The organism is Streptomyces filipinensis (assembly GCF_014649495.1).
GTDB lineage: Bacteria > Actinomycetota > Actinomycetes > Streptomycetales > Streptomycetaceae > Streptomyces > Streptomyces filipinensis.
This window is the reverse complement of record NZ_BMTD01000013.1, coordinates 1-55,863: the sequence shown is the minus strand read 5'-3', so window position 1 is coordinate 55,863 and position 55,863 is coordinate 1. Positions and strand designations below refer to the sequence as shown.

The 55,863-nt window shown below is 70.0% G+C and carries 52 protein-coding genes, 1 tRNA gene and 7 pseudogenes (1 of these 60 only partly in view); 36 read left to right on the top strand and 24 right to left on the bottom strand.

Translation table 11 applies throughout. The features are described 5' to 3' along the window. Positions 1 to 133, top strand: partial view of a translation initiation factor IF-1 gene (gene infA / locus IE244_RS26785; protein ID WP_191876135.1) — the 3' portion only. Its footprint begins 92 nt before the window's first position; only the last 133 of its 225 coding nucleotides appear in the window; the start codon falls outside the window, past its left edge; the stop codon is at positions 131 to 133. Between the two features lie 487 nt (positions 134 to 620). Beyond that, positions 621 to 1,064: a universal stress protein gene (locus tag IE244_RS26780; RefSeq protein WP_191876134.1), complete on the top strand. Its 444-nt coding sequence runs from the start codon at positions 621 to 623 to the stop codon at positions 1,062 to 1,064. A gap of 177 nt (positions 1,065 to 1,241) precedes the next feature. Here the strand turns inward: IE244_RS26780 and IE244_RS26775 are convergent, their stop codons facing one another. The 4 genes and pseudogenes from IE244_RS26775 to IE244_RS43040 all read right to left on the bottom strand — a co-directional run bounded on the left by IE244_RS26775 (position 1,242) and on the right by IE244_RS43040 (position 3,209). After that, on the bottom strand, positions 1,242 to 1,703 hold the full coding sequence (locus IE244_RS26775) for a pyridoxamine 5'-phosphate oxidase family protein (protein WP_191876133.1): 462 nt from the start codon (positions 1,701 to 1,703) through the stop codon (positions 1,242 to 1,244). Positions 1,704 to 1,874: 171 nt separating this feature from the next. Further along, positions 1,875 to 2,069, bottom strand: a pseudogene (locus tag IE244_RS26770) (BON domain-containing protein); the annotation flags it as partial. A gap of 586 nt (positions 2,070 to 2,655) precedes the next feature. Continuing rightward, complete coding sequence (locus tag IE244_RS43045) at positions 2,656 to 2,946, bottom strand: hypothetical protein (protein ID WP_506005174.1); 291 nt, start codon at positions 2,944 to 2,946, stop codon at positions 2,656 to 2,658. After that, positions 2,883 to 3,209: a hypothetical protein gene (locus IE244_RS43040; RefSeq protein WP_308436295.1), complete on the bottom strand. Its 327-nt coding sequence runs from the start codon at positions 3,207 to 3,209 to the stop codon at positions 2,883 to 2,885. Before IE244_RS43040 ends, IE244_RS43045 begins: the two co-directional genes overlap by 64 nt. Positions 3,210 to 3,443: 234 nt before the next feature. Between IE244_RS43040 and IE244_RS26760 the strand changes: the two genes are divergently transcribed. The 5 genes from IE244_RS26760 to IE244_RS26740 all read left to right on the top strand — a co-directional run bounded on the left by IE244_RS26760 (position 3,444) and on the right by IE244_RS26740 (position 8,549). Beyond that, entirely contained in the window at positions 3,444 to 4,514 is a 1,071-nt protein-coding gene (locus tag IE244_RS26760; RefSeq protein ID WP_191876132.1) for a zinc-dependent alcohol dehydrogenase family protein, read from the top strand. Positions 4,515 to 4,838: 324 nt separating this feature from the next. Continuing rightward, the gene (locus IE244_RS26755) at positions 4,839 to 5,531 is read left to right on the top strand and encodes a CBS domain-containing protein (protein WP_191876131.1); all 693 of its coding nucleotides are present in this window, start codon (positions 4,839 to 4,841) and stop codon (positions 5,529 to 5,531) included. A gap of 278 nt (positions 5,532 to 5,809) precedes the next feature. After that, on the top strand, positions 5,810 to 7,411 hold the full coding sequence (locus IE244_RS26750) for an AbeC-like domain-containing protein (protein ID WP_191876130.1): 1,602 nt from the start codon (positions 5,810 to 5,812) through the stop codon (positions 7,409 to 7,411). Next, entirely contained in the window at positions 7,408 to 8,127 is a 720-nt protein-coding gene (locus tag IE244_RS26745) for a hypothetical protein (RefSeq protein ID WP_191876129.1), read from the top strand. Before IE244_RS26750 ends, IE244_RS26745 begins: the two co-directional genes overlap by 4 nt. A gap of 53 nt (positions 8,128 to 8,180) precedes the next feature. Then, positions 8,181 to 8,549, top strand: a complete 369-nt coding sequence (locus tag IE244_RS26740) for a hypothetical protein (RefSeq protein ID WP_191876128.1) — start codon at positions 8,181 to 8,183, stop codon at positions 8,547 to 8,549. Positions 8,550 to 9,030: 481 nt separating this feature from the next. Here IE244_RS26740 and IE244_RS26735 read toward each other — a convergent pair whose 3' ends face one another. Both IE244_RS26735 and IE244_RS43035 read right to left on the bottom strand, forming a co-directional pair. After that, entirely contained in the window at positions 9,031 to 9,579 is a 549-nt protein-coding gene (locus tag IE244_RS26735; protein WP_191876127.1) for a hypothetical protein, read from the bottom strand. A gap of 292 nt (positions 9,580 to 9,871) precedes the next feature. Further along, entirely contained in the window at positions 9,872 to 10,144 is a 273-nt protein-coding gene (locus IE244_RS43035) for a hypothetical protein (protein ID WP_308436291.1), read from the bottom strand. 7 nt (positions 10,145 to 10,151) lie between these two features. Between IE244_RS43035 and IE244_RS43030 the strand changes: the two genes are divergently transcribed. The 7 genes from IE244_RS43030 to IE244_RS26700 all read left to right on the top strand — a co-directional run bounded on the left by IE244_RS43030 (position 10,152) and on the right by IE244_RS26700 (position 17,929). After that, positions 10,152 to 10,394 carry a hypothetical protein gene (locus tag IE244_RS43030; protein WP_308436290.1) on the top strand — a complete coding sequence of 81 codons (243 nt, stop codon included), beginning with the start codon at positions 10,152 to 10,154 and terminating at the stop codon, positions 10,392 to 10,394. Positions 10,395 to 10,541: 147 nt separating this feature from the next. Next, positions 10,542 to 12,824 carry an ATP-binding protein gene (locus IE244_RS26725; RefSeq protein WP_191876126.1) on the top strand — a complete coding sequence of 761 codons (2,283 nt, stop codon included), beginning with the start codon at positions 10,542 to 10,544 and terminating at the stop codon, positions 12,822 to 12,824. Between the two features lie 169 nt (positions 12,825 to 12,993). Further along, the gene (locus tag IE244_RS26720) at positions 12,994 to 13,476 is read left to right on the top strand and encodes a hypothetical protein (RefSeq protein WP_191876125.1); all 483 of its coding nucleotides are present in this window, start codon (positions 12,994 to 12,996) and stop codon (positions 13,474 to 13,476) included. Positions 13,477 to 13,569: 93 nt separating this feature from the next. Beyond that, a complete protein-coding gene (locus tag IE244_RS26715) occupies positions 13,570 to 14,811 on the top strand; it encodes a serine hydrolase domain-containing protein (protein ID WP_191876124.1) in 1,242 nt (413 codons plus the stop codon). Between the two features lie 115 nt (positions 14,812 to 14,926). Further along, a complete protein-coding gene (locus IE244_RS26710) occupies positions 14,927 to 15,472 on the top strand; it encodes a hypothetical protein (RefSeq protein ID WP_191876123.1) in 546 nt (181 codons plus the stop codon). 124 nt (positions 15,473 to 15,596) lie between these two features. Next, the gene (locus IE244_RS26705; RefSeq protein WP_191876122.1) at positions 15,597 to 16,799 is read left to right on the top strand and encodes a serine hydrolase domain-containing protein; all 1,203 of its coding nucleotides are present in this window, start codon (positions 15,597 to 15,599) and stop codon (positions 16,797 to 16,799) included. Positions 16,800 to 17,044: 245 nt separating this feature from the next. Then, the gene (locus IE244_RS26700; protein ID WP_191876121.1) at positions 17,045 to 17,929 is read left to right on the top strand and encodes an alkaline phosphatase family protein; all 885 of its coding nucleotides are present in this window, start codon (positions 17,045 to 17,047) and stop codon (positions 17,927 to 17,929) included. Between the two features lie 114 nt (positions 17,930 to 18,043). Here IE244_RS26700 and IE244_RS26695 read toward each other — a convergent pair whose 3' ends face one another. Beyond that, complete coding sequence (locus IE244_RS26695; RefSeq protein ID WP_191876120.1) at positions 18,044 to 18,586, bottom strand: hypothetical protein; 543 nt, start codon at positions 18,584 to 18,586, stop codon at positions 18,044 to 18,046. Positions 18,587 to 18,641: 55 nt separating this feature from the next. Beyond that, complete coding sequence (locus IE244_RS26690) at positions 18,642 to 19,184, bottom strand: DUF1707 SHOCT-like domain-containing protein (RefSeq protein ID WP_191876119.1); 543 nt, start codon at positions 19,182 to 19,184, stop codon at positions 18,642 to 18,644. 146 nt (positions 19,185 to 19,330) lie between these two features. On the opposite strand from IE244_RS26690, the pseudogene IE244_RS42200 reads away from it, so the two are divergent. Then, positions 19,331 to 19,477, top strand: a pseudogene (locus IE244_RS42200) (GNAT family N-acetyltransferase); the annotation flags it as partial. Between the two features lie 143 nt (positions 19,478 to 19,620). On the opposite strand, the gene IE244_RS26685 reads toward IE244_RS42200, so the two are convergent. Beyond that, positions 19,621 to 19,809: a hypothetical protein gene (locus IE244_RS26685; RefSeq protein WP_191876118.1), complete on the bottom strand. Its 189-nt coding sequence runs from the start codon at positions 19,807 to 19,809 to the stop codon at positions 19,621 to 19,623. A gap of 167 nt (positions 19,810 to 19,976) precedes the next feature. On the opposite strand from IE244_RS26685, the gene IE244_RS26680 reads away from it, so the two are divergent. Continuing rightward, a complete protein-coding gene (locus tag IE244_RS26680) occupies positions 19,977 to 20,741 on the top strand; it encodes a hypothetical protein (RefSeq protein WP_229854340.1) in 765 nt (254 codons plus the stop codon). After that, complete coding sequence (locus IE244_RS26675) at positions 20,728 to 21,336, top strand: Fic family protein (protein ID WP_191876117.1); 609 nt, start codon at positions 20,728 to 20,730, stop codon at positions 21,334 to 21,336. Before IE244_RS26680 ends, IE244_RS26675 begins: the two co-directional genes overlap by 14 nt. Positions 21,337 to 21,392: 56 nt before the next feature. On the opposite strand, the gene IE244_RS26670 is transcribed toward IE244_RS26675, so the two are convergent. Further along, positions 21,393 to 22,265: an LLM class F420-dependent oxidoreductase gene (locus IE244_RS26670; protein WP_191876116.1), complete on the bottom strand. Its 873-nt coding sequence runs from the start codon at positions 22,263 to 22,265 to the stop codon at positions 21,393 to 21,395. 675 nt (positions 22,266 to 22,940) lie between these two features. Here IE244_RS26670 and IE244_RS26665 point away from each other — a divergent pair. From IE244_RS26665 to IE244_RS26650, 4 genes are all read left to right on the top strand, one after another. Further along, positions 22,941 to 23,939 (top strand): 3-oxoacyl-ACP synthase III family protein, encoded by a 999-nt coding sequence (locus tag IE244_RS26665; protein WP_191876115.1) that lies wholly within the window; start codon positions 22,941 to 22,943, stop codon positions 23,937 to 23,939. A gap of 66 nt (positions 23,940 to 24,005) precedes the next feature. Beyond that, on the top strand, positions 24,006 to 25,682 hold the full coding sequence (locus tag IE244_RS26660; protein ID WP_191876114.1) for an AMP-binding protein: 1,677 nt from the start codon (positions 24,006 to 24,008) through the stop codon (positions 25,680 to 25,682). 4 nt (positions 25,683 to 25,686) lie between these two features. Further along, positions 25,687 to 25,944, top strand: a complete 258-nt coding sequence (locus tag IE244_RS26655; protein ID WP_191876113.1) for an acyl carrier protein — start codon at positions 25,687 to 25,689, stop codon at positions 25,942 to 25,944. Between the two features lie 41 nt (positions 25,945 to 25,985). After that, positions 25,986 to 26,738, top strand: coding sequence for an acyl-ACP desaturase (locus tag IE244_RS26650; RefSeq protein WP_229854339.1), 753 nt, complete (start codon positions 25,986 to 25,988; stop codon positions 26,736 to 26,738). Positions 26,739 to 26,818: 80 nt separating this feature from the next. Here the strand turns inward: IE244_RS26650 and IE244_RS26645 are convergent, their stop codons facing one another. Beyond that, positions 26,819 to 27,730, bottom strand: coding sequence for an acyl-ACP desaturase (locus IE244_RS26645; protein WP_191876286.1), 912 nt, complete (start codon positions 27,728 to 27,730; stop codon positions 26,819 to 26,821). A 391-nt stretch (positions 27,731 to 28,121) separates the two neighbouring features. Here IE244_RS26645 and IE244_RS26640 point away from each other — a divergent pair, with 391 nt between their 5' ends. The 4 genes from IE244_RS26640 (at position 28,122) to IE244_RS26625 (ending at position 32,097) form a co-directional block, all read left to right on the top strand. Further along, on the top strand, positions 28,122 to 29,042 hold the full coding sequence (locus tag IE244_RS26640; RefSeq protein WP_229854338.1) for an alpha/beta fold hydrolase: 921 nt from the start codon (positions 28,122 to 28,124) through the stop codon (positions 29,040 to 29,042). Positions 29,043 to 29,045: 3 nt separating this feature from the next. Further along, positions 29,046 to 30,602, top strand: a complete 1,557-nt coding sequence (locus IE244_RS26635; protein WP_191876111.1) for an AMP-binding protein — start codon at positions 29,046 to 29,048, stop codon at positions 30,600 to 30,602. Further along, the gene (locus tag IE244_RS26630; protein ID WP_191876110.1) at positions 30,599 to 31,669 is read left to right on the top strand and encodes an NAD-dependent epimerase/dehydratase family protein; all 1,071 of its coding nucleotides are present in this window, start codon (positions 30,599 to 30,601) and stop codon (positions 31,667 to 31,669) included. The genes IE244_RS26635 and IE244_RS26630 overlap by 4 nt, the downstream gene beginning before the upstream one ends. A gap of 143 nt (positions 31,670 to 31,812) precedes the next feature. Beyond that, entirely contained in the window at positions 31,813 to 32,097 is a 285-nt protein-coding gene (locus tag IE244_RS26625; RefSeq protein WP_191876109.1) for a hypothetical protein, read from the top strand. A gap of 305 nt (positions 32,098 to 32,402) precedes the next feature. On the opposite strand, the gene IE244_RS26620 is transcribed toward IE244_RS26625, so the two are convergent. The 3 genes from IE244_RS26620 to IE244_RS26610 all read right to left on the bottom strand — a co-directional run bounded on the left by IE244_RS26620 (position 32,403) and on the right by IE244_RS26610 (position 36,705). Next, positions 32,403 to 34,397: a glycosyltransferase gene (locus IE244_RS26620; protein ID WP_191876108.1), complete on the bottom strand. Its 1,995-nt coding sequence runs from the start codon at positions 34,395 to 34,397 to the stop codon at positions 32,403 to 32,405. A 348-nt stretch (positions 34,398 to 34,745) separates the two neighbouring features. After that, positions 34,746 to 36,464 (bottom strand): protein kinase domain-containing protein, encoded by a 1,719-nt coding sequence (locus IE244_RS26615; protein ID WP_191876107.1) that lies wholly within the window; start codon positions 36,462 to 36,464, stop codon positions 34,746 to 34,748. A 106-nt stretch (positions 36,465 to 36,570) separates the two neighbouring features. Then, entirely contained in the window at positions 36,571 to 36,705 is a 135-nt protein-coding gene (locus IE244_RS26610) for a winged helix-turn-helix transcriptional regulator (protein WP_229854336.1), read from the bottom strand. Positions 36,706 to 36,970: 265 nt separating this feature from the next. Between IE244_RS26610 and IE244_RS26605 the strand changes: the two genes are divergently transcribed. The 4 genes and pseudogenes from IE244_RS26605 to IE244_RS26590 form a co-directional block, all read left to right on the top strand. Further along, entirely contained in the window at positions 36,971 to 38,479 is a 1,509-nt protein-coding gene (locus IE244_RS26605; RefSeq protein WP_191876106.1) for a DUF4246 domain-containing protein, read from the top strand. A 212-nt stretch (positions 38,480 to 38,691) separates the two neighbouring features. Next, positions 38,692 to 38,768: transfer RNA gene (locus IE244_RS26600), tRNA-Met, on the top strand. 426 nt (positions 38,769 to 39,194) lie between these two features. Further along, positions 39,195 to 40,379 carry a cytochrome P450 family protein gene (locus IE244_RS26595; RefSeq protein WP_191876105.1) on the top strand — a complete coding sequence of 395 codons (1,185 nt, stop codon included), beginning with the start codon at positions 39,195 to 39,197 and terminating at the stop codon, positions 40,377 to 40,379. A 42-nt stretch (positions 40,380 to 40,421) separates the two neighbouring features. Next, a pseudogene (locus tag IE244_RS26590) lies at positions 40,422 to 40,573 on the top strand (IS5/IS1182 family transposase); the annotation flags it as partial. Positions 40,574 to 40,612: 39 nt separating this feature from the next. On the opposite strand, the gene IE244_RS26585 reads toward IE244_RS26590, so the two are convergent. From IE244_RS26585 to IE244_RS26570, 3 genes are all read right to left on the bottom strand, one after another. Continuing rightward, entirely contained in the window at positions 40,613 to 41,848 is a 1,236-nt protein-coding gene (locus tag IE244_RS26585; protein WP_191876104.1) for a trypsin-like serine peptidase, read from the bottom strand. A 400-nt stretch (positions 41,849 to 42,248) separates the two neighbouring features. After that, positions 42,249 to 42,644, bottom strand: a complete 396-nt coding sequence (locus IE244_RS26580) for a hypothetical protein (RefSeq protein ID WP_191876103.1) — start codon at positions 42,642 to 42,644, stop codon at positions 42,249 to 42,251. A gap of 653 nt (positions 42,645 to 43,297) precedes the next feature. After that, complete coding sequence (locus IE244_RS26570; protein ID WP_191876102.1) at positions 43,298 to 44,869, bottom strand: alpha/beta hydrolase; 1,572 nt, start codon at positions 44,867 to 44,869, stop codon at positions 43,298 to 43,300. A 1,072-nt stretch (positions 44,870 to 45,941) separates the two neighbouring features. Here IE244_RS26570 and IE244_RS26565 point away from each other — a divergent pair. Beyond that, a complete protein-coding gene (locus tag IE244_RS26565) occupies positions 45,942 to 46,358 on the top strand; it encodes a hypothetical protein (RefSeq protein ID WP_229854335.1) in 417 nt (138 codons plus the stop codon). 9 nt (positions 46,359 to 46,367) lie between these two features. Here IE244_RS26565 and IE244_RS26560 read toward each other — a convergent pair. Continuing rightward, a pseudogene (locus IE244_RS26560) lies at positions 46,368 to 47,815 on the bottom strand (NF041680 family putative transposase). A gap of 249 nt (positions 47,816 to 48,064) precedes the next feature. Between IE244_RS26560 and IE244_RS26555 the strand changes: the two are divergent. Beyond that, on the top strand, positions 48,065 to 48,790 hold the full coding sequence (locus IE244_RS26555) for a dienelactone hydrolase family protein (protein ID WP_191876101.1): 726 nt from the start codon (positions 48,065 to 48,067) through the stop codon (positions 48,788 to 48,790). Between the two features lie 139 nt (positions 48,791 to 48,929). On the opposite strand, the gene IE244_RS42195 is transcribed toward IE244_RS26555, so the two are convergent. Beyond that, entirely contained in the window at positions 48,930 to 49,322 is a 393-nt protein-coding gene (locus tag IE244_RS42195; RefSeq protein WP_229854334.1) for a DUF6193 family natural product biosynthesis protein, read from the bottom strand. 160 nt (positions 49,323 to 49,482) lie between these two features. Between IE244_RS42195 and IE244_RS26550 the strand changes: the two are divergent. Continuing rightward, positions 49,483 to 50,154 (top strand): annotated as a pseudogene (locus IE244_RS26550) (transposase); the annotation flags it as partial. Positions 50,155 to 50,206: 52 nt separating this feature from the next. Here the strand turns inward: IE244_RS26550 and IE244_RS26545 are convergent. Both IE244_RS26545 and IE244_RS26540 read right to left on the bottom strand, forming a co-directional pair. Continuing rightward, a complete protein-coding gene (locus IE244_RS26545) occupies positions 50,207 to 50,428 on the bottom strand; it encodes a helix-turn-helix domain-containing protein (RefSeq protein WP_191876100.1) in 222 nt (73 codons plus the stop codon). After that, positions 50,428 to 50,919 (bottom strand): DUF2975 domain-containing protein, encoded by a 492-nt coding sequence (locus tag IE244_RS26540; RefSeq protein WP_191876099.1) that lies wholly within the window; start codon positions 50,917 to 50,919, stop codon positions 50,428 to 50,430. The genes IE244_RS26545 and IE244_RS26540 overlap by 1 nt, the downstream gene beginning before the upstream one ends. Before the next feature lie 227 nt (positions 50,920 to 51,146). On the opposite strand from IE244_RS26540, the gene IE244_RS26535 reads away from it, so the two are divergent. After that, a complete protein-coding gene (locus IE244_RS26535; protein ID WP_229854333.1) occupies positions 51,147 to 51,479 on the top strand; it encodes an alpha/beta hydrolase in 333 nt (110 codons plus the stop codon). Between the two features lie 84 nt (positions 51,480 to 51,563). Continuing rightward, positions 51,564 to 51,848 (top strand): annotated as a pseudogene (locus tag IE244_RS26530) (leucine zipper domain-containing protein); the annotation flags it as partial. A 70-nt stretch (positions 51,849 to 51,918) separates the two neighbouring features. On the opposite strand, the gene cynS reads toward IE244_RS26530, so the two are convergent. Continuing rightward, positions 51,919 to 52,389, bottom strand: coding sequence for a cyanase (gene cynS / locus IE244_RS26525; protein ID WP_191876097.1), 471 nt, complete (start codon positions 52,387 to 52,389; stop codon positions 51,919 to 51,921). A 111-nt stretch (positions 52,390 to 52,500) separates the two neighbouring features. Then, positions 52,501 to 53,094, bottom strand: a complete 594-nt coding sequence (locus IE244_RS26520; protein ID WP_191876096.1) for a carbonic anhydrase — start codon at positions 53,092 to 53,094, stop codon at positions 52,501 to 52,503. A gap of 125 nt (positions 53,095 to 53,219) precedes the next feature. Between IE244_RS26520 and cynR the strand changes: the two genes are divergently transcribed. Then, complete coding sequence (cynR, locus tag IE244_RS26515; RefSeq protein ID WP_191876095.1) at positions 53,220 to 54,128, top strand: transcriptional regulator CynR; 909 nt, start codon at positions 53,220 to 53,222, stop codon at positions 54,126 to 54,128. Between the two features lie 842 nt (positions 54,129 to 54,970). Here the strand turns inward: cynR and IE244_RS26505 are convergent. Beyond that, positions 54,971 to 55,402 carry an Hsp20/alpha crystallin family protein gene (locus IE244_RS26505; RefSeq protein ID WP_191876093.1) on the bottom strand — a complete coding sequence of 144 codons (432 nt, stop codon included), beginning with the start codon at positions 55,400 to 55,402 and terminating at the stop codon, positions 54,971 to 54,973. Between the two features lie 125 nt (positions 55,403 to 55,527). Between IE244_RS26505 and IE244_RS26500 the strand changes: the two are divergent. Further along, positions 55,528 to 55,863: pseudogene (locus IE244_RS26500) on the top strand (type III effector protein); the annotation flags it as partial.

Here is a 55,863-nt window from a genome sequence, read left to right as displayed (position 1 = left end):
CACGGTGCTCGCCCACATCAGCGGGAAGATCCGGAAGAACTACATCAAGATCCTTCCGTACGACCGCGTGCTCGTGGAACTCAGCCCCTACGACCTCACCCGCGGCCGGATCCGCTACCGCTACCGGGCCTAGCGGAAGGGGCTGCCGGGTGAACCCGTAACCAGTGACGTCCAGCCGGGGGAGGGCCGTCCCCCCGCTGGGCGCTGAGGTGGCCGTCTCGCGCGCCGACAGCGGCTACGGCCAGTGCACATGAGCAGTGGGGGCCCGAAGGTCCTGCGGCACGGGCCGAAGAACCCTCGCGACCGCGGGCACTGGAGTGCCACGGTGTCGAGGTGTGCCGCAGAGGCCGTGCGGCTGCCTTCGGATGGCGCGTCGTCCTTGACCCGTCGCTGCATCGCTCCCGCCAGCGGACCGGTGCCGTCGATCGAAGCATCGGCCACGGCCGCGTGGAGCAGTGGTACCCGGCTGGGTGACGCGCTACGGGCGGGGCACCCGAGCACCCGTGGTCCGTCATGCCGGCGGATGCGCATCTCTGGCGGTGTGGCGACGGGTCCCTCAGCGTGGAGGGCAGAGGCGGACCGGCCCGGTGGGCACAGACACCGAAGAAGAGGTGGGTCGCATGGCGGAGAATGCCTCCGAGCGCCGGGTGGTGGTCGGTGTCGACGGGTCGCAGTCCTCGTACGAGGCCCTGCGCTGGGCCGTGCGCTACGCCGGCCTGGTCGGCGGCACCGTGGACGCGGTCGCGGTGTGGGAGCTGCCCGGCCTGTACGGCTGGTCGGCGCCCGCCGTGGACATGGACGTCGACGAGGACGAGACCCGCCGGAAGATGAGCCAGGAGCTGACGGACGTGCTCGGCGCGGACGCTGTCGGCTCGGTCCGCACCCATGTGGTGCACGGCAACCCCGCCGATGTCCTGCTGCGCGCCGCCGAAGGAGCCGACGTCCTCGTGGTCGGCAGCCGGGGCAGGGGAGGGTTCGCACGCGCCCTGCTCGGCTCCGTCAGCCAGCATGTGTCGCAGCATGCGAGCTGCCCGGTCGTGATCGTGCGCCTCCAGAAGCAGTGAGCCGAGCCCCGCGACGTTCCCGGAGGCCGGCTCACTGGAAGGCCGCGTGGCGTGGCTGTCTCGGCCGGTGTGAGACCGCGCGCGTCCGTACGAGGCGACCATCCTCGTCGCGACCCCGAACGAGTGGCTGTGCCCAGCACATTCCCCAGGGGCCCGGGCATTCCCCATGAGTCCGGGCTATCCCAGCCACGTCCCAGCGCGCATCACCACCCTGCCACGCAGTTCCGGTACTCCGCGCCAAGCGCGCACCGTCCGCGGTGCCACGCGCAGGTACAGGAAGGGGGCCTTCTCCCTGCGCGGATCCCAGCCGAACTTGCCCGCGAACGCATCTGCGGCATCCTTTGCCACTTCCCGCGCGGGACAGCACTTCGCCTCCCCTTGCAGCAGCACCACGTCGAAGGCATCCGGCAGCGCCAGCCGTACGCGCGGTTCTTTGAGCGCATTGCGCGCGGTCGCGGAGTCTGCGCTGGTACACATCCACGCTGCCTGCCCGTCCCACAGGAACCACAGTGGCACCTGATGCGGGCCGTGGTCGGGGTGGGCCGTCGACACCCATATGTCGCGCTCCGAGCTGAGCCTCCGCAGGGTGTCCCGCCTGCGCTCCGCTGTGGTGCGAGGAATGATCTCCATGGTTTGCATAGGTGCCGAACTTAGCCAGCAGGTTCACGGTACGCATGGGGCGCGGGTCCTAGGCCCGGAGGCGGACCGCCGCCCGGGCATCCCTCAGCAGCTTCCACACGAGCGTCGACATGGCGGACAGAACGCGTCACACCGGAGCGGGGACAGACGTCGGGACGTTCGACACACGCACTAGGGCCGGCCGGCCCAGTGGCCCCGTGGCGGTGCGCCTTCCGGCTGACGCGTGGTGCTGGCGTGAGCGAGGTCGAACTCCACGTCCACGACCCCTTCGACGGACCTGACCAGGCGCGCCGCGACGGGCACGAGGGCGGTGTCACGGATCCGTCCGGTGAGCGTCACGACACCGTCGTGCACCTCCACCTGCACGGCCGACGACGGCGGGAACAGGAACGACGCGAGGCTTCCGCACGGCGGAGGCTCGGTCGGTCCCGGGAGGGGGCCGACCGGCCTCTCATCGCGCAGGCCCCGCGGGGCCACGCTGAGGTCGGAACCCTCACCCGAGAGGCCCCGCAGGAGGTCGTCCGGGCTTGGCGCCGGCCGCTGCACCAGCCTCGTGCGCACCCCCTGCTCGTCGGCGAGCCCGCCCGCGGGAGCAGCAGGTCGCGGAACCGGTGCAGGACGCGCTGGAGGGCGCCACCCGCCACGACCGGCTTGCAGACTCAGCGGCGTACGGTCGAGGGCCACGCCGGCGGTGTCCCGTGAGGCCGACCTGCTCGTCGTCGGTGCCCGGCGACGCACGGGCCACTTCGGCCTCCAACCGGGCCGCGTCGACCACGGCGTGCTCCACCCCGCGGACTGCCGGTGGCGGTCGTACCCGAGCCGCCTGGGAGCCGTACGGGCGGTAGCCACCGCACACGCGCTCTCCGTGGTGCGAGGCCACGCGTATCGCCGGCGGGCATGTCCGAGCGCAGGCAACCGGCTCTCGCGTCACGGATCGGCCCGTCTTCGGGCCCTACCGCCGTCCCACCAGATTCCACTCCTGATCCCAGTGGGCCATGCGGCGCCGGTCGAGCCGCGCTCGTGCGACGGCACCCGTGCCGAAGACCGGCGCCGCGACGGCGAGGGCGGCCGCGGTACCGAAGAAGGCGGCCTCGACACGCCCCTCGGTCCGGCCCGTCGGCGCTGTGAGCAGGAGCCGGCCCCGGTCGTCCTGCCGGACCGCCACCCCGGCCCCGGCCCTCAGGCCGCCGTCGACCAGCGTGAGCCCGCCACGGGAGGCCCCGCCGGGAGCCGTCCAGCGCACCCGGGCCTGGACACGGCCTCCGTCGACCAGTCCCCGGTGACGCCGTGCGGGGCGTCCGAGACCAGGACGGCTCGGACGGGATGCCGGTGGACGCGCTGCGCCGCGGACTCGCGCTCGACGCTGCGGGCCGTCACCAGTCCGGCCACCGTCCCACCGATCACCACGACCACCCGCACGACCAGGATGATCCAGGCTTCGGCGACGTCCTCGCGCCGACGCAGCGGACTGCTCCGCCACCGCCACAACCACCGGGTGCTGCGCATGACGGGACACCTCCGCGTCGTGACGACTCCTTCGACGGTGACCCCGGCGGAGCGGCGCCCACAGGGGCCGGGGGCCCCGTGGGCAGGCCACCCGGTCCCGGGCGCCCCGCCACCAGGGCCGGTCCGGCCCCTGACCGGTGACAGGGGCCGGACGGCTCAAGCGGCACCCCTCACCCACTGGCCAAGCTGAACGTGCGGGCTGAAGAGGCGTACGACGCAAGGGGTGAGGATCCGATGAAAGGCTTCGTCTTCCACGGTCCCGGACAGGCGTCCTGGCAGGACGTGCCGGACCCGGCCATCAAGGAGCCCACCGATGCCATCGTGAAGGCCGGTGCCGTGACCATCTGCGGCACCGACCTGCACATCCTCAAGGGTGACGTGCCCGAGGTCCGCCCGGGCACCGTGCTGGGCCACGAGGCGGTCGGCGAGATCGTCGAGACCGGCAGCGACGTGCGCACCGTACGGCCGGGCGACAGAGTGCTGCTCTCCTGCATCACCTCCTGCGGACGCTGCCGGTTCTGCCGGGAGAGCGCCTACGGTCAGTGCCGTGGCGGCGGAGGCTGGATCCTCGGCCACCTCATCGACGGCACCCAGTCCGAGTACGTCCGCGTCCCCTGCGCCGATCTGTCCGTCCACCCGCTGCCGGGCACGCTCCGCAGCGAGGACGCCGTGCTGCTCGCGGACATCTTCCCGACGTCCTACGAGGTCGGTGTCCTCAACGGGCACGTGCGGCCCGGTGACACCGTGGTCGTCGTCGGCGCCGGACCCATCGGCCTCGCGGTCGTCGTCACGGCGCGCCTGTTCGCGCCCGAGCGCATCATCGCCGTCGACCTGGCTCCGGCCAGGCTGGAGGCCGCCCACCGGCTCGGCGCCGACGCGATCGCGGCCGTCGCCGAGGACCCCGGCGCGCTGGTGGCCGACCTGACCGACGGGCTGGGGGCGGACGTGGTGATCGAGGCGGTCGGCGTGCCGGAGAGCTTCGAGCTGTGCACCCGGATGGTCCGCCCCGGCGGCCACGTGGCCAACATCGGCGTGCACGGCAAGCCCGCCACGCTGCACCTCGAAGACCTGTGGATCAAGAACGTGACCATCACGACCGGCCTGGTGGACACCTACTCCACGCCCACACTGCTGCGGATGGCCGCCGCCGGCCGGCTCCCCACCGGACAGCTGGTCACCCACACCTTCCCGCTGGACCACATGGACGAGGCGTACGACGTCTTCTCCAGGGCGGCCGACACCGGTGCGCTGAAGGTGGTGCTCGGCGGGGAACAGCACGCGGAAGTCGCCGTACGCGCGGCGTGACCGGGAGGGCGGTGACGGTCATGACCGAACGGACGAACGCGTGTCCGCGTGCCGGGCACCGCAAGGAGGGGGCGGCTGTGAACGCTTCCGCGTTCGCCACCCCGAACTCGATCGACACCTGCGGGACCACCCGGTCGGCGGGCCACCGGGCCGTGCCTAAGCAGGCCTCGGCTGCCCGCGAGAGCGGCCACAGGCCGAAGTGCGTGCTGCCACGGACCCGCCTGGGTCTGTGGACGGGCCACTCGGCCCCTGCCCGGGCTCGGTCCTGGGACACAGGCTGAGGGTTGTCGCCGCACGACGGCACCCGAGTCACTGGAGGACGCCATGGAGGGCACTCCGACCGTGAACGACGTGATGACCCGTACGGTCGTCGCCCTGCGCACGGGAGCGGCCTTCAAGGACATCGTGAAGACCATGCAGGAGTGGCGCGTCAGCGCCCTGCCGGTCCTGGACGGCGCGGGGCATGTCGTCGGCGTGGTCTCCGAGGCCGACCTGCTGCCCAAGGAGGAGTACGCGACGGGTGACCAGGATCGCCACGGACAGGTGCGGTACCTCGCCGACGTCCGCAAGGCGGACGCGGTGACCGCCGGTGAGCTGATGACGGCTCCGGCCGTCACCGTGGCACCTGACGCCCCTCTCGCCCATGCCGCGCGCCTCATGGCCCGCAGCAGGGTCAAGCGGTTGCCGGTCGTCGGCCGCGACGGTGCGTTGAAGGGCATCGTCAGCCGGTCCGACCTGCTGAAGGTCTTCCTGCGCGAGGACGAGGACATCGCCGAGGAGGTGCGGCGGGAGGTCGTCGTACGCCTCTTCGGGACGTCCCTGGCGCCCGTGGGCGTCGAGGTGCACGACGGAGTCGTCACGCTCACCGGCTGCTTGGACGACGCGGCGTTCGTGCCGCTCGCCACTCTGCTCGCGCGGGCGGTACCGGGCGTCGTCGACGTCCACTGCACGCTGACCGGAGGCCGTCGTCACCCGGATCCGGACCTGCCGGATCCACATCGCACGTCCTCCGCCTGACGGCGGACGACGGTTGCGGACGACAACGAGGCCGTACGACGCTGTTCGCGCCTGCCCTCCGTACGGGAGGCTCTCCGTCGGCGCCCCGATCGAACGTCCGCCGGCGGGACGGTTGTTGGCGATCTCGCACCGGGTTGAACCGCTTCTTCGCGGGAACCGTCAGATCCCCACCGATAGGGCCCTTTCGGCCACATCGGACGCTATCCTCTGGATTGGCGCTTCAATCGTGTGTGTCAACTCGCCTCAGCGGCGGGACGGTTATCGCAGGGAGAGGCTCATTGACCCACACCATGCCACCGCACTGCAGTGAGGCGACCCGGTTGTCGTGCGTGGGTGTCTATGTGGACGACGCGTACCGCGATGCGGTGCTCGACGAGCTGTACGCGCACGACCAACGTGTGATCGCCCCCTCGGTCGGCTTCGACGCCCGACGGGTCCTGGTCCATGCCCTACGAGCCCGGCGTATCGGTCTCGCCTGGGCGGCGCTGGTGCTGGCCGTGTGGCTGGTCGGGTTCTTGCTGACCGGCATGCTCGTGCTGGTCCTGCTCCCCGGCTGTGCCCTGCTCGCCGCCCGCAGCCGCAGGGGCCGGGGCGCGGTGCTGCGCTGGGTCGGCAGAACCGTGTTCGGGGCCGGGCTCTACACCGTCGCGTATGTCGCGTTCTTCGGCCCTGCGCAGACCTCGTACGGCTCGGACGGCTACGACGACTCGACCCTGTTCCCGTGGGACGCCTTCGACGGCTGGATCGCGTTGTGCTGCCTGGTGGTGACGGCTTGTTGCGTCGTGCTGCGGCAGAGGCACCTGGACCGGGTGCTGCGCGGCGACCTCGCTCCGGAGGTGTTCGTCGACCCGGCGCGCGACCCCGCGGAACACGTCACTTCCGCCCGTCTGCAGTGGATCGGAGATCGCATCCGGCGGGAGCAGCACTCGCCTCTGATCCTGTACGACATGGCCGACCCGTTCCGGGGGATGGGCACTCTGCGGGAGGCGTGGACGCTGACGGTGGAGCTGCGAGCGGCTCCGGGCGCTCGTACGGCACCGCTCGATCCTGAAGCGCCCCTGGGTAACGGCTGGCTGCTGGACCACATCGAGACCCAGCTGGCGACGCTGCGCCACCCGGCGCAACCGGGCTCGTCGAAGGCCGTGCAGGCACGCCTCGACCGGCTGCGGCAGGTGGAGATCGACGAGTGCGTGTTCCTTCCCGCGGAGGGGCTGCTCAGCCGGGAGCAGGTACCGCACGGTCCGGACGTCTTCGAGGAGCACCGGCGCGCGGCCGTGGAGGAGAGCGGCGAGGCGCGCCGCCACTTCCTGCGGGTCCGGGTGGGCGCCTGGCAGGAGGAAGTCGTCACGACCGTGTTCGTCCGGGCGCACACACAAGGTGGGATGGTCACCTTGGAAATCGTTTCCTACGTCCTGAACCCGTTGCGGGCCGACTTCCACTCCGCGGACCGGGCAGCCCGCCTCCCCGCGCCCGCCGCCGTGTGGGGCGGGATCGGCCGGGCGCTCCTCAGGACGCCGGCGGTGGCCGGTTCCGCACTGGTCGACGTGTGGCAGACGGTCGCCTGGTTCCTGCTGGTGGCTGTGAACGGAGGGGGAAGGCGGCCGGCCCAGGGACCTGCTCTCTCGATCCGGGAACGCGGGGCCGAGAGCCACGCCTCGATGTTTCAGGAACTCGACGCCAGAAGGTATATCGGAACCATCCGGGAACGGGTCCTGAACGCGGTGCGCATCGCGCTGACCGAACGTGGCTGGGACACCTCCGAACTCGACGCGCGGGCTGTGCTTCTGCGCGGCGACGGAGTGCGCGTCGAGCGCTCCTCCGGCCCTGTACGCGGCGTGGCCGCGGGACACGGTGGCCTCGCGCCGAGGAGACCTGCATGAGCGGGACGACGGCGCCCTGGGACCCGCAGCTGCAGCGCTGGCGTGTCGGTCACGGCCCGATCGCCCCGGCGAAGCCCCGGCGATCGGGCCCGGTCAGGACGACACCCTCCTTGTGGCGGCGTCCGTCCGGCCCGGGGGCAGCCGGCGCCGAGGGGGCCGTGCCCTGGGACAGAGTGCGGCAGAGCTGGGCACACGATGACACGGAGGCGTGGGAGGCATCCGCATCTGACGCATCCGGCCGCCGGGCGGGTGCCCTGCTGCGGCGCACGGCGGTCCCGCTGTGCGCGCTCGCGTTCTCAGCGGTCCTGGCCGTGTCCGGACACCGGTGGGCGGGGTGCGTCACCCTCGTCTGGACGGCACTGATGGTCAGGGGCGTACGAGCGGTGCGGCGCACGGCGGCCGAGGAGCGGGCGGTCGCGGTGAAGGGCGCCGCGTCGCCGGCCGTACCGTCACCGGATCCAGACCCCGTGTCTCCCGGCCGGGCCTTCGCCGAGGGAGTCGCGCAGGTCCTGGCCTTACCCGCCCTGTTCGCTCCCGGCAGCGCACGGCCCGCGCATGAGCCGCATCGACGGGCCCGGCCGCCGGAGCCCTCGCGAGAGCGCAGTCGACGGTACGTCGCCGAGGAGCTGATGCGCGCCCACGCGGAGCTCGGCCTGCCGCTGCCGGGGGAGCGCGGTGTACTGGGGAGGGGCAGGAACACGGGGGGCGCACCATGACGAGTCCGAGCCCCGATCCAACGACCCCCGCGGACGGGGACGGTAACGCGGATGTGCGGACTCCAACCGCTGGGGCCTGGGAACTGCCCTCTGCGGCGGACGTCGAGAAGTACGAGGCGATGCTCGGCGGGGGCGCCGCGGAACGCGCACTGTCCCTCGTGGAGAAGCGGTTCGCTCTGGAGGCCGAGGACCAGTATCAGCGTCGGCTCGACGCCGAACACCGGCGCCGCCTCGACATGATCAACGTGCGCTTCCGTATCGCTGGTGTGGTGGTGGGTGCCAGCGGAATCGCCGGATGTCTGTGGATCGCCAAGGACTTCGTGGACCGCGGTGCCACGACACAGGCAGCCGGTCTGCTCGGCGGTATGGCCGCGGCGCTGAGCGCGATCTTCCTGGGAACCCGGTCCCGGACACCGCGCTGACCACCCAGCTCGACTCTGACGGGGCTCGCGCACGGCGGGCCCGGACCACTGTGGAGTCGCTCTGTCCGCGCGGCCAGATCCGCAGCGGACCGACCGGCTCGAGCCGCGGCGCACGGCCGCCACCGTGCTCGTGGCCGACTGCCGGCAAGGACGGGAACAGGCGGCGCACCGCCTCCAGCACGCCCGGCCGGGCCGCGCCGGGGCCACCGTCCGACGCGAAGACGTCAGAGACGCCGACCACCGGGGCCGCCCACACATGCAGGCCGAACTCGCTCGTCCGGCCGTGCGATCGGCTCGTACGGCACCTACCGGCGCCATCTGCGCCAGGGCCTGGACCAGCTGTGCGAGGCCCTGTGGCAGAGGGAACTGCACGGCTGCCTCGAAACTTCGCAAACGGCAGACGACGCGCACCGCCTCACCCCATAGCACCCGGTGCGGCGACTCACCACTTGAGCAGCACGCCGGTCAGGTGCCGAGCCGGTCACTCATCGGCTTCCTCCTCCTCCGGCCCCGGTGCGTCGCCGATGGCGACGCGCAGGTCATGCATGCCTTGGAGGATGTCGATGAGGGCTTCTTCCGCCCCGCTCAGAGCACGCCGGGTGCCCTCCGTGTCGCCGCGTTCGGCGTGCAGCTGGGCGCCGAGCGCGTACACCGCTGTCATGACGGCGGCGAAGGCGGCCTCCCGGCCGGGCGGCAGCTCTTCCCCCTCGGGTTCGGAGACCTGGAGCGCGGTGCGCTGCAGCCTGTTCGTCAGGACGTTGACCGCGATGCCGGCATCCCCTCCCAGCTGTTCCCCCCAGCCGTGCAACGTCTCAAGGACGTCCTCGATCTCCTCCTCCTCGGACAGACGGGTCGCCGCGGTGATCTCGAGCTCCGTTTTCGCCAGCAGACTGCCCAGCAGGTACAGGCGGTCTTCTTCCTGCGGCCCAGCGGGTCGCTTCTGCGGGTCTGCCGCCGGCTCAGCCCCCAGAGCGGCCAGCGCGGCGTAGATCCGCTCAGCACTCACCGGGCGCTCGCTACTGATACTCACACCTTCAGCTTCACCCACCGCAGGCGTACCCGCTCGCCCAAGACACCCTGTGAGCCCCCGGCCGGATTTCCAGCGGCCCCTGCCGCAGGCGGGGAGCGCCCGGCTGCTCAAGTCGCGGGCGGTGAACCCGGCCCCGACGATGGGAGAACGGAACCATCACCTCTTTGGACGGCAGCATGTGCGTGAGACGACTCCCAGGCTCTGCGAGGCGCCGGCGCTGGTTCCGGCTGGGCAGTGCCCTCGGCGGTTCTCTTCTCGCCGGCGCACTCGCCGGTTGCGGCGGCGGAACCAGTCACAACGCCGGTACCTCACCCCAGCCGAGCCCTCCGAGTACGCCGAATGCCTCGTCCTTCTCGGGTACACCACCGTCGGCGATGGCTTCCTCGGCCTCCGCGGCTGTCAGCTCGGCAAGGGCCTCCGCATCCGCGGCGGCGTCGTCCGCGTCGGCACGCGCCTCCGAGTTCGAAGCATCGGTGGACGCCGCGACCCAGCGCCGAAGCGCGGCAGCGGCAAAGGAACTGAGAAACGTCCAGGGCCGAGGCAACGCGCTCTCCGAGGTCGCCATGACGGGCATGCCGCGAGCTCAGACCGGCGGAGTGCTCGCCGTCCTGGTCACGATCACCAACAAGACCGGTGGCGAAGCCTCCTACGCCGTGCAGATCGACTTCAAGAACGCGGACGGCAAGGTGGTCGAGACACGGTACGTCGGCGCGGAACGCCTCCAGCCCGGGAAGAAGGAACAGTCGATCGCCTTCAGCCACCAGCCACCGGAACCGAAGCTGACGCCGTTTCTGGCGAAGGCTCAGCGTTACTGACAGTGACTCCGCGGCCGACCTGCGCCGGGCCGGCTTCCCCGACGCAGGGGAAAGCCCGCGATCTGCGCGCAGCCGCCCTCGGCCCAGCCCCGGCCCGCTTCCCTGCATCTAGGATCAGCGCGGGAAGCCGGACACAAGGGGGCAAGGGTGCGCGAGGAGTTGACGGGGCGGCTGGGACAGCTGCGTGACCTGACCGGACGGAGCCTGCGCGAGCTCGCCCGGGACATCCACGTCAGCAGTTCCTCGCTGTCGCGCTATTTCTCCGGCCAGGCCGTTCCATCCTGGCCGACGGTGGTGGCGCTGTGCAAGGCAGCCGGTCGTGACCCCAGGCCCCTGCGTGAGGTGTGGGAGCGGGCCAAGGAGGGGCCCCAGACGAGCACGGTCGCCCCTCCGCCCGTGCGCAATGACCTGCCCCACGACATCACCGCCTTCACCGGACGCCGGGCGGAGTTGCACGCCCTGCTCGGCGCCGCACGCAACTCGTCGGTGGTGGCGATCGACGGCATGGGCGGGGTGGGTAAGTCCGCGTTGGCCGTACACGCCGCGCATCTGCTGACCGCCGACTTCCCCGGTGGCCAGCTCTATCTGGACCTGCACGGGTTCACTCCGGGCCGGGAGCGGGTCGAGCCCGCGGAGGCGCTGCGTGTGCTGCTGGCCGCGCTCGGGCTGCCACCCGGCAGGATTCCCGACGGGGTCACCGAGCGCGCCGCGCTGTGGCGGTCGGAGCTGGCGACGCGGCGCGCGATCGTCCTGCTGGACAACGCCGCCGACGCCGCTCACGTGCGCGATCTGCTGCCCGGCGCAGGCCAGTGCTTCGTCGTGATCACCAGTCGTCGCCGGATGGTGGAGCTGGACGGCGTGCAGCCGATCTCGCTGGACGTCCTGCCGACCGAGGAGGCGGCGGAGCTGTTCGTCGCATCCTCGGGCGGGGCCAGGCCCGGTGACGTCGGCGAGGTGCTGCGCCGCTGTGGGAACCTGCCGCTGGCCATCCGGGTGGCCGCCGGACGTCTGCGGCACCGGCCCGCGTGGACGCTCGACACCCTGGTGGAACGGATGCGCGAGGGCGAGCTGGCGGTGTCGGACGTCTTCGAGATGTCGCTACGGCAGCTCGACCCGGCCCAGCGGCGGATGTTCGGGCTGCTGGGGCTGGTGCCGGGAGAGGACATCGACGCGTACGGCGCGGCCGCCCTGGCCGGGATCCCGCTGGCCAACGCCCGTTCCCTGCTGGAGGACCTGGTCGACGTCCATCTGCTCCAGGAGCCGGCGGCGGGCCGCTACCGGATGCACGACCTGCTGCGGCAGGCCGCCCGCGCCGACGAGGCCGCAGTCGACCCGGTACCGGCGATCGCCCGGCTGGGCGACTACTACCTCAGCGGCATGCTGGCCGTGAAAAAGCTGGTCGAGGTCGTCATCTCCCTGCCGGTCATCGTGTCGCAGCCACCTCCCGCGCTTCCCGACCTCGCCGACCACGACGCGGCCGTCGACTGGATGGACACGGAGTGGTCCAACCTCACGGCGACGTTCTCGCTCGCCGTTCAGCTGCGCATCGACGCGCCGGCGGTCGGGCTCGGACAGCTTGCGTTGATCTCCCACGCGCGACGCGGCGGCATGGCGCAGCTGCGCCGGGGGCTTGAGGTCAGCATGCCCGCCGCTGAGCGGCTCGGCGAGCGCCGCATGCTGGCCTCGCACCGGTACCTGCTGGGCGCTTCGCTGATGCGCGAAGGGCGGCTGGAGGAGGCGGTGCCGGAGCTTGAGGCGGCCCGCGTGCTGATGACCGCGGAGGGCGACGTCGTCGGCGAGGCCATCATCCTCGAACAGCTGGCGGAGATGCGGCTGTACGCCGACGACGCCGAAGGCGCCGTCGAGCTCCTGCGTCAGGTGGCCGTACTGCTGCCCCCTGGAGAGGCCGCCGCCGGCGTGCGGGTGCGTGCCTGTCTCGGCCAGGCCCTGGTGCAGTCGGGCAGGTACGGCGAGGCCCGCGAGGTCGTCTCGGAGGTGATCGAGACCGCGCGCGGACTGGACCGGCAAAAGGAGCGTATGTGCCTGGACGTGCTCGGACGGGCGGCACTCGGCCTCGGTGACGCCGAGACCGCCCTCGACCTCGCCGAGCAGGCCGTCGCGCTCAACCGGGCGACCCGCCATCCGGTCTTCGAGGCGGCCAGCCTCACGGACACCGCCGTCGCCCTGCGCCACCTCGGTCGCGCCGAGGAGGCGACGGCCCGGCACTCCGAGGCCATGCGGATCCTCGAACGGGCCGGTGAGCCGCACCGGATGGTGCGCAGCCTCCTGCCGTACGCGCAGGCCTGCCTGGCCACGGGCGATCGGGACACCGCGGTGCGGCACTTCCGGGCGGCGCTGGAGATCTCCACCGCGAACGGCCTCACCTATCTGATGCCGGCGGGGCGTGCGGGTCTGGCCCGGGTGTCCTGAGCCTGTCCCAGGGGCGACGCGGGTGTCCCGTCCCGTCCCGGGACACCCGCGCGGCAGCCGTCCGCTGGAATGACAGCGCAGGTCAGCCGGGTGTCGGAGGGATGTCCCGTGTCCCGGGAGGCGCGGCATGGGTGGTCCCGGACAGGCCGCCGCGTGGAGGCTGTTCGTCATGAACACAACGCCTTCCCTGCTCGCCGAACTGGACGCGCTGCCCGCCCGGTGGGAAGTGCGAGGGACGCTCGCCGCGCCCGTCGCAGCGGTCGCCCCTCTCCTGCTCACGGTCGCCGAGGGGCGGGTCGGCGATGACAACCTGCTGGTGCTGGCCAGGGCTTCGGCGGCTCGACAGGGAGCGATGACCGCCGTGGCCGGGTCCGGCGCCGGCGTCTACCGCGCGGAGCTCGCCGGTCCGGTGGAGCCGGTGCGGATCCAGGTGGACCGGGCCCGGTCCAGGGTGGCGGTGCAGAGCTGGTACGCCGGGGTGCACACCGTCAGCGCCTGCCCGGAGGGCACCCGGGTGACGCATCGCGTCCACCGCGTCCACCCCGAGCATCCGGGGTTCGCGGCCGGGATCGCAGAGATCGGCCTGCGCGCCCGCATGGCACGCGATCTGCGGCAGGTGCTGGATGTGATCGCCGACCGGCTCGGCTGCTGACAGCCCGCGCGCCCGTCCTGGGCCGTTCGACACCGCGGCGCCCGCAGGGCCGCATTCCACCCTCAGTCCGTTCGACAGAAGGAGCACACCACCATGTCCACCATCCTCACCGACCAGGGCGGCGACTTCTCCAAGAAAGGGCTGCAAAGAGTGCGCGACGTGCTGGTACGGCATGTCGAGTCCGGGAAGATCCCCGGTGTCGTCGCGCTGTTCAGCCGGGGCGGTGAGACGCACGTCGAAGCGATCGGCACGATGCGCCATGACGGCGGCGCGCCGATGCGCCGGGACACGATCTTCCGCATGGCCTCGACGTCCAAGCCGGTCGCGGTCTCGGCGGCGATGGTGCTGCTCGACGAGTGCAGGCTGCGCCTCGACGACCCGGTGCAGGAGTGGCTGCCCGAACTCGCCGACCGGCAGGTTCTCAAGCGAATCGACGGCCCGCTGGACGACACCGTGCCGGCCCGGCGGCCGATCACCGTACGAGACGTGCTGACCTCCACGTTCGGGCTCGGCATGGACATGACGTCACTGGGCACTCCGGTCATGAACATGATCTTCGAGCAGGGGCTCACGCCCAACCTGCCCACACCGATGCCCGAGCCGGACGAGTGGCTGCGCCGCCTGGGCGAACTTCCGCTGATGCACCAGCCCGGAGAACGCTGGCAGTACCACATCGCCAGCGACCTGCTCGGCGTACTCGTCGCCCGGGTCACGGGCCAGTCGTACGAGTCGTTCCTGCGCGAGCGCATCTTCGACCCGCTGGGGATGAAGGACACCGGTTTCCACGTGCCCGGCGACCGGCTGGACCGGCTGCCGCCGCTGTACGCCCCGGACCCGCAGACCGGGGAGTTCCTCGTGTGGGACGAGGCCGAAGGGGGACGCCACAGCGCGCCTCCGGCCTTCCAGAGCGGAGGCGGTGGACTGAACTCCACCGCAGACGACTACCACGCCTACTTCCGGATGCTCCTCAACGGCGGGATGCACGGCGGCGAACGGATCCTGTCCCGGGCCGCCGTCGAGCTGATGACCACGAACCGGCTCACGCCCGAACAGCAAGCCGCCCGACAGGAACTGGCCACCCGCAACGTCCACATCTCCTTCGGACAAGGTCAGCACGGCGGCTGGGGCTTCGGGATGGCGGTGCGCACCTACCGCGGCGACTACGCGCCCATCGGCCAGTTCGGCTGGGACGGCGGAAGCGGCGCCTCGACCTACGCCGACCCGGAGAACCGGCTCACCGGAATCCTGCTCACCCAGGTCGGGGCGTCCGTCCCGGATCCGGTGCGGCTCATGCACGACTTCTGGACCACGCTGTACCAGGCCGTCGACGCCTGACAGCGAGCCCACCGGGGGCCGAGACCCCCTCGGTGGGCTCCCTGGCCCGGTCACGCCGGCGAGACGTGCCGCATCGCCGACCACAACTCCCGGCGTCCGTGGCATGCTCGTGTCCATGCTCCAGGGCCCTGAAGAAGACTGGACCTTCGCCACAGCGCGGCAGCCGGCCCGGTTCGGTGCGGGTGAGCGCAGCGGAGGTCCCGCCGGCGAGCACGCGATGACGGACAGCGGAACGCTCTGTGGCATCCCCGAGAGTCACGTCACTCGCTATCGGCATCTGTTCACGTCCCAAGGCTCTCGGGCGTGTCCACGCTGCCGGCAAGAGGCCGCCGCCGCACCGCTGCAGCCGAGCGCCCAGGAACGACTGCACCACCTCGTCCGAACCGCCGTTCCCGGAAGCGCCCGTGACGACCTCCTCGCCGCACTTGCGAAGGGCGCGCGGGTGGCCCTGTGGCTGCGTGGCCCGACCGCGACACTGGCCCTGCACCACGCACGGCTCGACACCCTCACCGAGGGCGCGGAGCCCGCCGGCGCGGCATTCGACGCCGCCCCCACGATCGGCCTGGCCCGCGTCCAAGACGACTCCTGGACGTTCCTCGTCGTCCTGCCCGAAGACGGAAGCCGCCCACTCGTCGCACGCGGACCGCGAAGCCCTGCATGAAGGCGTGGCGCCGCGGGGGCCAGCCCTACCTGGCGGCCGGGTGGCAGCTGCATCGACCGGAAGATCGGCGGCGAGTTGACTGACACCGGCAGCACAGCGATGGGCCGATCACAGAGGTGACAGCATGACGGGGAAGCGTACGGCGGTCGTGGCGTGCATGGCGGCACTCGTGGCCTGCGGGGTGGGGGACGCGCCCGCCGGAGCGCAGGCGACAGGTGGCGGCTACGCGGCAGGGGACCTGAGACGGGATCTGGCAGCGGTACGGGCCGCCGCCGGGGGTGACGTCAACGTGGTGGCCCGGGTGGAGGAAGAGGACGGCGCCGTACTGCGGGCGCGGTACGGGACCGCGGGTGTGGGCTCGACCGCGCCCGTGCCATGGGACCCGGAGTTCCGGGTGGCGAGCACCACCAAGACGTTCACGGCGGTGGTGGTCCTCCAACTCGTCGCAGAGGGAAGGCTTTCACTGGCCGACACGGTGGAACGGTGGCTGCCCGGCGTGGTCAGCGGCCAGGGCAACGACGGCTCGCGGATCACCGTACGCGACCTGCTCCAGCACACCAGCGGGATCTACGACTACGTCAACGACCCCGGCGTACAGGACAAGCTGCTGAACCACTTCGACGACAACCGGTACGACGCCACCCCGCCGTCCCAACTCGTCGTGATCGCGATGCGACACGCCCCGCTCTTCACCCCGCCGCCCAACGGGTCCCCGCGACGGTGGGCGTACTCGAACACCAACTACCTGCTCGCGGCGATGATCGCGGAGAAGGCAGGCGGTGCGGACTGGCGGGAACTGGTCGAACACCGGATCATCGCACCGCTGGGGCTGCGGCACACCTACATCCCCGGCGAGAACCCGTATCTGATCGGCCCCCACGAGCGGGTCACCGTCGACGGGCCCGGCGACGCACCGGTGGACCTGACCGAAGAGAGTTACCAGCACACCGCGGACTCCGGGGTGGTGAGCACACCGTCGGACCTCGACACGTTCTTCCGAGCCCTGGCCGGCGGGCGGCTGCTGCCCGCCACGCAGTGGGCGCTGATGCGGCGGACGGTCCCCTACAACGACCTGCCGGTACCTCCCGCGGGCGAGCAGGGCGGATACGGACTCGGACTGCGCGTCGTCCCTCTCACCTGCGGGGGCGTCTTCTACATGCACGAGGGTGATGGCTTCGGAGTGTACGGGCGGCCGGCGGTCAGCGCGGACGGCCGACGGTCGGTGACCGTGTCGGTGACGTCGACCACCGCGCCCGTCGACGAGGACCGGCTCAACAAGGCGGTGCAGACCCTGACCGACCATGCGCTGTGCGCGGTCCGGCGCTGAAGCACCACCCGTGCCCGTGGCATCCACGTCGCCCCCCGCGCCGACGGCCCGGACGTCCGGGGCAACCCTCCGGAAGGTGAACACGGGGGAGCGCTGAGCCGCGGGCGACCGACGGCTGTTCGGCGGGACTTCATTGCCCGTCGCCTGAAGACCCGGCCCCTGCCCCCTAGTCTCCTACCGCCTGATCAGAAAGGACCTGATCAGTGGACAACCTCCCCGCTCTCCGCACACACAGGAGGTCCACCGTGTCCTTGCTGTCCCGCATCAAGCGCTCACGCCGCGCGCTCCCCCTCGTCACCGCCCTCCCCGCCGCCCTGGTCGGGGTGTGGGTCGCCGCCCCGGCCGCGCAGGCCGCCGCGCTTCCCGCCCCCGACCACGTGGTCGTGGTGGTGTTCGAGAACCACTCCTACGAGCAGGTCATCGGCAGCACGAGCGCCCCGTACCTGAACAACACGCTGAAGGCCGGCGGCGGCAACCTCACCAACTCGTTCGCCATCACCCACCCCAGCCAGCCGAACTACCTGGACCTGTACTCGGGCAACAACCAGGGCATCACCAACGACAACTGCTACACCCCGCAGTTCAGCAGCGCGGCGAACCTAGGCTCCGAGCTCATCGCCGCCGGCAAGACCTGGGGCAGCTACAACGAGGGTCTGCCTTCCGCGGGATCCACGGTGTGCACCAACTCCGCCACCAAGTACGCGCGGAAGCACAACCCGTGGTTCGCCTTCAACAACGTTGCGCTGAACACGGCGCACACGTTCGCGCAGTTCCCGACGGACTACACGACCCTGCCGAAGGAGTCGTTCGTCGTCCCGAACCTGTGCGACGACATGCACGACTGCTCCATCGCGACGGGCGACACGTGGCTGAAGAACAACCTCAGTGCCTACGCCACCTGGGCCGCGACGCACAACAGCATCCTCGCCGTCACCTTCGACGAGGACGACAGCTCGCACAGCAACCACATCGCCACCGTGTTCTACGGTGCGCACGTCGCACCGGGCAGCTCCACCTCGACGCACTACAACCACTACGACACGCTGCGCACCCTTGAGGACCTGGCCGGGCTGACGACCCACGCCGGGGCCGCGGCCAGCGCCTCCGACATCACCGGTATCTGGGACTGACGGCGGCTGAAACGGCGTCGAGGCCGCCGCCTCCCAGGAGGCGGCGGTCCTGGCCCTCCAGGTGGCCCCTGCGTCCGGCCGCAGGACAGGGCAGCCCTTGCCGACCGTAGCCGTTCATGCACCGGCCCGCCAGGACGGCGGCCAGCTCGTGCGTTCTGGGAGGACTTCACCCGGAACCCGAAGACCTGCTCGCGCCTTCTCGTAGAAGGCCTGCCGGGCGTCTCTGTACCCCTGGTACGCCTGTTCCCAAGCGGTTGCGTCCGCTGTGAGGCGGCCCCTGGCCATCCATTCCAGCTGCCAGACCGCCTCGTTCAGCCGGCGGACGGCTGCGGCTGTCCCCGGATCGGCCAACAGCCGGAGGGGCTCGGTCGTGGCAGCGCGCCGCGCTTCCGCCCCCGCTGCCTGATCCAGCGCGTCGGCCGTGGGCTCCAGTGGCGTCGGATGCTGCGCCAGGCCTTGATGGGCCGCGAGCCGCTGGTAGGCGATCACGCATTCCTTGACGGCCTGGCCGTAGTCGCTGTAAGCCTGCAGGAGCAGCCCGTCCCACCGGGCTCCCTGCTCTCTCCGCCAGCGTGCGCGATCGTTCAGCATCGTGACCACGTACGACAGGGCCGCGCCCAGCGTGACGCCGATCAGAGCCGATAGCTGACTGCCCACAATTCCCCCCGACCAGCGCCTTCTTCCCCATGCAGCCCGTCGAGCGATCGTGGCGTCAACGCCGGGCGTGGCGGATCCTCAACCGTCCGAATCCCATGCTCCCAGAGATCCGAATCCTCGGGCCGCCGGAGCGGGGACGTCGCGGGGCCGTGTAGCGCAGGTCCTTCCACCGAGTGTGCAGACCCTCGACGTCGACGACCGCGTCGCGTGGCACCGTGATCCTGGCTCCGCCGGTTCCGAGCTCCAGCTCTATGTCGACGACCGGATACTCGATGACCGCCCGGGACAGATCCAGGCGCACCCGTCCGTAGGCGGACCGGACCTTGAGGATCCGGGGCACCTGCCAGGCGCCGCGCCGGTGGATCCGTCCGCTGGCGGCGGCGATCGTCGACGTGGTGCCCGGGTGCTCCCGGGGGAGCGAGGTCAGAGCCGATGCGAGCTGGCTGGACGTCCTGGCGGTGAGGACCAGGTCGAGACGTTCGTCCATCTCCTCGTGCGAGATGCGCTCATCGGCGTATGCCTTTTGCAGGCGTTCCACGGCCGCCTCGCGGTCGTCCTCGTCGAGCAGCGGTAACGGATCTTCCTGCGGTGAGGTCACCGTCTCACTTTAGTGCCGCGCCGACGCGGTGGCTTCGTGGCGCCCCCCGCCACGGCACAGTCCATGAAGCCAGGCACGTCCGGCTGGATACTCACGTCCGGCAGCGCGACGAGATCGTAGTGGCGGACGCCCCCGTGGCGGCGGGACTGGACGGCCTGCGACGCCTCCGCGAGCACGGTGCGGTGACCGCTCGCTCGTACACCGGAACGGCGGATGCGCACCGGTCCTACGAGCTGTACGAGAGCGTGGGCTTCCGGCGCAAGAGCGAGTACGTGCGCTGCCGAAAGCCGGTCGACGCCTGTTCGGGCGACCGCGTCCCGACCTGGACGCGGCACTGCCCACCTTCGTCGAGCTCACCGGAGAGCAGCCACGACTCCGGTTCACCTACCGCGACCTGGACCTCGCGAGTGTCGGCGGCTATCTGCTGCTCGCGGGTTCAGAAGAAGCCCTCGCCCCCTACCGCGGCACCCACGCCACCACGATCGTCGAGTGCCTCGACCAGGCCCTGCAACTCGTCGAGCGACACGGCGGACAGATCCTGGACGGCCCCAACGAGGTCCCCACCGGCCGCAACATGACCGTGCAGCACCCCGGAGGCGCGACCGTCGAGTACGTGCAGTTCCACGCGACCGCGCGGTCAGCACTCGCATGAGGCGACGAGTCGCCCCGAGATGAACGAAGCCGCCTTCGCCTGGCAGCCGGCCGGGCCGCGCCCCGGTCCGGAAAAGCATTCGACAACCCGTCTGTGACGACCGAGACTGATGGCCCCGCGGCAGCGAACAGAAGAGCGGTTTGACTCTGGCATACAACCTGGACACCCTGCCCTTCCCCGAGAACCGTGTACCCCGCGCCAGGCCGCTGACGAACTGGGACGACGTCGATCCGTCCCGACACCCCTTCACCTGGGACGAGGACGAGGAAGCTCACCTCCGCGCGCTGGTCCGCGAGTGGGTACCACCCGTGCTCTCCGGCAGGGAAGGCCGGTGGCAGGGCGAACACTGGTGTGAACGCCAGGTGGACGCACTCATCCGAGAGCGCTACGGGAGCTGGGCCCAGGGATGGAACTGGTGCTATCGGTACGGCGGGGTCATCGGCAGCTGGGTGACCGCGGTGACCTCGGTGACAACGCCCGATGAGACCGCGGCCCGCGTCGTCACCGCGCTGCTCGAATGGCGGGAGTGGCTGGAGAGGCTGGCTCGGCGTTTCGCGGAACTGGCGCCCCCACCGGATGCCCCTCCCGAGGATCGCAGCTGGCATCTGGAGCGGGCCTGCGTCCGGCTTGTCACACTGGCACTGGACTCAGGCGCGGAAGGCGGTTGGCACGGACAGGCGGCGTTGGTCCTGCGCTGGTTCCTCACCACCACCGGCATGGGCCACGTCGAAGCAGGTCAGGCGGTGGAGGCCGCGATCGGCGGCCGGTTCGAGAGCTGGGTGACTCCTGGGCACACACTGATCGAATCGGTCGGTGAGGACCTCGCCGTCGGCCTCACCGGCCATGCCCCCTACCGGGACCACCGCGAGTGGAGCGCCGTGGAGGAGTTCCATGACCGCCACTGACAGCCTCACGACCTGGCTGCGCGTGCGCCGCGAGACCGACTGGGGTCACGCCCCCGCTCTGCGGCGGGAGCTGCCCGCGCGGGACGGGTTCCGGGCCTGGTGCGCAGGGCCCGTCCACCGCCGCGACGCGATCCGTGCCGAACGTCTGCTCTCCGCCTACGACCTGGCCCGCGCCGACGCCGCACGCCGCGCCCCGCTCGACTTCGCCCTGCTGGCCCGCTGGCAGGGTGAAGTCCTCGGCGAGGCAAGGGCGTTGTTCCGAACGGGCGATGCCTACGCGAAGAACGGCAGCGAGCGATACGGCCTGACTGCCCGTACCCGGGCTGACTTCGCCGCCTGCCTGCGGGAGGCCACCGACCCGGAGATGCCGCTCGCGGCCCGCGCGGCCCGTGTCTACCTCGACGTGGCGTTCTTCCACCCTTTCACCGACGGCAACGCCCGTGCGGCCCTGCTGTGCCTGGTGCACGTCCTGGCCCGGGAGGACATCGTCCTTCCAGAGGTGGGCCCCCTCCAGACCACCCGGTATGCGGACGACCCCGCAGGCGCAGCCGATCTGGCCACTCTGATCGGCGTACTCAACCGCAGACGACACTGAAGCCCACAGCGACGGCCGGCATTGCTCGCTCGCCACACCGGTCGACGGGTCACGTCTCAGGCACCGGCGCGGTTGATCCACCGGCCGGCGAGACGGGCGACCCAGTGCTCGGCCTCGTCCGGTGTCCCGGGCGGTGCGCCGACGACCACCAGTTCCGTGACACCGGCTCGTGCCAGCTCGGGCAGCAGGGCGGGGGTACCGTCGGTCAGGGCGACCGCCACGGTCAGTTCGTCCAAGCGACGGCGCCGCTCGGCGCAGTGCCCGGCCAGCACGCGGACACGCTCCAGGGTCCGGGCCGCGGAGAGGTTGAAGCCGTACCATCCGTCGGCGGTCGTCGCCGCCCGGCGCAGAGCCGCGTCACCGTTACCGCCCATCACGACGGGGATCCGCCGGTCCCGCACCGGTTTCGGGTTGACCCGTACCTCACGGAAACGGGTGAAGTCGCCCTCGAACGTGGCCACGTCCTCCTGCCACACCGTGCGCATCGCGGCGAGGTACTCCTCCGTACGCCGGCCACGCCCCGCGAACGGGACGCCGAGCGCGGCGAACTCGTCGGCCGACCAGCCGATGCCGACCCCGAGGGTGAACCGCCCGGCCGACAGCACATCCAGCGTCGCCGCCTGCTTGGCCACCACGACAGGATGGTGCTCGGGCAGCAGCAGTACGCCCGTGGCGAGACCGATCGTCTCGGTCACCGCCGCTGCGAAGCTCAACGCCAGCAGAGGGTCGAGCCAGTCGGCGTCGGGCGGAACGGCGATGCGGCCGTCCTCGGAGTAGGGGTACCGCGAGAGCGGTGAGTCGACCAGCACAACGTGCTCGCCCGCCCAGAGCCGGGCGAAACCGTGCGCCTCGGCGGCCTGCGCGACCGCCCGGACCACCTCCGGGCGGGCTGCGTACCCGATGCCCAGGGCATGCAGCCCCACCTGCATACGCCGCCTCCCGACACCCCGGCCGCCCAAGCGATCAGACGGCCGTGAGGTGATCGCACGCTGGGTCCCGTCACGCCCTCGTCGGCCATGCAGGCACACGGCCAGCGGGCTGATGAAGGTGGTCCGACCGTAGCAGCGTCTTCCGCACGCGCCCGTGCGACGTGCCGGGCCGGTGGAGTGTCCACGGCGTCGTGCGACCCGACGGGACGTATGCACCGCCCGCGCCGCACGGGGCGGGCCCTGTACTCGCGCATGCGGATTCACCCTCGTCACCGCCCCCGGCAGCGCGGCCTCTCACACATAGCGCCACGCGTGATTCATATGCAGAGCTGTACCTCGGACTTAGCGCCCGTCCGAAGGAACCTGCCCGGACAGCCAGATCCGGCGTGCACACGAAGTCCCTTGCGCTGCTAGCTTGCGGGCTGCGGCCGAGCGTCGCACGTGACCTCCGGCCGGTCCGACTGTTCCGCCGCGGCATTACCCGGCCCAGCGGACGTCATCCCGCCCACCGCGACCCTCACCTGCCTGGCCCACGCCATCGACCTGGAGGTGCCGACGATCCGCACCAACTCCCGTATGCGTCTGGCCTTGTCCACATTCGTCGGGTCCGGCGGGCACAACGTCGCGTGGGGGCTCACGTCTCCGTGAGACGCGCACGCGAACCAGGAGGAGAGCATGTCCGGCTTCAGTCGCATCAGCAGCGTGGCCGTCCATCTTCCGCAGCAGCGTCAAACCGCCGCCGAGATGGAGGAGACGATGCGCGCCACCCAACCCCACCTGCTGATCCTCGACGGCCTCCTGGAACGTCTCTACGGCCTCCAGGAGCGCCGGGTGGCACCGCCGGGGAGCATGCCGTCGGACCTCGCGGCCGCGGCGGCTGAGGTGGCGCTGCAGCGGGCCGGTCTCTCGCCCTCGGATGTCGATCTGCTGGTCTTCGCCAGTGTGAGCGAGGACCTGGAGGAGCCGGCGACCGCACATGTCGTCGCGCACAAGCTCGGTGCGACGGCCCCCGTCGTCGATGTGAAGAACGCCTGCAACGGGGTGCTCAACGCCATGCAGCTCGCCGACGCGTTGATCCGAACCGGCGCACACACCACCGTACTGATCGTCAGCGGTGAGATGCCCAGCCGGCTGATGGGTCTGGAGGTGGCCGGCCGGAGCGACCTGGTGTTCGCCCTGCCCGCCTACACGGGAGGCGACCTCGGCGCCGCGCTGATCATGCAGGCTTCCGAACAACCCGGCCTGCTCGGCATGCGGTTCGTGGCCAACTCCGCCGCGTGGAGCACGGCCACCATGATCAACCCCTATTTCGGCGCTGACGACCGCCCGCGCTGCCCGCGCATCGACTCCGAGGCTCTGGTGCGCTCCTTCACGGGTATGGCCCTGGACGGTCTCCGGGCGATGCACGAGCTGGGGTACAAGATCGGGGACGCCGACCTGGTCTGTGTCCACCAGCCCTCGGTGCCCCTCACCGTGGCCACCTGCGCAGGGATGGGCGTCACGCCGGAGCAGGTCATCCCGGTGTTCGCGCGGCACGGCAACGTCGGCACGGGCTGCCTGCCCCTGCAGCTCACCGAGGCGCTGGAGGCCGGAAGGCTCCGGCGCGGCGACCTGGTCGCACTCTTCGGCCTCGCCAGCGGGACGAGCGGAGGCTTCGCGCTGTGCCAGTGGTGAGGCTCCCGGGCTCCGCCGGGCACGGACGGCACGATCAGGGCCGCGCGGACCGGGCGGTGCTTTCCCATGCGTGACCGCTGGATCTGTTCGGTCCTGGAGTCCTACGACGGCGACCACAGCCTGGCCCATCGCTACCTGGACGGCGACGGCCGCACCCGTGAGCTGTCGCGGTCGGCGCTCCTGGGCGAGGTGAGGGCACGAGCCGGGGCACTGACCGCCTGCGGAGCACGGCCCGGCAGCCGGGTCGCACTCCTGGCGGAGAATCCCGGGCAGTTCGTTCCCGCCTTCCTCGGGGCACTGTGGGCCGGAATGGTTCCGGTCCCGCTACCGCCGCCGCCCGCGGTCGGACGCCGAACGGCCTGGAGCGAAAGCCTCGGCGCATCGCTCTCGGTCGCGCGACCGGACCTCGTGGTGGCCGACGAGGCGACGCTGGCCCTGATCCCCGGCCCATCCGCCCACCGCGCGTCCTACGAGTTCCTGTCGTCCGCGTCGGCCCCGATCTCCTCGGCCCCGGCCGTCCTCCGGCCGGACCGGATCGCGTATCTCCAGTTCAGCAGCGGCAGCACCGGGCGGCCGCGCGCCGTCGCGGCAACCGCCGGATCCGTGACCGCCAATGGCGTCGCCATCATGCGCCACGGGCTGGCCGCGGACCCGCGCCGCGACCACGGGGTGAGCTGGCTGCCGCTCCACCATGACATGGGCCTGGTGGGGTTCGTCCTCGCCCCGATCACCGCCGGGGTACCGGTGACCCTGCTCGCCACGAAGCTCTTCGTGCGGGACCCCGGGATCTGGATGCGCACCGTCTCCCAGGTCCGGGGAACGATCACCGGGGCGCCGAACTTCGCCTACGCGCTCGCCACCCGGCGAACGGGCCACGAGCAGCTCGACGGTCTCGACCTGTCCTCGGCACACACCCTGCTGTGCGGCGGAGAGCCGATCAGCCCCCGGACCCTCAGGCACTTCACCGAGGTCCATCGCGCGGCCGGGCTCGACCCGGCGGCGGTGCGCCCGTGCTACGGGCTGGCCGAGTCCACCCTCGCGGTGTCCTTCGCCCCCCGGGGAACGGCCTTCCGGCCGGACCGGGTCTCGTGGTCGCACCTGCGCGACCACGACCGGGCCGACCCCTGCGGCGACGAGCGGGAGGCCGTCGAGGTCGTGGACTGCGGCCGGCCCTTTCCCGGGCACGAGGCGCGGGTGGTCGACGATGCCGGCGAGCGGCGTGCCGACCGGCAGGTGGGGGAGGTCTGGGTCCGCGGCCCCTCCGTCTGCGGCGGATACGTGGACGACACGGGAACCGGGTCGGCCCCGTTCACCACCGACGACGGATGGCTGCGGACCGGGGACCGCGGCTACACGGTCGACGGCCGACTCCACCTGACGGGCCGGCTCAAAGACGTCCTCATCCTCCAAGGACGCAACGTCGACCCGCAGCGCGTGGAGTGGGCGGCCGAGGCGGCGCACGGCGTCCGCGCCGGCGGAGCGGTCGCCTTCACCCGGCCGGGCGCGGACACCGAGGAGGTGGTCGTGATCGCCGAATGCCACCCCCGGCACAGCGAGCAGGTCGGCAGCACCGTCCGGGAGATCGTCTCCCTGCGCCTGGGCCTGAGCCTCGGCGACGTCGTCGCCGTCAGACCCGGAACGCTCGCGAAGACGACGTCCGGCAAGCCCCGACGCCAGGAGATGCGCCGCAGATACCTCCTCGGACACCTGCACCCCGAGAACCACCAGTCGCACAAGGAGTAGCGAAATGACACCGCTCGACGTCGCGCCGGCCATCCACCTCGCGTACCAGCGGGTGACCGACAGCGATCCCGGATCCTTGCCGAGGGAGTCCGACATGCGCGCGCTGGGGCTCAACTCCGTGCAGCTCCTCGAAATGATCGTGATCATCGAGAACGAGCTGGGACTGCGCATTCCCGACTCGGCCCTGGGCAGCCTGGACACGATCGGGGATCTGTGCGATGTCCTTGAGCAGCTGCAGCCGGCGCACAGTCAGGCCGGATGATGGCCTCCCGATCCCTGCGTGAGGGGTTCCACCGCGAGTTCATGACCTTTTTCGAGCGGGCTGAACGCACCCGCCGCTGGAGCGTCTTCGACGACGTTCCCTGGGAGCGGCTCGCCGAGGTTCCCCGAGCGACGGATCTGGCGCTCGCCGCGGAGACGTTCTGCGGGATCGAGATGTTCCTCCCCGACTACCTGCAAGCCCACCTGTCGTTGCTGGTCGGCGACTACGGCCAGGCGTGGTTCTCCGCGCACTGGGGTCACGAGGAGGCCCGGCACGCCCTCGCGCTGCGTGAGTACCTGCTGCGCAGTGGTCAGCGGTCCGAGGCCCGGATGCAGGACTTCGCCGACGCCGTCATGGCGCGCCGGTGGCGTCCTCCGTACGAGGTTCCCCGTCAGATGGTCGTGTACTCCGCCTTCCAGGAGATGACGACATTCGTCAGTTACCACCATCAGCGCCGGCTCGCTCAGCAGGCGAACGACCCGGTCCTCGCGGAGATCTACCGGCTGATCGGCCGGGACGAGATGGCGCACTGCCGCTTCTATCAGCGGATCCTGGCCCTGCACCTCGACGAGGACCGCACCGGCACCCTCACGGACCTCGCCCACGTGGTGCGGACGTTCCGGATGCCCGCCCACGAGCTCCTTCCCAGTCCCCGCGAACGCGAGACCGTCCGCACCGCGGGGTTCGGAAGGGGCGCCTTCATCACCGAGGTGGTCCTGCCGGTGCTCAACGGGCTCGGCCTTACCCGGCACGACCTCTACCGCCACGCTCCCGTCGGCACGGTGGAACGGTGAAGCGCTGACCGTTCAGTCGTGTCCGGCCCCCCGAGCGGGGCGGCCGGGCACCGGGGAACCTTCGGCTCCGGGAGACAGCGCTATCGCACGCTCGCGACGGTGTCGGCGAACCTCCGCGCCTTGGCTTCGGTGGCCTGGAGCAGTCCCGCCAGTCGTTCGCGTGCCGCCTCGCCCCCGGCGCTCAGGCCTGCCCGGTCGAAGACGCGAAGGTGCCGCATCATCGGGACGAGCACCTCGTCGTGATGGGTCACCGGGGAGTAGATGCCCGAACGTGCCATGGACAGCGACAGGCGCCGGAACCCAGGCGCGGCGTGCGCGGGGGACCGGAACGTCGACACCACCTCCTCCAGGGCTTTCATCGTCCGCTCGGGCTGTAGTTCCATGGCCGCGCCGAGGACCTCGCGGTAGAAGAGCATGTGCCGGTTCTCGTCCTGGGCGATGCGTTGCAGGAGCGCCTCGCAGACCGGTTCACCGCAACGCCGTTTGATGTTCTGGTAGGTGATGCGCGTGCCGAGTTCCTGCAAGGTGACGTACACGAGGCCTACGAGGCTGGTGCCACGGCAGTCGAGGTCGTACCCGGTCTGCATGTGCAAGCGCCGCGCGTCCTCCAGCTCTACCGGGTCGGCGGCCCGCGTCACGATGAGATAGTCCCTGAGGGCCATCCCATGGCGGTCTTCCTCCACGGTCCACCGGTTGACCCAGGTGCCCCAGGCACCGTCCCGGGTGAAGCACTCGGCGATCATCCGGTGGTAGCTGGGCAGGTTGTCCTCGCTCAGGAGGTTGTGCAGCAAGCCGTCCAGGACGGCCGAGTCCAGCCCGTCGGGCTCCTGCGTCCAAGGCTGTCCGTCGAGGACGCCGTCGTAGTCCCGTCCTTCGGACCAGGGGATGAACTGGTGCGGATACCAGTCGTCGGCCCTTTGGAAATGGGCGTCCAACGCGCGTGCCACGACCGGCTCAAGCTCCGTGAGCAGTCCGATGTCCGCAGGATCCATCCACGACGAACGCACAAGGCCTCCCTGAATTCCACGACAAGGGGGAGGCGCGAAACTGCAGTTCGTCTCGGGAGCCCCGCCCGCCCTCCACTCCGCGGGTCATTTTCCTGCATTTCGGGACAAGCGCCGCGCTCAGCACGCCGGTTGGGGCATCGAGAGTCGTTAAGTGTGAAAAGCGGTGTGGGGTAAAGGGCGTACCCGCATGCCGTGGCCGGATCGCGGTCCCCTGTGATCCACCCGAGTGAAGTTCCCCTGTGAACGACGGCTTCAGGTAGGTCCGCCTCCCGGCCGCCACTACGTTTGGCGGCATGGTCACAGCGCCTCGCATCCGGCGGCCGGCGGCCTTCCAGCCGTCGTCCGATCTCGTGGCAGCGGCATGAGCGCCGTCGTGATGAGTACCCAAATCCCGCCCGTCGAGTGGCTGCCCGGCTACCCTGGAGTCGAGCAGTGGCATCGGGTGCCGAGCACCGGCCAGCACTACCTCGACACCGGAACGGGCTCCCCCGTCCTGCTGCTCCACGGCAACCCGTCATGGAGCTACCAGTGGCGGCACCTCCTCGCTTCCCTTTCTCCGGAGTTCCGGTGCGTCGCTCCTGACCTCCCGGGCCTGGGACTGTCCCCGCGCCCGCCCGAGCCGGCGCGCCCCGCCGACCGGCATCAGATCCAACTCGCCTATCTGGACGCGCTGTTCGATCACCTCGTCGGCGACCGGGGCATGCCCGACGCGGGCTGGACCCTGATCCTGCACGACTGGGGCGGACCGCTCGGCCTGGCCCTTGCCCGGCGCAGGCCAGGCCTGTTGGCTCGCCTGGCCGTTCTCAACACGATCGGCTTCCGCTGGCCGCCCGGCTACCGTCTGCCGTTGTACCTGCGCTGGATCCGGGACCACCGCACCATCGCCGCCCTGGCCCACACGACCAACCTCTTCCCGCGGGCAGCCGTCCGCGCCGGGGTCGTGCAGCCACTCCAGCGAAGCGAACGGCGGGCCTACCTGCTGCCGTCGGCTCGCAGACGGGACCGGCGCGCCGTGGTGGAATTCGTCCGCAGCATCCCCCGGAACGACGACGAGGACGCCTGGCGACTCCTCGAATCCGCCAACGGTGAGGACCACTTGGCCGACGTGCCGCTGTTCGTCGGCTGGGGCATGCGCGACCCGGTGTTCACGCCGCTCGTCCTGGGGGAGTGGAGGCGGCGGTTCCCCCACGCGAGGATCCACCGGTACGCCGACGCCGGCCACTACGTCATGGAGGACGCGGCGGACCGACTCGGCCACGACATCCGTGACTTCCTGCTGGCATCGGAACGGGGCTGAGGCATGGCGAGCCTGTACTCCCGGCTGCGGCGCCTCGCCGAGGAACGCCCGCAGACCACCGTTCTCGTCCACAGCCGTCGTAACGGCACCGACCGAAGGGTCACGTTCGCCCAACTCCTGGCCGGCTGCCGGCAGACGGCCGACGCGTTCCGGCTGGCCGGTGTGCGTCGCGGCGACAAGGCCGTGGTCATGACCGGCAACCCCTGTGATCTCGTCACCACTGTGTACGGACTGCTCGCGATCGGAGCGGTCCCGGTCCTGGTCGACCCCGGTCTGCCCCGGGCCGAGCTGCGGCAGTGCCTCGACGAGGTGGCCCCCGAGGTGTTCGTCGGGGAGCCGCTCGCCCATCTGGCCCGCACCGCACTGGGCTGGGCGCGCGACCATGTGCGCACACCCCTCGTCACCGGATGCGCCCTGCCGGGCCTCGGGCGGCGCCTGTCCATGCCGCCGGGCGCCGACGGCGCCTGGGACCTCGACGAGCCGGCCCCTGAAGACCTCGCCCTGATCGCCTTCACGTCCGGCTCCACCGGTGTGCCCAAGGGCGTCGAGTACCTCCACAGCACCCTTGCCGGGCAGGTCGACGCCTTCGCCGCGGTGTTCGGCACCGACGGTGTGCTCCTGGCCGGGTTCCTGCCGCTCGTCCTCCTCGCACCGGTGCTCGGGCTCACGGTCGTCGCCCCCGCGGTCAACCACCGCGCCCCAGCCCGCACACCGCCGGCACGACTGCTCCGCCCGGTCCTGAACCACCGGGCGACGGTGGTGGCCGCATCGCCCGCCGTCCTGGCGCTGCTGGCCGGTGAGTGCGCGCGGCGCGGGCTGACGCTTCCCACGGTCGATCGCGCCGTCTCCTTCGGCGCCTCACTGCGCCCGCACCTGGCGACGGCCCTGCACGGGGTGCTGCGCCCGAACGCCGAGGTGATCAGCGCGTACGGCGCCACCGAGTGCCTGCCGGTGAGCACCATCAGCACCACCGGTCTCCGCAGCCTCGGCCCAGGGACCTGCGTGGGCCGAACAGTCGGCACGATCTCCGCACGGATCCTCGACTCCGGACCCGACGGGGTCGGGGAGATCGCCGTCACCGGACCCAACGTCAGCCTCGCCTACCACAGCCGTCCCCAGGCCACCGCCGCCGCCAAAGCGGCCACGCACGACGGGGTACTGCACCGCACCGGAGACATGGGCCGCATCGACGACCAAGGCCGCCTCTGGTTCCACGGCCGCAGGGCCCATCGGATCCTCGGCGACGGCTTCGTCCTCACCACCGAGGACATCGAAGCCGCCGCCGACACCGTTCCGGGCGTGCGGCGCGCCGCCCTCGTCGGCGTCGGGCCACCGGGACGGCAGCACGCCATCCTCTGTGTGGAGCCGCTCAGCCGTCGGGCCAAGCGCAGAGCCGTCGTCGGCGCGGTGCGCGCGCTGCTCGCCGGACACCCGGACGGCCACCGGATCTCGGACGTACTCGTCCACCCCGGTCTCCCCATGGACATCCGCCACAACTCGAAGATCAACCGCGAGCAGGTGGCCGCCTGGGCCGTCCGGCACGCCCGGAGACCGCGATGAGCCGCCCCGGCCCGGCCCGGGTCCTCGTCACCGGCGGGAGCGGCTTCCTCGGCACCGAGATCTGCCGGCAGTTGACGGCCCGCGGTACCGAGACCGTCTCGCTCAGCCGACGACCGAGCAGCACACTGGAACGGTTGGGTGTACGCCAGGTCCAGGGCGACCTCACCGACCCCACCGCGGTGCGCAGGGCGGTCGCCGGCTGCGACGCCGTCGTCCACAACGCCGCCCTCGCCGGCGCCAGCGGCCCGTCGGCCCCCTACCGGCGCACCAACGTCGACGGCACCCGTACGGTGCTCGACCAGTGCCGTGCCAACGGCGTGCGCGCCCTGCTCCACACCTCGACCGCGAGCGTCGTCTTCCGTCCCGGCGGCCTGGAGAACGTCGACGAGCAACTGCCCTACCCCCGCCGGCATCTGGCCGCGTACCCGCGCACCAAGGCCGCTGCCGAGGCACTCGTCCTCAACGCCCACGGCCGGGATCTCGCCACCCTCGCACTGCGCCCCCACGTCATCTGGGGACCGGGCGACCCGCACTTCCTCCCTGCCCTGACCCGTGCCGTCCGCCGCCACCGGATCGCCCTGCCCGGCAGCGGCGCCAACCTGATCGACACGACCCACGTCCGCACCGCCGCCCACGCCCACCTGCTCGCGCTCGACCGGCTCCACGACGGCCACCCCGTCGGCGGCCGCGCCTACTTCATCACCCAGGGCGAGCCCCTGCCCCTCGCCCGCTTCACCGCCCTCCTCCTCGCCACCGCCGGCATCGGCGCCACCTGGCGGCCGGTCCCGGCCCGCCTCGCCCACACCGCGGCCGCCGCGTGCGAGGCCGCCGACCGCCTGCTGCGCGTCGGTGGCACGCATCGCCTGAGCCGTTTCCTGGTCGGCGAACTCGTCCACCCCCACTGGTTCGACCTGACCGCGGCTCGGACGCACCTCGGCTTCACACCGCCCATCAGCATCGCCGAGGGCTTCCGGGAGGCGTTCGACAGCGCCGGCCGCCCGGCAGGCGGCGCACAAGCCATCGCCGATCTCCTGGCCGGCCGGCGCAGTCCCGGCACCCCTGACTGAGCCAAGAACCCGGAAGGGGAGCGCGCGCCCCGCCCACCCCGTGCACCCGCACGCTGGATGTCCGCTCGGCCGCGCACGTGCTGTACTGACCTCGGTACCGACCGTCATGGTGGCGACCGGCGGAACGGCGAGGGGGAAGACGAATGGCGATCTTGATGACGGCCGAGCTGGTGGGCGTGACGACCGAACAGTACGACGCGCTGACCGCGAGGCTCCAGGCTCTTCCCGGCAACCCGCTCGCGGGGTGTCTGTCCCATGTCTGCGTTCCCGCAGGCCCGGGCCTGGTGATCTACGACGTGTGGGAGTCCGAGCAGGCGCTGCAGAAGTTCATGGGGGTCCTGATGCCGGTGGCGCAGGAACTGGGCCTGCCACCGGGCAAGGCGCCGGAGACCGTGCCGGTGCACGCGCACTGGACGCCCGAGCGGTGATGGAGCTGACCGAGGGGTGAACCCGGGCGGACAACGGCCTGCGCAAGACTGGGGTACGTACCGACCAGGAGGAGCCATGCCAGACGTGCCCCGCAAGTACTCACCCGAAGGAACACCGCTCGGCCCGCTGTCGGACTGGCGGCACGTGCCGACTGCCCACTACACGGCGGACACACCAGCGGTGGTGCGGTGGTGGCGACACCTGAGAAGTGTGACGCCGTGGCCACGTCGGGCACGCCGCCTGACGCACTGACGACCGAAGATCCGATGGGCCCCGGTGCGCGCAGTGCGCACGGCGGCGCCGTCTACTTGATGCGCTGGGCGAGTGCCTTGATGAGGTCGGTCTTCGCGACCCGCAGCGCGAAGCGGTTGGCGGAGTCGGGGACGGGGCGTGCGTACCAGGGCAGTCCTCGGCGTCGCCACTTGGCGGGCGGCAGATCCGCGGGAGGCGGCGGCAACGGCACGGTCCACTTGCCGAGCCGGAGCTCCCCGGTCCAGGTTCCGGCCGGGAGAGTGCTGACCGGCACGGTGAAGCGGATCTCCGGGGCCTCAGGGATCGGCTGGACCGGGAACCGCGCCGTCTCACCACCTCCGTCGCGCAGGGTCAAAACCAAGGCGGCTGTGGGGTATTCGGCCAGACCGCAACGCCCGCTGAACTGCAGTTCCGTGGGTGTGCCTGCGACCCAGCGGATGTCGTCGAGGCGCAGCAGGGGCCGTACCTGGTGCTTTGTCTCGCCGAGGTCGAGGGTGAGGTTGCCGTGCGGTTTGGTCGTGTAGAGGGTGACGGCGCGCAGGTCCTCCCCGGTGGTGACCACATACGTGCCGGCGGCGCCGCGGACGTCGGCGGCCCGCTTGCTGCCGATCCGGACCTCCTTGGACACGCCCTGGGCGCCGACTGCGAGGGAGATGTCCCACAGCCCGTCGGTGAGCGGCTTGCCGTCGGCGGCGGAGGTGATGTCGACGGCGGCCTGGAATCCGGCGAGGTCGTAGGTGTAGTGGCCCTCGTCCTCGGCCGCTCCGAGTCCGGGTGTGGCCGTGTGGGTGAGCGGCAGGCGGTATTCGGTGCCGCTGTCGCGCTCGCGCAGCACCAGTTGCGTCGTGACGTCCCGGGTCTCCACGCGGTGCAGGTAGGCGTGGCCGGCCAGGTGCAGCACGGTGCCGCGTAGTTCCGCCCGGGTGACGTGGTGGCGGACGGCGAGCTGGGCGGTGACGTCATAGCAGAGGTCGGGGATGGCACGCTCGGGATCGCGCAGGAAGGGGTAGCGGGCCAGTGCCCGGCCGCCGTCGACGAGGACGGGGGTCGCCACCTTGGTCCGGGCGAGCTGCTTTTCGAAGGCGATGAGTTCGAGCAGTTCGTCGAGCATGCGGTGGCGCACCAGGTGCAGTCGCAGCCGGGCCATGGCCGAGAGCTGCTTGTTCATTCCCTCGTGCCACAACGGATCGATGATCTCGGCCAGTTGGCCCAGCATCTTCTTCTGAGTCTCGCGAGGCTCGAAGACGAGCTGGTCGGCGAGCATCTGCTGGACCTCGACGGTCAGGTGGCGATGGGCGAGGTGGTCGCGGCCGGGCCCGGGCGGCACGTTCTCCAGGATCATGTCGACCACGCGAGGCAGGAACCGCAGCCGGCGTTCGGATCCCTTCAGCCGGCGCGTGATGTTCCCCTCGTCCTCGCGCAGCACCCAGAACAGGCAGTCGTAGTCGGCCACCACGGAGATGCCCGAGGCATGCAGGTAGGCCGCTCCGACGAACAACTGGTCCTCGCCGATGGCCAGATCGGTGGGGAACCGCAGCCCGTGCCGTTCCAGCAGTTCCCGCCGGAACAGCTTCATGGGGTTGAGCGTCCAGTAGACGCGGGAGGAGAAGACGTCGGTACGCGGCTGGTTGCGCTTGAACATCGAGGTGGGCGCCCCGCGTCCACCGACACCGACCATCTTGCCGAGCACGATGTCGGTGCCGTTGTCCTCGGCCATCCGCACCATGCGCTCCAGCGCCTCGGGGCCGAGGTGGTCGTCCGCGTCCAGGAAGAACACGAACGTCCCCGTGGCGTGCTCCAGCCCGACGTTGCGCGGCCCGGACGGACCTCCGGAGTTCTCCTGGTGCAACACGCGCATCAGCCCGGGGTAGACGTCCTGCAGCCGGTTCAGCTCGGCGGCTGTGCCGTCCGTGGAGCCGTCGTCGACGACGATGACCTCAAGGTGCTCACGACCGATGCTCTGCTCGGCGACCGAGGCGATGCACCGCGTCAGATAGGGCATCGCATTGTATGCGGCGATGATCACCGAAACGCTGGCACCGGGCATGAATATGGGCTCCCAAATACCGGACAACCCCATTCCATGGAGTATTCCGATATCTCCTATGGAAGTTTGGTTCTGCGCGGGGTAAGCTCCGAGGTTTCTGTGAACATACCATGGATGGTAAGTGCACGCAGAGTGGGTAGCCGATGAAGCGGCGGTGGTGATCGGTAACGCCCGGTGGCACACCGGACGGGGTAGAGGAGGGGGACGGGGGACCGGCTGCACGGTGTTCGTGTTCTCCCGCGGCGTCCGCGCACGGCGAGGCGATGATGCAGTCGCCGGACCTGGCCCGGCACCCAGGCCGTGGCGGTGCGCTACCCGTCCGCGGCCAAGGGGGCCCGAGGAGCACGCTTAGGCGGTGGCCTTCTTCCAGACCGTGAGCAGCCCCGTGTACCCCGGCGGGTCGAAGGACGTCGCACCCGAGTCGACGACGCCGGTGAGCCGGAGCATGGCGAGATTCCCCTCGGAGGTGACCGTGCACAGGACGTCACCCTTCTTGAGGGCTTTGCCCTGATCCAAAGCATCGTTGGGAAGCTCCGAGGGGAGCGGCGCACTGTCGACGGCCTGCCGGCAGACCTTCGGAGTGGTACCGGGGCTCTTGGCGGTGGCGGTACGGAAGGTCAGGTACTGGTAGATGTACTGGATCTCCGCGGCGTCGTCGCCGATCTCACCGGCCGGATCCACCTTGGGTTTGTCCAGGTCTACGGTGATCGCCACACCGGTTCCCGGCGGGCCGATCGTCAACGGACGGTCCTTGAAGAGCGGTTCGTACCTCTTCGCCGCCGGGCTCTTCGTGGCGGTCGCCGAGGGAGCCTTCTTCTTGGGCGCACTCTGCCCGCCGGGGCTGGTGGCCGGCGTCCTGCGGCTCCCGGCCTTCGCTCCGGTGCCGTGGCCGGTGTCTCCGTAGAACGACCATGCCGCGCCGACCGCGACGGCGACCACTGCGGCGGCGATCACGAGAGGCGTACGGCGCCGCTTGCCGGGACCGCCCCTGGGCGCGGCGGATGCGTGCTCCGAGCGTGGGGCCGCGGGCGGCGGCGCACTCGGGCGGGACGGGGCGGACTGGGTGGGGGCCTGGTGCAGCGGATGGCCGGGCCGCGTGGGTACGTACGTGGCGGCGGGGCGGTGCTGCTCGGCCACCTCCTGGTCCAGGAGGCGGCGTACAGCGCGGCTCCGTTCGGCGACTGCCGCAGCCAGCGGGGCCGGGAGCCAGTCGTCGAAGTCGCGCGAGGACCGGCCGGAGGCTCGCGCGCAGAGCTCGGCGAGTTCGGCGGGCGTCGGACGGGCGGCGGGGGCCGCTGCCAGGCAGCGCTCCAGGAGCGGGCGGAGCACAGCCGGGTAGCCCGAGAGGTCCGGCGGGCGCTGGGCGGTGTTGGCGATCTGTGTGGCGACGGTGAGGGCTCCGCCGGAGCCGTAGGGGTGCCGGCCGGTAGCGGCGACGGCGGCGATGAGACCGAGCGAGAACACGTCGCTCGCCGGGGTGACTTCGTCACCCGTGCCCTGCTCGGGGGACATGAACTGCGGGGTGCCGATGAAGCCGCCACTGCGCGTCAGACGGGTGGACTCGGCGGCACGGGCGATCCCGAAGTCGATGACCCACGGCCCGTCAGCGCCGAGGAGGATGTTGCCCGGCTTGAGGTCGCGGTGCACCACTCCCGCCGCGTGCACCGCGTCCAAGGCACCGGCGACGCAGGTGACCAGTTGGAGCGCGGTGGCCATGGGCAGCGGACCGTGGACGTCGACGGCCTCGTCGAGGGGTACTCCGGGCACGTACGCGGAGGCGAGCCACGGCTGTTCGCCCTCCGCGTCATGGTCGACCACCGGCACCAGGTGGTACCCGCGGACCTGCTGAGCCGCCTGGACCTCCTGCTGGAAGCGGCGCCGGAACTCGCTGTCGCTCGCGTACTCACGCCGGATCATCTTGAGTGCGACGGGCTGGTTGCCCCGGGTGTGGGACAGGTACACGGACCCCATGCCACCCTCCCCGATCCGGGCCAGCAGCCGGTAACCGGCCAGTTCCCGCGGTTCCTGTGACGTCAGCGGGCGAAAGACGCCTTCGGTTCCCGTCATGGAACGGAACCCCCCGTATGCAGCGGTTGTCGTGCCGCACCTCACCTTGACGCGGCCATGTGCAAGATCAGCATCGTAGCGGCCGCCCGGTCGCTGTCCGGACCGGCTATCGAACGGGTTCGGGCAGTGCGTGCCGCGTCCGGGTCAGCATCTTCTGTGTGATCCCGTCCAGCAGGCGACGCAGTTCGCTGAAGCGCATCGGCCGGTCGTGCCGACGCAGCGCCCTCAGGACGTGCAGCATGGTGGAGGCGGCCCCTGTGAAGGCGAGATCGTCCGCACTCTGTAGTGCTGTGCCGCACAGAGACCTCATGACGCCACGGACGGGACGAACCTGCCCACCGGCGGGCACGGCCCGCGCTGTGCGGCGATCACGACACGCGGGTGCCACCCCAGGAGAGCGCACGGATCTTCTACACGGCCCCTGGTCCGTGCGGGCCACGGCGGCGGTGTCAGTCTGCTGAAGTATCCTTCCCGCCACCGCACACCGACTGGGAGGACCAAGGCAATTGACTGGCCCGTCTGCTTTCCCGCTGCCCTTTCATGCTTCCCGTTCCATATCGTTCGCGACACCCCGAACGCTGCGGGAACTTCAGATGATGCAGTGCAGCGCACTCATCCGGGCGAAGCCGGGGTGGTTCGACAAGATGAACGACGCCGGCATCGTCGCCAGGTGGACGCAAGAAGCGATCGCCCAGGGCCTCACCGAAGCGCAGGTTCGTTACGTGCTGGACGAACTCCTGCATTACGCCGCGCTGCGGGACGGACGAACCGGCATCGAGGTGTCCGCGGTCGACGGGGTGTGGCAGTCGGACACACTGATCGACGACGAGCTCAGATCCCGGCTGCGGGAGGCGGTTCGGGTTCTGGAGCAGGTCCCCGATGCAGAACAGGACTGGCATCCCGGATCCGACGGTCAAGTACTGGACCTGGTTCATCCCTCACTGTTCTGCTTGGTGAGAGAGGTGAGCGGCGCGCCCGAGAGGGCTTGGCAGAATCCGACGGACCGCTACTCAAGGTACGAATTCTCGGAGAAGTTCCAGTGGCTACCCACGGACGTCGATGTCAGTGACGACGGCGATGTCACCTTCCGTTCGTACGTCAACAACGTGCACCCCGAGACTCATCGCGAACTAGCCTCCGTCCTGCCGGACCTGTTCGCGCGCTTCCGCCCGTTGCTGGAGAACGTGCTCACCGACCTGCGCCATCCGCGGCCCCTGCGGATCGAGGCCGATCCTTTCGGGTGGTACGACTCAGAGCCCGAGTATCCGGACAAATCATCCTACAGTGATGATGGGGCCTACGCAGAAGCCGTCCGTGCATGGGAAGAGGCCCAGGACGACTGGTGGGAAAACCGCCGCCCCGTCGTCCCGGACGCCCCGGCCTTCACCCCGCCCGAGTTGCCCGATGAATCCGCCCGAGTCGACCTGCGCGGCCGCAGTCTCCAGGTCATCGTCAAGCTCGCCACCATTCATCTCACTCCGGACAAGCCCGAATACCCCGGCGGTTCCTGGCATGTCGAGGGGATGATGAACGAGCGGATCGTCTCGACCGGAATCTACTACTGGGACAGCGAGAACATCACCGAAAGCCGGCTGAGTTTCCGAGCGGCACTCGACGACCCGCACTACGAACAGAACGACGACAACGGCCTCCGTGAGGTGTACGGCCTGGAGGACGAAGACGCACTGAACCAGGTGCTGGGATCGACATCGACTCCAGCGGGCCGCTGCCTGGCGTTCCCGAACATCCTGCAACACCGCGTCGGATCATTCCGCCTCACGGACCGTACCCGACCGGGATACCGCAAAATTCTCGCGTTCTTCCTGGTAGACCCGTCGGAAAAGATCGTCTCGACATCCGATGTGCCACCGCAACAACCATGGTCCGACACGTCGACCATGACGCTTGAACAGGCCAAGAACTACCGCGAACAACTCATGCAGGAGCGTAAGTTCTTCGTCGACGAGCACAACGAACAGCTCTACGAACGGGAATTCTCCCTCTGCGAGCACTGAACCGCCGATGCGGCGGGTGGTGCATTATCTGGCCCGCCGCAGCAGTCGCCGGGGTTTCAGCTGTGCGGAGGCGCGTTCTCCGGTAGCCCGCGATTGGGTGTGATCAGAAGGGTGGCGCCGGCGCCAGAAGGGCCTCGGGCCGAGAACATCGTCCGTGGCGGCTGACGTCCGATCCGAGGCCCGCGATCCATCATGTAGAGTGGCATCACCGACGCGGGGTGGAGCAGCTCGGTAGCTCGCTGGGCTCATAACCCAGAGGTCGCAGGTTCAAATCCTGTCCCCGCTACCAAAAGAAGGGGCCCGCAGCAGCGGGCCCCTTCAGCGTTGCTCCGCCGGACACACCGGTGCTCTCGCGTGGGGGAGTCCCGCGTAGCCGAAGACGACATCGCCAGAGGGAGCAGGGCTGGAACCGGCGTTTTGAGAGGGCTGATCCGATCACGGAGTTTCGCCGGCCCAAGGGCGTGGCGAGTTCTGCCGGCCTTTACTACTCGACCGCGGTCGGCGGTCACGTGGGTTACGAGTCCTGGCTGCACCGGCATGACGGGAAGCGGCGGCGCCGGCACGCGCCGGACTGCTCCGCGCGGCTGGCCGGGGCGGGGTCGTGGGCGTGCGGCTCGGTGGCCGGATCGACCGGTGGCCGTGGAGGCGTGCACTCGGAACTCGTCGACCAGGCGGCAGCCACCGCGCACAAGCCGACCGAGGAAGCGAATCGAGCATGACCTCTGCTCCAGCGTCCCTGTTCAACGACGCGCTCATGACCGACCCGTACGGGACGTACGCCCGCCTGCGGGAAGCCGGGCCGGTGCACCGCACCATCACTCCTGACGGCGCACCCGTGTGGGTCGTCACCCGCTACGAGGATGTGCGCGCCGCTCTCACGGACCCGCGGTTGTCATTGAACAAGGCAAACGTCCATATCACCGGCCGTTACCAGTCATCCATGCCGCCGGAGCTGGACGCCCACCTCCTCAATTTGGACCCGCCCGATCACACCCGGCTTCGACGTCTTGTCTCGAAGGCATTCACCGCCCGGCGTATCGAGGGGCTGCGACAGCGCGTCCAGGCACACGCTGACGAGCTCCTGGCCGCCATCACAGAGCGGCCGGCCGACCTGATGCCCTCCCTGGCAAACCCTCTGCCCATGGAAGTCATCTGCGAACTCCTCGGTATCCCCGCCGCCGATCGCCGAGATTTCCACGCCTGGACCGACAGCGTGCGGGGGTCCTCCGAGGACGCGGCAGTGGAATCCCGTGCCGCCATGCGGGAGATGCACCGATACCTCACCGGCGTCATCGCCGCCAAGCGCAACAAGCCGACCGATGACCTGCTCACCGCGATGACTGAAGCCCACGACGAACACGACAGCCTCAGCGAACCCGAGCTGCTCGCGATGAGCTTCCTGCTCCTGTTCACCGGCTACACCAGCGCGGTGAACCTGATCGGTAACGCCACATTGGCGCTCTTGCTTCACCCTGCGGTGATGGACTCGGTCCGTGCCGGCCATACACCGGTCCGCGCGGTGGTGGAAGAGACCCTCCGCTGGAACGCTCCCGTCACACTGGGGGTTCGACGCTTCACCCTGGAAGACGTGACCATCGGCGGCATCACCATCCCCACCGGCTCCCGCGTCTGGGTCTCGCTCGCCTCGGCCAACCGCGATCCCGCCCAGTTCACTGACGCTGATTGCTTCCAGCCCGAGCGTCCCTCCACCCACCTCGACTTCGGCCACGGCATCCACTACTGCTTGGGCGCCCCCTTGGCGCGCCTCGAGGCCGAAGTCGCGCTCACCGGGCTCATCGCCCGGTTCCCCGACCTCCGCCTAGCGGTCCCCGCCGAGGAGTTGGAATGGCTGCCCTCCTTCCACCATCGAGGCCTGAAGGCGCTACCGGTCACCTGGTGACCAGCAGCTGACCGGGCCAGCCTCCGCCCTGCTCGCCCAGGCGACGCAGAAGGCGACCTCGACTGGGTCGTCGCAGTCGACTCCACCATCGTCCGAGCCCACCAGCACGCCGCCGGAGCCCGCCAGAAGGGGCCCCGGCGGACCGTGCCCTCCGACGGTCCCGCGGCGGTCCGACCGCCAAGATCCACCTCGCCCCGCGAATCGCCGCTGTGCCGGGGCCGCGTCGAGTTGGGCTACCTGAACTTGCGGCTGGTCGCCAGGTAGACCTGCTTGGCGTTGGCACCGAGGCGCGGACCGGTGACGAAGGTCCGGCGGTCGCTCAGGGAGTTGTCGGAGACCAGGTACGTACGGCCGTTGTGGGTCATGAACCAGGGGCCACCCGAGGCACCGCCGTTCATCGTGCAGCCGATCATGTACTGCGCCGGGTAGTTGCTCGGGTAGCTGTGACCGAGCACCGCACGCTTGGTCGCGCCACGGCAGTCGTAGAGCTTCGAGCCGTCGTACGGGGACTCCGCCGGGTAGCCGCGCACCTTCATGTCCTTGATCTTGCTGGCGGCCGGGGCGTTGAACCACACCGGAAGCGCCGAACCGATCATCTCCTGGAGGGACTTGTGGCCCTTCTCCGGCTTCACGTGGATCACGGCGTAGTCGTACGCCGAGGCCACCGTCCCTTGATGCGCGCCGCCCTGGATCCATGCCTGGGAGGTGGTGGCCCAGTTCGCCCACCAGATGCCGTAAGGCGAGACGGCGGTGGAGCGGATACGCTGCCCGGCCTGGCGGATGGTGTACCGGCCGGTGTTGTCGAACGACGGAATGAAGGCGATGTTGCGGTACCAGCCGCCGCCCTTGCCCGCGTGCACGCAGTGGCCGGCCGTCCACACCAGATTGGACTTGCCGGGGTGTGCCGGGTCGGTGACCACCGCGCCGGAGCACACCATGTCACCCTGCGGCGTGCTGAAGAACAGCTTGCCGACGGGCGCCGCGTAGTGGTGGTACGTCGTCGCGACCCGTGTGGCCGACTTCCGCTTCACCGCGCCGTCGGGCATGTACATGTACGTGCTGCCGCCACCACCGGTGCTGGTGCTGCCCGCCACGGTGACCCCGGGAATGCTCGACGCGGCCTTGACGACCCGCTCCGGCGTCCAGAAGTCCTTGATGTATGGGTTGGAGAAGTCCTCGGCCTTGGACTTCCAGTGGCTGAAGTCCTTCCAGCCGCCGTTCTTCCACTTCTGCAGGCCCTGGCCGGCGAGGTCGGTGGGCACACCGGCTGGCAGCTTGTAGCCGCCGAGCGAAGTCCCGCCGTCCTGTCCGGTGTCGACGCCCGGATCGTTCTGGCCCGCCCCGTCCGACGACGAGGAGGACGCCTTGCGGTCCTCGCCCTTCGAGCTGTCGCAGGCCGTGGTGGTCACCATGACCGCGGCGATCACGGCGGCAGCGGCCGCGATGCCGCGGCGGCGTATGAATGGCATGGAGCGTAGTCCCCCTGTGGCTGATTCTTGTCATGCTCCAGCTTGGCTGGAGCGCACCCCACTATGCACGTGGGCGGACGCAGAATGATCATCGGGGGGCGCCCGTACACAAGAGCTACATGACCGAAATTGTTCCGTGACATGACGTCACCGTGTCGTACTCCGGTCACATGGTGACGGGGGGTCAGGAGAGGGGGGACCAGCCGGCCGCTACCGATCGACGCCGTACGCCACTTCCGTACCGCCGCGCCTTCTCGCCCGAAGCAGCACGCTGCAGCGTGGTGGCGTGGTACCCGGTTCCGTCCGTCAACTGGCGGTGTGAGAGGCGCCCTTGACTCGCGGGCTGCTCACGCAGTCACTCGCCTATGTGGTGATGTGTGACTGCGTGTCTACGGCTGGTTCAGCAGTGGGGCATGGACGTCCAGTGGAACCTGTATGCGCCGTCCACGTACGGCGCGAAGGTCCATGTCCACTGATCTGTGTCGACCGTCGAGCCGTTCACGGTCACCTGCGCGGTGCGGTACCAGACGTCGCCCATATTGCCGACGTTTCCGCCGGAAACCCAGCAGTCCGCCAAAATGGAATCGCCCGGCGAGAGGGTGAGGTCTTCCCACTTGCCACATCCCGAGTCGGCGCACGTGTACACACCCACGTGGTACTTGGTGTCTAGTTGGATCATCATCGGCTCGGAGCCGTGGTTGTTCGGGTTCGGGTCGGCGGACGCCTGTGAGGTCACGCACAGGACGGATGCCCCGGCCATGGCGAGCGTGGCGAGGGTTTTGATCGCTCGGGTCATAGTGTGTTTCCCCCTGATTTCTCCGGCTCCCTGCGATGCCGGTCCAGTTGCCATTTTCCGGGCGAGGTTCATGTGTTCCCCGAGAATGACGTTGCCCTGACGTTAGCCAGACGAGCCGGGCTGCTGCGCGGGAACCATTCCTGGTGGGATGAAGGCCCTGTATGCGGCTCGTCGAGGGGCCGTTGTGCAAGATCGAGGTTAAGGGCTGCTGTCCTAGGTCCGTCCTAGGCCGGTCCTTGCGCACTCCGTGCACATCAGCGCATGCAACAAGCCGGATGCCTCGTTGGTGACAACCAGACTGCTACAACTCCTCAGCTTCGGCTCACTGTCGGTGCCTCCATGGGTGTCAGGGAGCCGGTGCCGTGGTGGCGTCGTAGGTGGCGCGGGCGGTGGTGATGTCTGCTCGTTGGCGTCCTGCCCAGCCGACGAGCCCGGTGAGGGTTGCGTGAAGTTCGCGGGCCATGGGCGTGAGGCTGTATTCCACCAAGGGTGGCACGGTGGGTTGGTCGGACACATCGGTGTGACTACGTGACATGAATGTGTGCCGGAGGGTGTCCACGGGCTCTGCGATTCGCGCGCGATACCTGACAGCACGACGAAGCCCCGCCGGTGCGGCATGGCGTGGTCGACGAACCAACCCAGCCAGAGCCGAGTCAGTCGTCGTAGACCGTGTCCGGCGGCGGTGTCCGGCCGGTGAGCAGGTAGCTGTCGATGGCGTCCCTGGTGTGGCTGGTGCCTTTGGCCAGGTAGCTGGTGTGGCCATCGCCCTGGCGGGTCACCAGCACGCTGGAGGGAAGATCGCGGTGCAGTCGCAGGGCCCACGGGTACGCCGTCGAGGGGTCGTGGGTGGCATTGGTGATCAGGATCGTCGGTGCGTGCTGGACCTTGATCGGCCGCGGTGGGTTCGCGACCCGAGCGGGCCAGCCGACGCACCCGGTGAGGATGGTCCACGACTGGGACGCGCCGCCGAGACGAGGCGCGACCGCCTGCCCGAGCCGCCGCAGGTCCTGCAGATCGTGCAGCGTCCGGATCGGCGTCGTCCAGTCGAGGCACTCGATCGCGATCTGACTGCCGTTCGCATCGTCGTCGCTCGGCCCGGTGGCAACGGGCTGGGAGAGCGCCGACGCATCGCCGGCCTCGGCCTGTTGGAGAGCGAGGGCGAGATCGTTGCGCCGGGACGGGAACAGCAGCAGGCCCTGCGCGGCGAACCGGATGTCCTCCCCGGTCACCAACGGACGGCAGTCACCCGCCTTGGCGCAGGTCGGGGCGGGGATCGGATGGTGGTCGGCGGCTGCTACCAGGGCGTCGAACAGCCGCCCGACCTCTGTGCCGTACAGCGCGCAGGAGGGAGTCTGCGCACACCAGTCGAAGAAGCGGTTGAGGGAGTCCTCGTACGCGTGGGACTCGTCCTTGAACAGGTGCACCGTCGACAGCGAGTGATCGAGTGCCCCGTCCAACGCCAGGGCACGGATCCGGTCCGGGAACAGTTCGGCATATGTGGCGCCCAGTTGGGAGCCGTAGGACAGGCCGAGGTAGTTGAGTTTCCCCTCGCCGAGCGCTCGGCGCAGGGCCTCAAGGTCGCGGGCGGCGCTGACGGTGTCGACGTGCTCCAGCAGCGGTCCGGTGAGTCGACGGCAGCTCCGGCCCAGTGCTTGATTCCGCGCGACCAAGCGCCGGAACTGGACCTCGTCCTTGGGAAACAGCGAGACCTGGCGATTGAGCAGCGCGGGGTCGCAGCGGACCGGACTACTCAGTCCGACACCGCGTGGGTCCAGGCCGATCACATCGAAATGCTCCCGGGTGGCAGTGGAGAACACGTGCGCCCCGAGGGATTCGGCGTACACGAACTGCGTCCCGGAACCGCCGGGGCCGCCAGGGTCGAAGAACAGGCTACCGACCGGATGCGCGCCGCTCGCCCGGAGCCGGTCCACCGTTACGGTTGTCTTCAATCCGCGTGGGTGCGCGTAGTCCACCGGCACCTGGAGGGAAGCACACTGGAGTTCCGCTGGTGAGCCGGGAAACGGGCACGAAGTCCAGTTCAGTGACGACGCCGGATTGCCGGCGGCAGCGACGGTATCCGCGGCGGCGGCAGTCGCCGCGGGCATCGTCAACATTGCGGTGACGAGCACCGCCGTTCCGATCGCCCGGCCTTTCAGGGCCACGACCATCCGGTGCAGCGACCGGCCTGTCATCGCGGGGCGTGGCGTGCGCATTTTGCTTGTCACGCTCGTCATCCTTGATGGTGCCCGGCACATCGTCTATCAGGGACCACCCTGATCGAACCCCGATCGAACCCCAGCCGGCACAGCGGTCCTGAGGCACAGACGACCGCGGACAGCCGAATGCTGCGTTTCCCGGAGCGCGCCCCGGCCCTCAAGGGCGTCTGGGCCGACTCCGCGCACGAGTTCGCGCTCGGACAGAACCACGCCGTGGTCGCAGCGCGCCTGAGCGGAGGCGATGTGTTACGGCCAGCGGCGGCAGCAGCGGCAGCGGCCGTCGGCAGTCAGGTGGAGCTTGCTGGTGAACCCGCCGCGCGAGCGGCCCAGTCCCTCACCTCCCGCACCACCTCCACCAGGTGGGTGAGGAGGCTCTGCCAGGGCGCTTCGCCCTGATGTCCTGCCGCTGGAACTGCCTTTGGCGCAGTTCTGGGCCACCGGCTCCGCCTAGCACCCAGAACCGCGACAGCGAAGAGCGGAACGCCGCTTCACCAGGTCTGTCGGGTCCACAAGGCCAGCGGCCCCTTGGCGAAGGCCCGGCAGAGGTTTGCGGCGGCCGGCGAAGGCATCCGGAGGCCGGGCGCCCGAGCCGTACAGAGCACGGCGCTTCCGTTACACCGCTCCGGCGGTGATTGGCTGCTTCCTGAACGCCCCCTGGAGACCCGAGCATGAGCAGCCGCCCGGCGTGGTCAGGGAGCTCTCCGGTGGGGGAGGAGGCATTCAGGCTCGGTGGGCGTGTGGCTCGGCCCGGACCGCGGCGTGCACGTACTCGGCCCCGTCGTTGCGGACGCCCTCGGCTACCACGACAAGACCACCAGCCGCCTCATCAGAGAAACAGGCGGGACATGGAGCTCCGATACGCCCCAGGAGATCACGCAAGGTGACCGACAGGCTGGCTTCCTCGAGGACCAGCGACAGTCGATTGGAGCCTGTGAACAAACCCCGTCTGCGAGCAGCGGCGTCCGGTGCGCCTGCCCTTCGGGCGGACGGCGGTTTGTTCACAGGCTCTGAGCTTGCCTTTTAACCAGGCGGCCGGTTCAGGGCCGGGCTGAGTGTCAGTGCTGGCGCGTAGATTGTGCGGGTGAGCTGGGATGTATTCATCATGCGGTTTCCGCCCGAGGCCGAGTCGATAGACGAGATCCCCGAAGACTGGGAGCCACCGAGTCTGGGTGCGGGCCGCGACGTTCGTGCTGTCCTTGCAGAGGTGTTGCCGGGCATCGAGTATCCGCAGAATGGTTGGGGCGACTACGAGGGTCCCGGCTTCTCCATCAGCACCCCGGTCAACGAGGCTGATGACGCCCCGGTCGCCGGAGTCAGTCTCTTCATCCACGGCGACAGCGAAGCAGCAGCTCACGCTGCCCTTGCGGTCGCCGATGCGTTGAAAGCACGGGCCTTCGGCACCGGGTCAGGAGACTTCCTCACCGCGGACTGCGCCCAGTCGGCTTTCGATGTCTGGCGTGCATACCGAGATCGCGTCCTGGACCAACATGCGCCCTGAGCACGTCTTCTAACCTCTGAGGCTGTCGTGTTCGATGGTGCTCTCGGGCCGTCTGGTCGTCCTCCCGACGTCATAGCGGGTCGTGGGACGGCGATTTTTGGAGCCAAGCGGTCTTCCTGGTCCGGGCGTTGAGGGTCTCGGTGCACGGGCCGGACAGTGCAGGCGCGGGCGGAGGTTCCGAAACCCTCGGCGGACTCGGGCCGGGGTGAGCCGGCCGGGCTCGGCAGGCTTCTCCCATGGCCGCCGCAAGTCGGCAGCGGCCCAGCGCAGGAGCTGGAGTTGGGTGTGTGCGGCGATGATCATCCAGCTCCAGCGGTCGCCGGCCTCAGGGGTGCGGAGTTTTGGACGAGTCCATCCGAGGGTCTGTTTCATCAGCCTGAAGAGGTGCTCGATGTCGAACCTCCTCAGGAACGCCTGCCAGCGCACATCGACGTCCTCGCCGATCAGACCGGTGGCTGACGACCACAGCCAGAGGGGCAGCGGATCGTGGCCACCGGGCAGGCGGTCGACCTGGAGGCGGATCAGCGTGCCCTCGATGATGGGTAGTTCGCCTGTGTGGTCGATCCACGCGGAGCGGGTGGTCAGACTCGGGTGGATGCGGCCCCAGGCCATCGCGCGGGCGGTACCGTACCGGTCGGTGACCTGCGTCGTGGTCGCGTCCGGCTCGCCCCAGGTATCCGGCTTGGCGAAGCGGAATTCTTTGCCGCGTTTCGGTGGTCGCCCGCCTTGGGGGTAGCACGGGGCGTACTCCTTGAGCGAGGGCGTCGGCCGTCGCATGACGCGGTCGGAGTGCATCCGTCCCAGCACCTCGACCGGGAGGCCGTCGAGGAGGTGAGCCATGCGCGGGGCGTCGTAGCCAGCGTCGAAGACGATGAGGATGTCGCGGTCGCCGGAGTGCCAGCGGTCCATCTCGATCAAGTCTACGATCACCCGCCGGACCTGGGCGGCGGTGACCTCGGCGACGTCGTCGGCCGGGCCGAGACGGACGGCGTCCAGCAGTTGGCACCAGGACGTTCGGGCTGACTCGAGGGCGGCGACGAACGAGTACGGCCGCCGGGCACGAACTGGTCCGAGGACCGTCCGCTGCGGCCGTAGACGTGGCAGAAGAGGCGGTCCCGACTGGTCGGCGCGTCCGGGCGGAGCCAGTTGCTGACGTCGACGGCAAGGACCAGGCGCCCGTCGGCGGCCTGCGGCATCGGCAGACCGGCCAGTACCTGCCGCAGCCTCGGAACGTCGACGTTGCCGCAGTTCAGCGCGTCATACAGGGCGCCGTGCCCGCGCCGGTGCTCGGCCACCAGCGTCAGGTCTACCGGCGACATCACCGGACCGTCCGCGCACAACAACGTGTCGGTGAGATCGAACAGCTCGTCCCCGCGCGCGGTCAGGCAGTCGAATAAGTCCTCCCGGAGGCGTGACGCGAAGTCGAACGCGTCCCGCCGGGCATCGTGGTCCAGCACACTCACCTCTGCGGCCTTCGTATGAACGTGATTCCGTGGCGGAAGGCATGGTCATGCGAAGGCCGTCCGCCTGCCCGGCGAATCCCCGGACGAGTGAGTGCGTATGACGCAACGTTCGAGGTCAGAGGTTAAAGGACAAGCTGAGCTGAACCGCTGACGGGGTGGTTTCGGAATACGCCAGAGACCTGCCTTCTGCCGGCGGCAGAACACCGGCCCTACCGGGCTCGACGATCACTACAGTCCAGGCTCATGACGACGGTTACAACGCGCACGATCGAATACGCGGCCGACGGCCTGACGATGATCGGGCACCTCGCGCTCCCGGCCGGTGCCGACCGCCGGCCCGCGGTCCTGGTCGGGCCCGAGGGGATGGGGCTCAGCGACGTCGAGCGCCGCCGGGCCGATGTGCTCGCCGAGCTGGGATACGTGGCTCTGGCCTTCGACCTTCACGGCGGGCGCTATTTGGGCGATCCTGAGGAGATGTTGGCCCGTTGCATGCCGCTGCTCGCTGACCCCGACCGGATGCGAGGCATCGGCCACGCGGCGCTCGACGTGCTCCGCGCCGAGCCGCGGACCGACCCGGACCGGATCGCCGCCGTCGGCTACGGCACCGGGGGCGCAATCGCGCTGGAACTGGGGCGCGACGGCGTCGACCTGCGCGCGATCGCGACAGTCAACGGACTGATCACGGGCCGACCAGGCGAGACGGCGCGCATTCACTGCCCGGTGTGGGCCGGGGTCGGGTCGGAAGACCCGATCATGCCGCCCGCGCAACGGGACGCATTCACCGCCGAGATGCAGGCTGCGGGCGTCGACTGGCGCCTCGTGGTCTACGGCGGCGCCTTGCACGCCTTCCATCACCCACCGGTCGACCACATCGTGCGTCCCGGGGTCGGTTATCACCCTCAGCACGCGCAGCGAGCGTGGCGGGACGTCGTCGACCTGCTCGCCGAGTGCCTGCCCATAACGGAGTGATCTGGTCGGCAACCACGATCCCGGACCGCGAACCACGCCGGTCGGCCGGGGCTTTTCGGCACCCCGCGAGCGTGCGTGCCGGACGCCGCTGCGCAGATGGGGGTTTGTTCACAGGCTCTAGCTTGGCCTTTAACCTTCGTCAGTCTGTGTGCCTCTTCGTGGTGGCTTCGTGAGCCGCGAGTTCTTCCGGTGTGCCCAGGAAGGCAGGACCGCAGCCCGCTGGAAGACGCTGGACCACCATGGCGATGGCCTCCTGTGCTGTAGCTGCCGGGCCAACTGTCTGGCTTCGGAGCGGACCGGAGACCCAGTAGGTACCTCCAGCGGCGGGCTGAATGTACGGGATGTCCCAGGTCCACCGCCGTTCGGTGCAACGGCTGAAGTGAAGTTCTCCCATCCCGGTCCAGGGGAACAGTTGCCGCAGGCAGGGCTCGGCATAGGCCGCTTCCAACAACTCCGCCCGTACCCGCCCGTCGTCCCGTACTGCCTGCCAGCCCGCTTCAACGGCGGCTTCGCGCGCTGCATCCCTGTTCACGTCACCATCGTGCACGAGGGACGCGGCCGACCGAGCCCGCCTGATTGATCGAATGGTCCCTAGAACTTGATCACTCGGGATGGGAACGGCCGGACGCGAGAGCGGCCTTCGTTCGATCCTTTGCTCCGTCACAGAGTGGATCAGCGCGAAGGCCGTGGTCGTGAGTCTGGTGCATCAGGGTGTCCCGCAAGACGCGTTCCCGGAAGTGTCACGCTTCCGGACGGAGTTGTACGCGTGTCTGACCGCGCGGGGCGACGCGCTGTTCGAGTCATGCGACGCATTGCTGTGCACGGACGGGCCGGTGCAGGCGCTGGTCGATCTGGCACTCACGCCGGAACACCGGCGCGGGCACGGGGCGCTCTACGGCGGTCTCAACCAGGGGCGGATCGACGTGACCCGGCTGCGCCGCGCACTGGCCTCGGTGCCGCTGCCGCGGACATCTCGCCGTGGCTGCGGCCGGACGCCAACACCTGCCCTGGCCGGGCCCTTTGCCACGCCTTCGGCCGCGGAGGGGCGAAGCACCAGATGGTCCCGGGCTGGCCCCACTCGGTCGTCGCCGCGCTGGAAACCGGCCGCACCTCATGGACGGCGGTGGTGGACGCGGTCTGCCTAGACCCCGGGCGCCGACATCGCCGCGGTGACCACGGTCCAGCTCCGCGATGTCGTCGAACGGCTCGTCGCCGCCGGCCAGTGGAACCCCGGCGACCCCAACGTCCTGGTCGTGCTGGACGCCGGATACGACGCGCCCCGCATCGCCCACCTGCTGAGCGACGTGCCCGTCGAGGTCCTCGGCCGACTGCGGTCGGACCGGGTGATACGCCGGCCGACGCCCTCGCTCAAGGAGGACGCCCTGTGGGTCGCGATGACATTTTGGCGGGGATGGTTCATTCGCCCGTGATGTCCTCGGCCTCCCAGCGTAGGAGGTCGCCCGGCTGGCATTCGAGCACCTCGCAGAGCGCGGCGAGTGTCGCGAAGCGCACCGCCTTGGCACGGCCGTTCTTGAGTACCGCCAGGTTGGCGGGCGTGATCCCTACGCGGTCCGCGAGCTCACCCACGGACATCTTCCGCCGGGCCAGCATCACGTCGATGTCGACGGCGATCGGCATCAGATCACCTCGTCCAACTCCGCCTGCATCTGCGACGCTTCGACATCGCGCGCGACGGCCTGGGCGAGCAGCATCCGCAGCACGAGCACGATGAGCGCGACCCCCAGGATGGCCACGCCGACCCCACCCATGATGACGGTGACGCCCGGGTCGTCCCGCTGCCCCGGCGCGTTGAGGGCCGTGACCGCGAACCACATAAGGGCAGCCGCCGCGATCGCGCCGATCACGCCGTCCACGTACCGGAAGGCGGCGTGGGAGAACACGGTTCCGCGTCGCACCATCGTCACGAGCCGCCATACGCAGGCCAGGGCGACCTGGGCCGACACCATGCCCAGGATCGTGATCACGCGCAGCGCGGTCAGCGGGAGCGACCCGTCTTCCGGGTCGCTCCCGCTGACCAACGCCCACACCATCCCTGCCTGTACGAACACGGTGCCGGTGAGCACCACCACGAGCACGGCGCGCAGCGCCCCCACTGTCAGCTTTCCCACGACCCGACCTTCCATCGAATTACGATGAGAATCTATCGAATGTCGATAGATGAGGCAAGGGTTGAGACGGGGAGCGAGCGGTGGTGTCGCACCGCGGCCAGACGCCGACGCCGCCGCCCATGGCATCCGTGCACGACCACCCCTGAAAGGTCGGATCACACCGGGATGTCGGGTAGCTACCCGCCCAGTCCCACGTCCCGGAAGTACCGGTACTGCTCGAAGGGCAGGTGCCGGTTGTCCGTGCTCGACCACGCTGGCCGCGGGACGTCATCATCCCGGGCATCGACGACTCGGACAGGCAGCATTGGCAGACCTCGTGGGAGCGACAGTGGGGCACCTCAGCGGTGAGGATCGCCCCTGCCTCGTGGTCCACCCCCGACCTGGATGACTGGGTCGACGCTGTCCAGGAGGCATACGACGAAGCTTCCCGGCAGGACAGCCGGATGGTGCTGGTAGCCCACAGCCTGGTCTGCCGGGCGGCATCCACCTGGACGGCCACATCAACTTCGCCAGCGACCTGGGCTCGTGACGGCACGGCCGTGAACTCCTGGACTCGCTGACCCTTCGGTGACCGGCCACCGCGCGGGATGCATGGCCACCAGGCACCGCGCAGCGGTTCCCCTTCGAGCAAGGAAGCGTGCCCGTTGTCGTACACGAATGCGCCGCTGTCCGTCGAAGGTCGCCGTCGGCCCGTCGAACGCCGAGACGGGCATCTCTCCAGCGCGCGCGTCCAAGTGGGTCAACCGCCACCGACGACACGGCGACCTCGGCCAACTCGATCGTTCTTCGGCGCCGCATGGTCAGCCGACGACCACCACTCGCGAAACCTCGCCCGCGTCGAGGAACCCCGACGCGCTCACAAGTGGTCTGCAGCCAGGACCACCTTCGAGCCCGATCAGGCCGGCATCTCCAGCAGCCGCAGAACAGTGTTTCCTCAACGGATCTCAGGCAGTGGGGGCGTCGGTGCTGCGCTGCCCGGCGTAAGACGCAGCCTTGGTGTCAGAAGGGCTTGGTCGGCAGGTACTTGCCGTCCAGCGTGATGACGGCGCGCTCGCCGCCCTCGGGATCGGTGACCTTCTTGACGTCCAGCTTGAAGTTGATCGCGGAGATGATGCCGTCGCCGAACTGCTCGTGGACCAGGGCCTTGAGGGTGGTGCCATAGACCTGGAGCATCTCGTAGAAGCGGTAGATCGTCGGGTCGGTGGGTATGCCGCCAGGGACCGAGCCGCGGCTGGGGATGGTCTGCAGCAACATCACCGCGTCCTCGTCCAGGCCCAGTAGCTCGGCGACGGCCTTGGCGGACTTCTCCGGCAGGGCGTGCTGGCCGAGGACCGAGGCGGTGGTGAACGCGACGGACAGGTCGCTGGCGTCGGCGATCTGCCGCCAGGAGAGGTTCCTGCGGGTCTTGGCCTCGACAGCAGCGTTGGCCAGGGCCTGGCGGGCGGTAGGGTCGAATTGGGCGTGCACCATGATCAGTACTTCCTTCTCTCGGTGGACCACTTCTTGGGCAGAGGGCGAAGTGGCAGGTGGGTGGTGGGGTCCCGGCGCGGGCTAGGTGGCGGAAACCATCCGGGGGAGGGGTCAGGCCGCGAGGGCGGGTCCGGTCCCTACCGGGGGCAGTTCCTCGACATGGCCGGTGCCGATGTCGTAGACCCAGCCGTGCAGGGTGGCCTTCTGCTCCGCCAGGGCGCGGGCGACCGACGGGTGGGTGGCCAGGTTCACCAGCTGGGCGAGCACGTTCTGCCGGACCAGGCCCATCACGTCGCCGGGGGCGGTGGTGCGGGCCTGGGAGGCGTCGGCGTGCCGCAGCCAGGTGGCGACCGCCGGGGCGTCAATGAGGTCGTGGCCCCGGGCGAGGGCGGTCATCGCGCCGCACGCGGAGTGGCCGCAGACGACGATGTCCGTCACGCCCAGCACGGCGACTGCGTACTCGATGCTCGCCGCCACTCCGTCGGCGTCGGCGGTGTAGGCGGGCACCAGGTTGCCGGCGGTGCGGACGACGAACAGATCACCGGGCTCGCAGCCGGTGATCAGCTCGGGGACGACGCGGGCGTCGGAGCAGCTGATGAACAGTGTGTGCGGCGTGTGATGCGTGGCCAGGTGGGCGAAGAGTTCCGCCTTGGCCGGGAAGACGTCCCGCTGGAAGCGGGCGACGCCCTCGGCGAGGTTCTGCATGGGTCACTCCCTTCTGTGGCGGCCGACCCTTGCGGGCTGGCGAAGTCCACCTTGCATGACCTGCGCCTATAGCGTCCAAGAGCTGTTCTCCATAGAAGCTAGTGTTCGCATCTATAGTTGTTTCCATGGCCGTCCTGGAACTGCGTCACCTGCGCTATCTGCTCGCCGTCGCCGAGCGCGGCAACTTCACCCGCGCCGCGGAAGACCTGCACATCTCCCAGCCCACGCTCTCCCAGCAGATCAAGCAACTGGAACGAACCCTGGGCGTCCAGTTGCTGGACCGCACCGGCCGCACGGTACGGCTCACCGACGCCGGAACCGTCTACACCGACCACGCCCGCCGCGCCCTGCGCGACCTGGCCGCCGCCGAACGCGCCGTCCACGACGTCCAGGACCTCTCCCGCGGCCACCTCCGCCTGGGCGTCACGCCCACCTTCACGGCCTACCTCATCGGCCCGCTCACTGCCGAACTCCACGCCCGGCACCCAGGCATCAGACTGGCCCTGACCGAGACGACCCAGGACCGCATCGAGGCCGCCCTGCTCGCGGACGACCTCGACCTCGGCATCGCCTTCACGGGGGCCCACCTGCCCGGCGTCACCCCGACGCCGCTGTTCACCGAGACCCTCGGTCTCGTCACCGGCACCCACCACTCCCCGACACGGTCGGAGCCCCTACCGGTGCAGGCCCTCAAAGACATGCAACTCGCGCTGCTCAGCGCCGACTTCGCCACCCGCGCGCACATCGACGCCTACTTCACCCGGCACCGGGCCGCCCCACGCATCGCGGTGGAGGCCAACTCCATCCAGGCCCTCACCGAAATCGTCCAGCGGACGTCCCTGGCCACCGTCCTGCCCGACGCCATCACCCACGACCACCCCCGCCTCGTCCCCGTCCCCCTCGACCCACCACTGCCATCCCGCACCGTCACCCTCCTGCACCGCGAAGGCGCCTACCGCAGCGCCGCCACCCGCGCCTTCACCAAGCTCACCCACGACCTCGTCCACACCCGCGGCTACACCCCACCCCCCTGATCCACCAGCCAGGGCAGCACACCCGTGGCCGGGTGGCCACGCCGCATACCGCGCGGCGCATCCTATTGCTGTATCTGCTCGACGGCGGGCCGACCACCCTGCGCGCGGTGCCGGCGGCCCAGGACGTCCAGCGGGCCCTCAAGTGGGTGAGAACGCTCGCGGGAGGATGAGGCCTCCTGGGTGACCGAAGGCCGGTCAACGGGCGTCCGCAGGATGGGGGCCGGCGACTCACACTGAACGCCCGAACGAGCATGAACGCAGGTGGACGCCCTCGCACGTGGCCCAGCGAGCCACCAACAGACTTGGAAAGCGTGCACCCCAGTCCCGGGATACTGTGCTGGTCATGCCAGCCCAACTCCTCTGCCCCTGCTGTGAACAGGACTGGGTCCGCCTGTACCGTTTCAAGGCCGACGGGACGTCTTTCCGTTTGTGCGCCGAGTGCGACTCGCTGTGGTGGCCCGACGAAGCGGTCGCGGTAGCTCGGGCACATTTCCTTGATGACGTCGTCGCGGCACGCCTCGGGTTGGAAGGCAACCCGTGGAACGATCGTGTCTGGACTGACGTCATCGAGCCGACGCCCGGCCTCCGTCGTTGAGCACGTCCCACCACAACCGCACCGGAACGGGCGGGGAGCCGCGGGGAACCACAGTCAGCGGCGCAGGGATCGTCGTGCCCGCCCCCGAGGACGCACGTCGCCGTCTACGCGGCCGGAGTGAGTTCGGCGCGGCCGAAAAGCAGGGTCATCTCGGCCGCCCCCTTCTTCTTCGGACTGCTCACGGGGGTGCGGAGAGCGGGGTGAGGGGGAGATCAGGTGCCCGCCCTCCGCATCCGTCCGGCCGGTGTCAGCCGGAGATCTCCTTGCGGCCGGAGCCGACGCCGATGGAGATCTTGCGGGGCTTGGCGCGCTCGGCGATCGGGATGCGCAGGGTGAGCACGCCTGCGTCGTAGTCGGCCTGGATGTGCTCGGTGTCGAGGGTGTCGGCGAGCACGATCTGGCGGGAGAAGACGCCCAGCGGCCGCTCCGACAGCTCCATCTGCACGTCGTCGGCCTTCGCCACCGGCCGGCGCTCGGCCTTGACGGTGAGCATGTTCCGCTCGACGTCGATGTCGATCGCGTCCGCGGTCACGCCCGGAAGGTCGAAGGCCACCACGTACTCGTCGCCCTCGCGGTAGGCGTCCATCGGCATCGCCGACGGTCGCGACCAGGTGCCCGGGCCCATCAGCTGCTGCGCCAGCCGGTCCAGCTCACGGAAGGGATCAGTGCGCATCAACATCGGAAAACACCTCCAGCAGGTTCAGGCAGTTGCTGCCAATGCGCCTCACTGACACCGTTGTAACATGTCATCCAATGGATGACAAACGCAATGTCGTCTATGCGATGACGCCTGGGGGGGTGCCCGTGACCGTAGCCGACCAACCGCCCACGACCAGCACGAACGCCCACAGTCCGGCGTCGTTCCTCGCCGCCGCGGTGGCCCTGCGGGCCATAGACGACGCCCTGCGCGACGCCCAGCGAGAGTCCCCGGACACCGCGGACGCGCCCGGCCCCGGGCCGGAGCAGGCGCTGGCCTCTCTGGTGCTGTTGCGGCAGGTGCGTGAGCAGCTCGCCGGGTGGGAGACCGGCCTGATCCAAACCGCCCGCGACGCGGGTGCCAGCTGGGCCGACCTCGCCCACCCCCTCGGCGTCGCCAGCCGCCAGGCCGCCGAACGCCGCTACCTGCGCGGCCGGCCCGGA

Excerpts from the sequence above, each read along its gene's own strand:
- IE244_RS26775 (WP_191876133.1), bottom strand. The coding sequence starts at position 1,703 with ATGCAAACCATGGAGATCATTCCTCGCACCACAGCGGAGCGCAGGCGG.
- IE244_RS26520 (WP_191876096.1), bottom strand. The coding sequence starts at position 53,094 with ATGCAGAACCTCGCCGAGGGCGTCGCCCGCTTCCAGCGGGACGTCTTC.
- cynS (WP_191876097.1), bottom strand. The coding sequence starts at position 52,389 with ATGGTGCACGCCCAATTCGACCCTACCGCCCGCCAGGCCCTGGCCAAC.
- IE244_RS26635 (WP_191876111.1), top strand. The coding sequence starts at position 29,046 with ATGGCGAGCCTGTACTCCCGGCTGCGGCGCCTCGCCGAGGAACGCCCG.
- IE244_RS26670 (WP_191876116.1), bottom strand. The coding sequence starts at position 22,265 with ATGCAGGTGGGGCTGCATGCCCTGGGCATCGGGTACGCAGCCCGCCCG.
- IE244_RS26585 (WP_191876104.1), bottom strand. The coding sequence starts at position 41,848 with ATGCCATTCATACGCCGCCGCGGCATCGCGGCCGCTGCCGCCGTGATC.
- IE244_RS26580 (WP_191876103.1), bottom strand. The coding sequence starts at position 42,644 with ATGACCCGAGCGATCAAAACCCTCGCCACGCTCGCCATGGCCGGGGCA.
- IE244_RS26630 (WP_191876110.1), top strand. The coding sequence starts at position 30,599 with ATGAGCCGCCCCGGCCCGGCCCGGGTCCTCGTCACCGGCGGGAGCGGC.
- IE244_RS26610 (WP_229854336.1), bottom strand. The coding sequence starts at position 36,705 with ATGCTGCACGTCCTGAGGGCGCTGCGTCGGCACGACCGGCCGATGCGC.
- IE244_RS26595 (WP_191876105.1), top strand. The coding sequence starts at position 39,195 with ATGACCTCTGCTCCAGCGTCCCTGTTCAACGACGCGCTCATGACCGAC.
- IE244_RS26645 (WP_191876286.1), bottom strand. The coding sequence starts at position 27,730 with ATGGATCCTGCGGACATCGGACTGCTCACGGAGCTTGAGCCGGTCGTG.
- IE244_RS26640 (WP_229854338.1), top strand. The coding sequence starts at position 28,122 with ATGAGTACCCAAATCCCGCCCGTCGAGTGGCTGCCCGGCTACCCTGGA.
- IE244_RS26755 (WP_191876131.1), top strand. The coding sequence starts at position 4,839 with ATGGAGGGCACTCCGACCGTGAACGACGTGATGACCCGTACGGTCGTC.
- IE244_RS26555 (WP_191876101.1), top strand. The coding sequence starts at position 48,065 with ATGACGACGGTTACAACGCGCACGATCGAATACGCGGCCGACGGCCTG.
- IE244_RS26505 (WP_191876093.1), bottom strand. The coding sequence starts at position 55,402 with ATGTTGATGCGCACTGATCCCTTCCGTGAGCTGGACCGGCTGGCGCAG.
- IE244_RS26675 (WP_191876117.1), top strand. The coding sequence starts at position 20,728 with ATGACCGCCACTGACAGCCTCACGACCTGGCTGCGCGTGCGCCGCGAG.
- IE244_RS26665 (WP_191876115.1), top strand. The coding sequence starts at position 22,941 with ATGTCCGGCTTCAGTCGCATCAGCAGCGTGGCCGTCCATCTTCCGCAG.
- IE244_RS26705 (WP_191876122.1), top strand. The coding sequence starts at position 15,597 with ATGACGGGGAAGCGTACGGCGGTCGTGGCGTGCATGGCGGCACTCGTG.
- IE244_RS26660 (WP_191876114.1), top strand. The coding sequence starts at position 24,006 with ATGCGTGACCGCTGGATCTGTTCGGTCCTGGAGTCCTACGACGGCGAC.
- IE244_RS26615 (WP_191876107.1), bottom strand. The coding sequence starts at position 36,464 with ATGACGGGAACCGAAGGCGTCTTTCGCCCGCTGACGTCACAGGAACCG.
- IE244_RS43030 (WP_308436290.1), top strand. The coding sequence starts at position 10,152 with ATGCCGCGAGCTCAGACCGGCGGAGTGCTCGCCGTCCTGGTCACGATC.
- IE244_RS26650 (WP_229854339.1), top strand. The coding sequence starts at position 25,986 with ATGACCTTTTTCGAGCGGGCTGAACGCACCCGCCGCTGGAGCGTCTTC.
- IE244_RS26545 (WP_191876100.1), bottom strand. The coding sequence starts at position 50,428 with ATGCCGATCGCCGTCGACATCGACGTGATGCTGGCCCGGCGGAAGATG.
- IE244_RS43035 (WP_308436291.1), bottom strand. The coding sequence starts at position 10,144 with ATGGCGACCTCGGAGAGCGCGTTGCCTCGGCCCTGGACGTTTCTCAGT.
- IE244_RS26710 (WP_191876123.1), top strand. The coding sequence starts at position 14,927 with ATGCTCCAGGGCCCTGAAGAAGACTGGACCTTCGCCACAGCGCGGCAG.
- IE244_RS26760 (WP_191876132.1), top strand. The coding sequence starts at position 3,444 with ATGAAAGGCTTCGTCTTCCACGGTCCCGGACAGGCGTCCTGGCAGGAC.
- IE244_RS26780 (WP_191876134.1), top strand. The coding sequence starts at position 621 with ATGGCGGAGAATGCCTCCGAGCGCCGGGTGGTGGTCGGTGTCGACGGG.
- IE244_RS43040 (WP_308436295.1), bottom strand. The coding sequence starts at position 3,209 with ATGCGCAGCACCCGGTGGTTGTGGCGGTGGCGGAGCAGTCCGCTGCGT.
- IE244_RS26620 (WP_191876108.1), bottom strand. The coding sequence starts at position 34,397 with ATGCCCGGTGCCAGCGTTTCGGTGATCATCGCCGCATACAATGCGATG.
- IE244_RS26720 (WP_191876125.1), top strand. The coding sequence starts at position 12,994 with ATGAACACAACGCCTTCCCTGCTCGCCGAACTGGACGCGCTGCCCGCC.
- IE244_RS26715 (WP_191876124.1), top strand. The coding sequence starts at position 13,570 with ATGTCCACCATCCTCACCGACCAGGGCGGCGACTTCTCCAAGAAAGGG.
- IE244_RS26745 (WP_191876129.1), top strand. The coding sequence starts at position 7,408 with ATGAGCGGGACGACGGCGCCCTGGGACCCGCAGCTGCAGCGCTGGCGT.
- IE244_RS26655 (WP_191876113.1), top strand. The coding sequence starts at position 25,687 with ATGACACCGCTCGACGTCGCGCCGGCCATCCACCTCGCGTACCAGCGG.
- cynR (WP_191876095.1), top strand. The coding sequence starts at position 53,220 with ATGGCCGTCCTGGAACTGCGTCACCTGCGCTATCTGCTCGCCGTCGCC.
- IE244_RS26625 (WP_191876109.1), top strand. The coding sequence starts at position 31,813 with ATGGCGATCTTGATGACGGCCGAGCTGGTGGGCGTGACGACCGAACAG.